This window comes from Nocardia sp. CNY236 (assembly GCF_000482385.1).
Taxonomy (GTDB): domain Bacteria; phylum Actinomycetota; class Actinomycetes; order Mycobacteriales; family Mycobacteriaceae; genus Nocardia.
In genome coordinates, this window is sequence record NZ_AXVD01000026.1 from 1 (window position 1) to 57,671 (window position 57,671).

Here is a 57,671-nt window from a genome sequence, read left to right on the forward strand (position 1 = left end):
AGCCGCATTCGCACGCTGCTGGGGGTCGAGGTCCCCATCCGAACCGTGTTCGAGGCGCCCACACCAGCACGGCTCGCACCAACACTCGACCGGGCCGACCTGACCCTCCATGGAATCGATGTCCTGCTCCCGCTTCGCGCGACAGGCAGCGCTACACCGTTGTTCTGCATTCATCCCGGAGGGGGACTGAGTTGGCCGTACGCCCGATTGCTCAGCTATCTCGACCCGATCCATCCGGTTTACGGCCTCCAACAGCGAGCAGTCAGTGGCACTCTGCCCGTGCCGTCGACATTGCAGGAAATGGCCGAGGATTACATCGATCAGATTCGCCGTGTACAACCCTCGGGACCGTACAGGCTGCTGGGCTGGTCGCTCGGGGGCGTGGTGGCCCACGCCATGGCAACCGGACTTCAGGCGCGTGGCGAGAGCACTGAGTTACTGGTTATTTTGGATTCGCGTCCGATTGCGGACACCGAGAATTTCAAACCAACGGAACATGGTGACCATCCGTTCGATGTGGCGGTGGAGGAGATATTAGAAATCCTCGATATAGCGCTCGATGAATCGATCCTCGACGGGATACAAAATTGTCTGTGGCAGGCAATCGAGTTGATCAAGGATCATATCCCTCAAGTTTTCCGTGGCGACGCCGTACTATTTCTGGCAAATCACGATAATGACCGCGGAAAGCGGGATCTATACAAGGAATGGCAGTCCTATATTACGGGTACTTTAGTAGCTCATCAGGTGCCCTTCGGGCACAACGAGATGATGGACCCGCACTCTCTGGAGCGCATCGGGCCTGAGCTGGCTTCGCTTCTCGAGCGGCTCGGTTGACACCGGCCGACCGTTGTGTACGCATAAGAACTTCGGAGGAAATTGAAATGTCAGATTCTCGGGAAAGGCTCATCGAGGCCCTCCGTACTTCACTTACAGAGACCGAACGCTTGCGTGCCGAGAATCATAGGATCTCGAGGGCGATGTCGGAGCCCATCGCGATTGTGGGCATGGGCTGCCGTTTCCCCGGTGGGATCGGCTCTCCTGAGGATCTGTGGCAGGTCGTGGCCGAGGGCCATGACGTGGTGTCGGGATTCCCGACCGATCGAGGCTGGGACCTGGCGGGACTATTCGATGCGAACCCGGACGCTATCGGAAAGTCCTATGCGCGAGAGGGCGGATTCCTCGATGCGGTCACCGGTTTCGACGCCGCGTTCTTCGGAATCAGCCCACGCGAGGCGATTGCGATGGACCCTCAACAACGCCTGGTGCTGGAAACGGTATGGGAGGCACTGGAACGGGCGGGGATCGACCCGAGATCCCTATCCGGTTCGGCGACCGGTGTCTTCATGGGAGTGACGGGGCAGTCCTATTCGGAGGGCCGCAAGATCGGGGACGGGGGCGGAGAGGGCTACGCGCTTACAGGGTTGGCCTCGAGTGTGGTGTCGGGGCGGGTGTCGTATCTGCTGGGTTTGGAGGGCCCGGCGGTTTCCGTGGACACGGCGTGTTCGTCGTCGTTGGTCGCGCTGCACCAGGCGGCGCAGTCTCTGCGCGCGGGGGAGTGCGGGCTCGCATTGGTGGGCGGGGTGACGGTGATGGCGTCGCCAGGAATTTTCGTGGAGTTTTCGCGACAGCGGGGTTTGGCGGCCGATGGGCGGTGCAAGCCGTTCTCAGAGACCGCGGATGGGGTGGGGTGGTCCGAGGGCGCGGGGGTGCTGGTGATGGAGCGATTGTCGCAGGCACAGCGGCTCGGGCATGAGGTATTGGCGGTGGTGCGGGGTTCAGCTGTGAACCAAGACGGTGCCTCCAACGGGTTGACGGCGCCGAACGGTCCGTCCCAGCAGCGCGTGATCCGGCAGTCGTTGCATAGCGCGGGACTGGCTGCGAGCGAGGTCGATGTGGTGGAGGCACACGGCACGGGAACCGCATTGGGCGACCCGATCGAGGCTCAGGCGTTGCTGGCGACCTATGGGCAAGACCGTCCGGCGGATCGCCCGTTGTGGCTGGGGTCGGTCAAGTCCAACATCGGGCACACCCAGGCCGCAGCGGGGGTCGCCGGGGTCATCAAGATGATCGAGGCGATCCGCCGCGGGATCATGCCCGCGACACTTCATGTGGACACCCCCACAACGCACGTGGACTGGTCAGCCGGGCGCGTGGAGCTTCTGGTCGCCAAACGGAAATGGAACACTGACGACCACCCGCGCCGCGCAGGTGTGTCTTCTTTCGGGGTCAGCGGCACCAATGCCCACGTCATCCTCCAGCAAGCGCCCGAGACCACCACTAGCGCGGCAGACGCCACCCACGTCGCCGACGCACCCCAGACCACCATTGCCACTGGTGGTGGCCTGGGTCGGCCAGTGGTGCCGTGGGTGGTGTCCGGGCGGTCCCGGGCGGCACTGGCCGGCCAAGCATGTCAGCTGTCGGCCTTCTTGGAGCGGCATCCGGGATGGGATCCGACCGACGTGGGATGGTCGCTGGTGTCCGGCCGCTCACGATTCGAGCACCGGGCCGTGGTTGTGGGAGCCGACCGGTCCGAACTATTGGCGGGACTAACTGCACTAGCCGAAGCGAAGCCCGCGGACCGCCTGGTACAAGGAGTCACCGGGGCACCGGGAACCGCGGGACGGACCGTATTCGTTTTCCCCGGTCAAGGTGCCCAGTGGGTGGGAATGGGCCGAGATTTGCTGGATACCGCGCCAGTATTCGCCAGCAAGATGGCCGACTGCGCCGAAGCGTTCGCGCCCTTGGTGGATTGGTCGTTGATCGACGTGGTCCGAGGCACAGCGGGAGCGCCGTCGCTGGATCGGGTCGACGTGGTGCAGCCAGTGCTGTTCGCGGTGATGGTGTCGTTGGCTGAGCTGTGGGCCTCGGTCGGGGTGGTGCCCGATGCGGTTGTAGGCCATTCCCAAGGTGAGATAGCCGCGGCCCATGTCGCGGGCGCGGTCTCGCTCGACGACGCCGCGCGGATCGTAATCCTGCGTTCACGGGCACTGACCGACCTGGCCGGGCACGGCGCGATGCTCTCGATCGTCGACACGCTCGAACATGTAAACGCCCTGATCGAGCCATACTCCGACAAAGTCTCCGTCGCGTCGGTCAACGGCCCCAAAGCAGTCGTCATTGCCGGACCCCCCTCTGTTCTCGCAGAGATCGAACGGCTCTTGTCCGCGCACGGAGTGATGCGACGGCCTGTGCCTGTCAACTATGCGGCCCATTCCGCGCAGGTCGGGCCGTTGCGTACGGAAATGCTGGCCGTACTCGGGGGGGTGACGCTGCGACCTTCGCGAATACCGTTCTATTCCACTGTGACCGGTGCAGTGCTGGACACCACTGGGCTGGATGCCCGGTACTGGTACCGCAATCTGCGGGAGACCGTTCGTTTCGACAAGGCCACCGCGGCGCTGCTCGGCGATGGGCACAACATCTTCATCGAGGTGAGCCCCCACCCGTTGATGACGTTGGGGATCGAAGAATCCGCCGAGGCGTCGGTCGCACAGCAACGAAAAACACTCGTTGTGGGGTCGTTGCGACGCGACGATGGGGGCTTGGACCGATTCCTGCGTTCGCTTGCCCAGCTGCATGTGGCGGGTGCAGCAGTTGTCGACTGGGAGGCGGTGTTCCGCGGGAGCGGCGCGCGGCGGGTGGAACTGCCGACTTATGCCTTCCAACGGAGCCGATACTGGGCGGACACCGCGTTGTCCACCGACGCGGCAGCGATGGGGCTGTCACCGGTGGACCATCCGATGGTGGGGGCGGTGGTGGCGTCCCCGGAGTCGGGCGGGGTCACCGTCACAGGCCGTTTGTCGTTGACCACTCACCCCTGGCTCGGCGATCACGCTGTGGCCGGGCGGATCTTGGTTCCTGGCACCGCGCTGGTGGAGTTGGTGGTCCGAGCCGGTGACGAGGTCGGCTGCACAGCGCTACAGGAATTGACGCTGCTGACCCCCCTGGTGCTACCCACCGACGCCGCAGTCCACATTCAGATCCACGTCGCCGCCATCGGCGAGAGCCCGGCGGCGGTCGGGTCGCGGGCGGTGTCGGTGTATTCCCGTGCCGAGTTCAGCGATCTCGACTGGACGTTGCACGCGCGTGGCCTGGTCAGCCCAGCCACCACCACAGCTGTGGCGGGTGATCCGATAGAGTTCATGACGTGGCCGCCGGTCGGCGCGACGGCGCTGGAGGTCGAAGGTTTCTACGATCGGATCGCCGAGACCGGATATGAGTACGGCCCGGCATTCCGGGCCCTGCAAGCGGTATGGCGCCGCGGCGAGGATTTGTTCGTCCAAGCGGTGTTGCCCGACTCGGTCACCGACGCACATCGCTATGGGTGCCACCCCGCGCTGCTCGACGCCGTCCTGCACGCGCTGCTTGTCAGCCGCGACGAGAACGCCGTCGTGACATTGCCTTTCACCTGGGAGCAGGTAAATCTGCACGCGACCGGGGCCTCTGCCGTCCGTGCTCGAATCACCCCGGACGGCAGTGGCGCGATATCTTTCGAGGTCGCCGATGAAACCGGCAGCTCGGTGTTGTCGGTCCGGTCGCTGACCTCACGACCGTTCACGGCCGAACCTGCCACGCCCCAGCGGCTCAATATCGTGCACTGGACCCCGCTACCGGCAGTTTTGGAAGCGGGGGCGCCGGTGTCGGTTGCCCCGGCAGCCATCGTCTACACCGATTGGGTCGATACCGGCGACCAGACACCACCCCCGGTGGTCGTACTCGACATGCGAACCGCCACTGGCCCCCTCGACACCACCGTGCTGACGCGTGTGCACAGCGCCACTCACACGGTGTTGGCGGTGGTGCAGGAGTGGTTGGGCGACGAACGGTTCGCGTCGAGCACACTGGTGGTTCTGACATGTGGTGCGGTATCTGTGGCCGGTGAGGATGTCATCGATCTGGCCGGATCAGCGCTGTGGGGGCTGGTTCGATCAGCGCAATCGGAGAACTCGGGCCGGATCGTACTCGCCGACACCGACCCTTCCGAGCCCCGCAACGCCATGGATCTCACAACACTGGCCGCGATGCTGATGACATCACGGGAACCGCAGGTCGCGATCCGCAAGGGTGTCCCGCATAGGGCACGGGCCATCAGGCTTCCCCATGCCACAGTGCTGACTGCGCCAGAGAATCAACCATGGCGGCTCGAGGTCGGCGACACGGGATCGTTCGACAACCTCGAGTTGGCCGCCTACCCGCTGGCGAGCGAGCCGCTCGGTTCAGGTCAGGTACGCATAGCAATGCGCGCTTCCGGGGTGAATTTCCGCGATATTCTGGTCGTACTCGGCATCGTAGAGCTGCCTTGGGAAACATTACCGAGCGAGGGGGCCGGCGTGGTCCTCGATGTTGGGCCGGGAGTGGTCGACCTCGCACCAGGTGACCGAGTGTACGGTTTCATAGCGAGCGGGATTTGCTCGGTCGGCATCACGGATCAGCGTCTGGTCACACGGATTCCCGCAAGCTGGTCGTTTGCCGAGGCGGCGGCGATCCCGGCGGTGTTCGTGACGGCGTATTACGGTTTGAGGAATCTAGGCGCGGTGCAGCCGGGAGAAACGTTGCTCGTGCACGCCGCGACAGGTGGGGTGGGGATGGCGGCCGTGCAGCTGGCCCGGCATTGGGGTATGGACGTCTTCGCTACCGCGAGCCCCGGCAAGTGGACCACTCTGCGGGCGATGGGTTTCGACGACCAACACATAGCGAATACCCGGACGACCGGGTTCGAGGCGCACTTCCTCGAGGCCACCGACGGCCGTGGAGTCGATGTCGTGTTGAACTGCCTGGCCGACGAGTTCGCCGACGCCTCGTTGCGGCTGCTGCCGCGGGGCGGACGCTTCCTGGAGATGGGCAAGACCGACATCCGTAAACCCCAAGACGTCGCTGCCCAGTACCCAGGGGTGGCCTATCGAGCATTCGATATGTTCGACGCCGGAATCGACGGGATTCAGCACATCCTCGCTGACCTGGCCGTCATGTTCGACAGTGGTGCGATCAATCGTCTGCCGGTGCGGGCATGGGGGATTCACCAAGCTCCCGATGCCCTCCGCTTCTTCAGCCAAGCACGCCATATCGGCAAGGTCGTCCTGACGATCCCCACCGGCCTCGACTCGATGCCGGATGGAACGGTGTTGATCACTGGTGGCACAGGTGGTTTGGGAGGTCTGGTAGCCCGGCACCTGGCGAAGGTACACGGCGTTAGGTCCTTCGTGCTGACCAGCCGTCAGGGGATGGCCGCCGGGAGCGCGGCCGCACTGGTGGCGGAGTTGACAGAATTGGGTGCCCAAGTGCGGGTCATGGCGTGTGACGTGTCGGATCGGGCGGCGCTCGCGCGACTGTTGACCACGGTTCCAGCCGAGCATCCCCTGACCGGTGTGGTGCACGCGGCCGGTGTGCTCGACGACGGCGTAATCGCCTCGTTGAACCCCGGCCGGATCGACAAAGTGCTGGCTCCCAAAGCTGACGCGGCGTGGCACCTGCACGAGCTGACCCGGCACATGGACCTGACGATGTTCGTGTTGTTCTCCTCTGCGGCTGGCGTCGTCGGATCCCCAGGGCAAGGTAACTACGCCGCCGCCAACACCTTCCTCGACGGGCTCGCACAGCACCGACATGCGCACGGCCTGCCCGCCACCTCTATCTCGTGGGGGCTGTGGGCGATGAACACCGCGATGACCAGCGCCCTCGGGGAATCCGACACGGTGCGTATCAGCCGCGGGTTCCTCGGCCTGTCCGACGAACAGGGTTTGGCGCTTTTCGACGCCGCCCTCGCACAAAACCATGCTACGGTCATGGCCGCTCGACTCGACCTACCCGCACTGACAGCACAGGCATATGTCGCCCCGCTACTACAGGAACTGGTGGTGCGGCCGAGGCGAAGTGCAGCCACGAGCGGCACGGTGTCGGACTCGGTACCCGAGCGGCTGATCGGCTTGGCCAGATCAGAACAGCACGAGGTTCTCCTCGAGATGGTGCGTGCCGAGGTCGCGCTGGTCCTCGGTCACGACGGGGCTGACGCGATCGACGCTCACCGCACCTTCAAGGACATGGGATTCGACTCATTGACCGCGGTCGAGGTTCGCAACCGACTCAATGCAACGACCGGACTAACCTTGCCTGCCACCCTCGTCTTCGAGTATCCCACTCCCGACGTTGTCACGACACACTTGCTCCAGCAACTCGGTGCCGGCTGCGCGTTCGCGCAGGACAGCGTGGACGATGAGCGAGACATCCGCCGTTTTTTGGCTTCCGTGCCCCTCGAGCGCCTTCGAGAGATGGGCGTCTTAGCGGCGTTGCTGAGTATGGCGCGCGATGGGAAGCAGACGAGTCTCTCCCGCGCTTCTTCGGATTCCGAATCCTTACTCTTGTAGTTTCCCGAAAGGCATCGAACTGCAAGACTATTCACAGCCCTACCTCGATGCCGTGGCTCGTGAACTCCACGCCAGGCCCCGGCCACGTGTTGGACTGGCTCAAACCCGCCGAGAAGCTCGATGCGATACTCGCCGAGGCAGGTAGCGCACCGACCCCCTGACGCCGCCCTGCCATACCACCGACACGGTGACCCCTTCGCTGAAGCGAGTTGATGCCGCTTCCGTATTCACCCCCACCCACGAGATCACTTGCAGCCCCAGCCCTGGTGAGGCGGTCACGGCGACGTAGACTGGGCGCACGATGAGCAGCGACTCCTCCAAGTACTTCAGCGGTAGTGGTGACCCGGTGCGGAGCTTGGCTTTGCTATGGCGCACCCCCCAGCAGCGCCAACCCGCCAACGGTAGGCAGAATCTCAGCGTCGACCGGATCGTCCGAGCTGCCGTCGAGGTCGCTGACCGTGATGGCATCGCCGTACTGTCGATGCGCCGGGTCGCCGAGCAGCTTGGTGTCGGGACCATGTCGCTCTACACCCACGTACCTGGTAAGGGGGAACTCATCGATTTGATGTTGGACCAAGTCTACGGTGAAATCGTGGAACCGACGGCGACGGCGGCCCCCACCGATTGGCGCGGTCGATTGTCGCAGATCGCCCAGGACAACTGGGAGCTGTTTCACAGGCATCCGTGGATACTGCAGATCGGTGCGAGCCGGCCGCCTCTTGGCCCGAATTCCATAGTCAAGTACGAGCGCGAACTGCGCGCCGTCGTCGATATCGGTCTCACCGCAGTTGAAATGGACACTGTTGTCAACCTGGTCATCGGACATGCCGAGAATACAGCGCGCCGTGACATCGACGCCTCGGTCACCGAACGAGACAGCGGCATGACCGATGAACAGTGGTGGCAGGCACGCGCGGCGGTGCTCACGACTCGTCTGGACCCGAAGAAGTACCCGTTGGCTACCGAGGTGGGAGAAGCAGTGGGTACCGCGCACGGGACCGCCTACGATCCCAGGCACAACTTCGAATTCGGATTGAACCGGATTCTGGACGGTATCGAAACGCTGGTGGCGTCGCGGCGCTGACGTACCGCGGCGCCACCGAGCCTGCTGGGATTCACCGGCTGAGGTTGCGGAATGCGTTGACCGACAAGCTGAAGAACACCACCAGTAGGACCAAAGGCCAGATCACCGCCATGAGTATTGCGTGGTCGGTGATCCACGATCCCGAGGCGATGCCCGGACTCCCGAAGAGCTCCCGGGCCGCATCGACTGTGGAGGACAGAGGATTCCAGTCCGCGATCGTGCCGAGCCAGCCCGGCATAGTGCTTGTGGCCACGAAGACGCCAGACAGAAAGCCGACCGGGAATTCTGCCGTCTGCACACCGGCGACGGCTTCACCGCCCTCGAGGGTGAGTCCCAGGTAGATGCCGACCCAGATCAGTGCGAACCGCAGCAGCAAGATCAACCCGATTGCTGAGAAGAAACCGCCCACCGAGCCGTGGCTGCGCCATCCGATCGCCAGGCCGGCTAGGAGCATGACTGCCAGCGTGGCTATAGACAACAGCATGTCCGCGGTCGCCCGGCCGATCAGCACCGCCGAGGCCGACGTCGGCATCGAGCGGAAGCGGTCGGTGACCCCGCGATCGACATCGGTCGTCACCGCCATCGTCGTCAACCCGATGCCGAAGAGCATGGTCATGGTGAACATGCCTGGCATCAAGAAGTCACGGTAGCTGCCGCCGCCCGGCACCTGCATCGATCCGCCGAGCAGGTAGACGAACATCAGTACGAGCAGGATGTTGAATGCCAGCGAGAAGATCACCGGTCCGGGGTTTCGCCGCCAGTGCGCGAAACTGCGCAGAGTCAGGGTCCAGCCGTCGAGCAATGCCCACCGGGCACTGCTGTTGGGTGGTACAGCCATGGCGGGCGCGGTGGCGGTCGTCGTCATGCGGTTGCCTCTTGTTCGGCTCGGCCGCCGGTGAGGTGCAGGAACACCTCGTCCAGCGTTGGGCGGCGCAGGGTGAGGTCATCGAAGGAAATCGCGGCCTCGTCCAGCGCGCGGACTGCCGCCGACAGTGCCGTGGCTTTGTCGGAGACTCGCAGGCTGACCTGCCGAGTGTCGAGGTCGACCGCTGGCTCGGCGACACCGAGCCGCGACACCGCCGCGGCGGCCCGACCCACCTGGAATCGATGGTGCACGATGAATTCGATTCGGTCGCCACCGAGTTGGGCTTTGAGCTGGCTCGGTGTGCCTCCTGCGACTACCTTCCCGGTGTCGATGATATCGATGTGGTTGGCCAACTGGTCTGCCTCGTCCAGGTACTGGGTAGTGAGCAACACGCTCGTACCGAACGTGACGAGATCCCGGATCGATTGCCATACCTCGGATCGACCGCGCGGGTCCAGACCGACCGTGGGCTCGTCCAGAAACAGCACTGTCGGCGCCAGAATCATGCTTGCCGCCAAGTCCAGACGCCGCCGCATCCCGCCGGAATACGTCGCGAGCGGCCGGTCGCCGGTATCGGCGAGATCGAACTGCTCGAGCAGGTCGGCTGCACGCCGGGCCGCTTGCCGCGCAGACAAGTGGAACAGCCTGCCGAACATGACCAGGTTTTGTTGGCCACTGAGGATCTCATCGACAGCGGCGTGCTGTCCGACGAGCCCGATACGGGCGCGCACCTGCGCGGGCTGGCGCGCGACATCGAACCCCGCCACCGTGGCCGTACCTGCATCGAAACGTAGCAATGTGGCCAGAATGCGCACTGCCGTCGTCTTGCCGGCTCCATTCGGCCCGAGCAAGGCGCTCACCGTTGCCTGCGGAACGGTGAGATCGAAACCGTCGAGGGCGTATCTGCCTTCGTAGCGCTTCCTGAGTCCCTTCACGACGACAGCCGATTTGTTCGAGCTCAATGCCACCCACCTTCGCTAGACGTTCCGTAACCTGTACCGTACATCATACGGTTCAACTGTATCACCGTGATCGCGTTCGAGGGTCACGGCGCGGCCGCTGTCCGCGCCGGTGGTGTACCAGCCGTGAATCACAAACTGGTCGACATTGGCCGGGGAAAGCCTTGCGCGGGCAAGGATCTCGGTGACCCGCGCCGAGTCGTCCAGCGAGCTATAACGGGCGCCGTAATCTACTTCTGCGTTTCGATGCTGAACCGTAGGCGACGATCTTCGATAGCCCTGACGACGAGACGGTAGTCTCGCGGACGTGACGCAGTCTGGGGCTCACCCGTGCGGGCCGCTAGCCACGGTCGTAACACGCTACTACCGGAATATCGACCGGCGGGACGTCGCCGCGGCCCTGGCCTGCTTCGCTGAGGACGCGATCTACCGCCGCCCCGGCTACGCAGCATTCGTCGGCCTGTCCGCGATTAGCGAGTTCTACAACGGCGGCCGGGTGATCTCCGTCGGCTCGCACGACCTCGAGTCGATCATCGAGGACACCGACACGGTCGCCGTCCGCGGGAATTTCCATGGGACCTCGCACGACGGGGGCCCACTCGCAGTGCGCTTCGCAGACTTCTGGCGTTTCTCGGGCCTTGTCGCGGTCGAACGCGACACCTATTTCGACGTCGCCGCAGTCTGACCGCCTTATCCAAATCCAAACTCGTTCGCGCCCGGCCGTGGCACTTCCCAGGGTCGCGCAAGGTCGGCGTGGCGATGGCCTGATCCCGCCGCGCCGCGCCGCTTTCCCTTTTCACCAGAAATTGGAGGCACTTTCGTGTCGAGCAAGACCCCCGTTGTCAACTCCTATAACGGCTGGGATGATCCCCTGGAAGAGGTCATCGTCGGCACCGTTGCCATGGGGGCACGTCCCGGATTCGCGCCTGCCCTGAGCCCACGCCCACCGCCAGGTGCGCAGCCAGAACTCGAGCACGCGCCCGCGGGACGTCCTGATCGGCGCGCGGGTGGCCGAGGCTCAGGAGCACTAAAAGCTGTCTTTTGAACGCCTCGTCTCGGAGCTTCGTCTTCCTGACACGAGCCGTTCCCTACCGCGCTCTTGCGAAGCTACACCCCTGAGGGAAACACCCCCGATGGCAAGTCGGCCATCAACGCAAACCTCGACTTCGGCCTGGTCTCGAACGATGCGGGCGAGTCACCGACCGGAGTCATCACCTACGCCACAGCCCTTTTTGACCATGGCACCGTGGAGCGTTTCACGACCACATACCAATCCACCCTGACACAGTTTGCGAGGGCGAAATGAAGCTGGCCGCTTTGAACCTGCTGTCGGAAGACGAGCAGCGACGACTTCTCGACGCAAATAAGGACCCAGAGCTGTCCTTCCCGGCGAATGCCACCATCGCCGAGCTGCAGAGCCCTGAGTTCGATGGGAGTCCGTCGTGAGCCCCAGCTACCCCCTGACCTCAACCATGACCTCGGTGTCGGATGCTCGGCGCTCGGAGATCCTCGCCTCGCCACAGTTCGGTCGGCACTTCACCGAGCACATGGTTACGGCAGTGTGGACAATCGAGGACGGCTGGCACGAGCGCGCGGTCGGCCCCCTCGAACCGTTCGCCCTACATCCAGGCACGGCTGCACTGCACTACGCGCAGGAGATCTTCGAGGGCCTCAAGGCCTATCGCCACGCCGACGGCGGCGTCTTTCTGTTCCGTCCGGAAGCCAACGCGCAGCGCTTCGCCCGCTCCGCCGAACGGTTGGCTCTACCGCAACTGACCGAGGAAGACTTCCTCGCCAGTGTGGAGGCGCTCATCCGGGTGGACCAGCGCTGGGTTCCGACTCCTACCAGTGAGGAGAGCCTATACCTGCGACCGTTCATGTTTGCCGCGGACGAATTCCTGGGCATCCGGCCGCCCGAACGCGTCATCTACTCCGTCATCGCCTGGCCGACCGGCCCACTGTTCGCCTCCGGCCACAACGGAGTAACGCTGTGGGTGAGCAGCCGCTATACCCGCTCGGCGCCGGGTGGCACCGGCGGCGCAAAGTGTGGTGGCAACTACGCCGCGAGTTTCGCCGCCCAGATCGAGGCCCAGCAGCACGGCTGCGATCAGGTCATGTACCTGGACCGGATAGGCGGCGAGGGAAACCTAGAGGAGTCGGGCACGATGAACCTCTGCCTTGTCACCGCGAGCGGACACCTGATCACTCCGGCGCTCGGCACCATCCTGGAGGGCGTCACCCGCGACGCAATCCTCACGCTTGCAGCGGATCACGCGCTGACTCCGATGGAACGGACGATCTCCCTCGACGAATTGCGCTCCGGTGTGGCTGACGGCGGTTTCACCGAGGCATTCGCCGCAGGCACTGCAGCTGTGATCACGCCGATCGTCGGGTTCAAGGGCGAAGGTTATGCGTTCACGGTGGGCGCAGGGACCCCTGGGAAGCGCACGATGGCGTTGCGCGACCAGCTCCTCGGTATCCAATACGGTCGTGTCGCGGATCATCACGGCTGGATGCGGCGCGTGCTGTGACCCAGCGGGGCATGGTGCCGGGTTGGTTCCTCGTCAGCACGTACGCCGAGGTGCGCGAGGCTATAGCGACGCCATGATGAGCGCGATGCCGGCCGCCATGCCGAAGAAGACGTACATGGTGATCTTCGCGCCGCCCACGCGGTCACCGAGCCAGCCGCCGAACGAGCCGACGAACGCGCAGAGGAAGGCCAGGTTGCCCAAGGTGCTCATCCACCCGATCTCCATCAAGTCGGGGTGGCCTTCAGCAGCGTCGGGAAGGCGAACGAGAAACCGATGAACGACCCGAAGGTGCCGATGTGCAAGAAGGCCATGATCCAGGTGTGCTGGTTGGTCAAGGCCAACTGGAAAGGCTTCTTCGGATTCCGAATCCTTACTCTTGTAGTTCCTGAGTAATGTCTACTATGAATTGAGCTGCCTTGGCGACCTGCTCTTCCGACATGCGCAGCGTACCATCTTGTGTGCGTATTCCCCGTTCGCGTATTAGAAATTGCCCGTTCCAGTCCCCAATTCTAGTGGCGAGTTCTATTCTTCTTCGAGGGGTGGAAAGCTCATTTCGCTCCCAGAGCTCTACCGTATAACCAGGGACGGCCGTGAATCCTTCTTCCCCATAGGTGGGATCCGGTTCACCTGGATCACGCCTCACGTACGCGAAGCCGCTACCTGGCCCTGGATCATCCGGCCCCGCTGTAGATTCGATAACACAGGCTCCGTTTTTATGGTGCGGAGAATCCAATTCTCGGGGAGAATCTATTCTGATCTGAATCGCGTGCAGTTCGTTCTCGAAGAAGTCGAACAGGGGCTCGCACAGATCACGCATCGTGTGTTGGGCTCGGGGTGTAGTCACAGTGGTGGAGATGAGGGGGCTGCCGGTTTGGGTACTCGAGCACGCTGTCAATGCCGATGCAGAAACCAGAGTGACCAAGATTGCCCTGAACGGTCTCATTGAATGATTCGATCACTCTTGACCGACCACTTATTGTTATCGTCGAGGACGCTTCCGTCGCTGTATTCCTCGCCGGGAAGCACGACAGTCCCATTCTCTTCCACCCGGCCGGTGACCGCAGAGGGCCACTTGTTGTCTGGGATTCCGTCTTGAACGGCAGTTTGTCTAGCGATGCGGTTCCCGTAGATGATAAGATTGTGTGCCATCTCAGCGAGATCGCCCAATGTGTCAGTGATGAATTTCGCCAATCCCATGGCCATCTCCATTATCTCTTTGGCCTCGAGTGCAGCAAACGGACCCTTCGTTGCTAGAACAGTTACCGACTCGGCCACATTCTCGGCGAATTTGGTACTATGTTCTGCAAGGTCCTTGTAGAATTCCAGGGCCTCCAATGCCACTGCTTCTAGATCTGGCGCCACCGCACCGGAAAGCTGACGCATTGCGTGAAATGCCCTACCCTGTAAGTCACGCATGTCTCTGTACCGATCAGCGGCGATGCCTTGCCAGTCCGACTTCAGATCTGTCGCGCCCCAGGCTGTGCGGGCCTGCATGAAAGTGCCTTCAATACTGCGCCATCGATCTGCGTAATAGATGAACGTTATCGGCACTAGTGCGCCTTTAAGAAATTCGGACAGCTTCGTTTTGACATCTTCCACCGCACTGATGATCTCATCACGGTTCTCACACAGATGCTCGACGATTTTCTCGACTGCGAAATGACCAAGCGGATTAAAGCCAGTCGCAGTATGTCCCATTATTCTGACAACTAAGACAAGGTCTTCGAAACCGCTCTGCACTTTGTCCGGAAGCTGGTCTATAGACTCCTTGTTTGTTTGTATCATGTCGATCTGTTCTTGAATATCTTGACGGGTATCCATATCTCACCTGTCAGTACAGTTGGCGGAATTCGTGTTCGCGGCGACGGTCTTCCTCTTCGTAGACATTCGCAACAATTCGCAAAGTATCGGCTATTTCTCGACATGCCTCGGCACCCTCCGTCGCTCGATCCCGGACATAACCAGGAGTGGGTGAGTACTTGTCGAATGCTATTGCGAATACGCCGGCCTCTATTCGGGTGAACTCGACATCGGCAGTTCTTCTGGCCGCTTCGTCCAAATGTTCCGCGGCCTTTTCCCATTCTGACGCAGTGGTGCGCATTTGCTCCAAGGCGGCGTAGATTTGCTCCTGGCTCGGTGCGGCCATCTCTAACGCTCCCTTTCTTCGAATAGCTTGCGCCGGTGACGGGTCAGCTGAAATTGGAGATCGTCGACGGAATATCGTGAATAGTCCCCTCGCACTTCGAACCTCGGGCGTAGGGCGCGCGTCTGGTCCGCGCAGTACAGGATTTCGTCGGCGATCTGCATCCGGTCGGCTTGCTGCGCCCAGTCCGACCACACTGTAATGGATTTCAACGCAGTTCGATCGGCGCGAACCAGAACGGCGGGCTCGTCGTAGACTTCCGCTCGGCCGTGAACCCGGTAGTCGCCGCGCCCCACCACTGCGCGGCATGTGTCCCGATACTGATCCCAGGTCTCTGTTTCGAGCAACAGCATCAGGATCGTGCGGTGGGAAGGCACTGCGGATTCGGATACGGATTCTGGTGATGGCCACTTCTCCGCGGAGAAGTGTTCTGCCATACGCTCGGCGACGGCGCCTCGATACGCGCGGAGAAGCTCTTCACCGACCTCGTGTGGCTCCACATAGCGGCTCCATTGCGCGCTCAACTCGACGCGAACCGGAAGTAGCCCGGCGTCGAGGTGCATGGTCGCGAACGACGAACCGGCTGTGTTCCAGGCCGGATCGGGCTCTGCGGCAGCGTCTTTGTCCGGTGGGTCCTCGTCCCAGTCATCGTCGTAGTCGTGAAAGTTGGATTGGATAACCATGAACGCACCTCACAACGGACGTGGGTGATCCGGCCGCGCAGCCTGGACGTCCAGAGATTGCCACCTAACCTCCCACTCGCACTTGGTCTTCCCGCGATCGATCGCGGTCAGTGGTGTAACAATGTCCGGCGCTCGATAGGTTGTCAAACCGGGGGCGGATCGTCTCGGCCGGTGGTCTGGATGGGGGTGTGAAGCTGGTGTCGCACCAGGGGCGCCTGCGTGGAAAGAGGGGTGTGGAAACGCCTGTGTCCCGCGGCCGTGAGACCGCGGGACACAGGCGATGTGGTGATCAGACGTTCGCGTACGCCAGCGAGGGGGCGCGCGCAACGGCGAACGAGGACCGGAGGTAGAACCACCAGGTGATGCCGCCCATCACCAGGAACGCCACCGCGTATCCCCAGAACGCGGGCGCCATACTCCCGAAGTTGATGTTGGACAGGCGTAGCGCCTGCTGCAGCAGCCAGCCGCCGCCCGCGCCCACCGCGCCGATGACGCCGATCGCGGCGCCGGCCTGCCGCTTGGCCGAGGCGGCTACTTCGGAGGGGTTCTTGCCCTGGGCCAGTGCGCGCCGCTTGGATTCCGCGCCGAAGATCATCGGGATCATCCGGTAGGCGGACCCGTTGCCTACGCCGGTCAAAATGAACAGCAGCAGGAAGGAGATGAGATACATCGGGAAGTTCTTCACCGACAGCGACGCCATGATGAGCGCGATGCCGGCCGCCATGCCGATGAAGACGTACATGGTGATCTTCGCGCCGCCCACGCGGTCACCGAGCCAGCCGCCGAACGGGCGGCTGAACGACCCGACGAACGCGCCGAGGAAGGCCAGGTTGCCCAGGGTGCTCATCCACCCGATCTCCACCAAGTCGGGGAAGTTGGCCTTCAGCAGCGTCGGGAAGGCGAACGAGAAGCCGATGAACGACCCGAAGGTGCCGATGTACAGGAAGGCCATGATCCAGGTGTGCTGGTTGGTCAAGGCCAACTTGTAGGACTGCCCGTCGGACTGGGCATGGCTGATGCTGTCCATGTACCGCAGAGCCGCGTACATCGCGGCCACGATGAACGGCACCCACACCAGCACCGCGAGCGTGATGCCGAAGCGGTAGCCGCCGGCGTCCTTGGCCATGAGGTGAGTGCCCAGCGTGATCACCAGCGGCAGCAGCAGCTGAGTCTGGGCGACGCCCATATTGCCGCCGGCGGCGTTGATTCCGAGCGCCGCGCCCTTCTTGCCTTCCGGGAAGAAGAAGTTGATGTTGGCCATCGACGAGGAGAAGTTGCCGCCGCCGACGCCGGCCAGCGCGGCCAGGATCATGAACACCCACATAGGCGTACCCGGCTGGTTGATGAAGAACGCCAGGCCCAGTGTGGGAAACAGCAGCATGCCCGCGCTGAACGCGGTGAACGCGCGCCCGCCGAATTTCGGGATGGCGAAGGTGTAGGGCACCCGGAGCATGGCCCCGACCAAGGTCGGTGTCGAGGTGAGCAGCAGGGCGTTGCTGACCGCGGTCGGGTTTCCTTGCCCCAGACCGGCGAGGAAGCTGAATCCGGCTGGTCCCATTGCGGTGACCACGCTGCCCCAGATCACCCAGATGCTGAAGCCGAGGTTCTCTGCGAAGACCGAGAGAATCAGGTTCTTGCGCGCGGTGAACTTGCCGCCCGATTCCCAGAACTGCTCGTTGTCGGGTTCCCAATGGTCCAGCCAGCGCCCACGCTTCTGATGGTGGAAGGTCGGCGGCTGCAACTCCTGGCCGGTGGCTGCCACAGCGGTCATCGGCACGTCCTCTCGATTTTTGCTCGACCGGTCCTCATCGCGGCATGGCTGCCAACGGCGGCTGTCGAGTTCGAATTGCGGTCGAGACAACCGTAGGAGTCGGTTATTTCGTTCCCGTGGCGTCCGATGACGTTTCCGGCAAATCCGGCTCACTGTGCGTGGAGCGCGGCGGTGACCACTTGGTTACACCCACGACGAGGTGATTTCCGGCACAGGAGTGCCGGGTCAGCGCGCGTCCGGGTACTCCGCGATCAGCGAATTGAGGAAGCATCGGGTCGCCGAGGCGGCGCGCTCGGAATCGCCGTCGATCACCGCGTGCACCAACGCGGCGTGTTCCTCGCCGTAGGAGTCCTCGGACTTCAACGCTTGAGCGCGGATGACTTCCTCGATGATCGGCAGCAGCGAATCGTAGACCTCGAGATACACGGCATTGTGGCTCGCGACGACGATCGCGCGATGCAGTTGGACATCGGCTTCGACGGACGCGGCCGGGTCCTCGTTCCAGCGCTTGTCCCGTTCGGCCAGCAGCCGCGACAGGTTCGCGATGTCGGAGTCGTCGCGTCGCCGGGCAGCCAACGCCGCGGCTGTGGTGTCCAGCGCGAGGCGCAACTCCAACACGTCGCGCTCCTGGGCATCGGCAAAGTATTTGCCCAGGGTTCCGCCGACGTCCGAGGTCGCGATCACATAGGTGCCCGAGCCCTGCCGGCGTTCCAGCATGCCCGTGTGCACCAAGGCCTGCACTGCCTCACGCACGGTGTTTCGGCCGGTGCCGGTGAGCTCGGTGAGCTCCGGCTCGGTCGGGATGCGTGCCCCGACCGGCCAACGGCCGGAACGTATTTCGGCACGGAGCTGCTCTGTGACCTGAGCGATGAGACTGGTGCGCCGGACAGTTTGCACGACGACAGCGTACCGCCCATCACAGGGGGTTGTCGCACAACATCCTGTCATCCTATGATTCTTCGGTGTCTGTGACCCTAACCGAGCCGGTGGCCGTGCAGAAAGCAGTGGTGGTCCCGGGCCACCGACGCACCCTGACCGAAGGGCGGCTACTGGTCCTCGCCGCAATCCTGATGTCGGCGCTCACCTTGCGGGTCGCGGTCACCGTGTTCAGCCCGCTGGCCGAACGGATCGGCGCCGACGTAGGCTTCGGGGTCGCCGTTGTCGGCGTATTCGGTATGCTCCCGGCCGCCGCATTCTCCCTGGCCGGACCACTCGCCTCGGCATCGATCCCACGCCTCGGTCTCGAACGCACCGCGCTGGTCGCCATGCTCATGGCGGGAGTGGGTATGGTGCTGCGTGCGCTGATGTCCGGTACCGCGGGACTCCTGAGCTTCTCCGTGGTCGCGCTGTTGGGCATGGGGATGGGCAACGTCGTGCTTCCGCCGCTGGTGAAGCGCTACTTTTCGGATCGGGTCGCGCTGACCAGTTCGTTCTACATCATGATGGTGCAACTCGGCACGGTCCTCCCGGCCTTCGTCGCGATACCCGTGGCCGAGGCGCACGGATGGCGCGCGTCACTGGGCGTCTGGGGGCTGCTGGGTTTCGCCGCCGCAGTGCCGTGGTTCCTGACGCTGCGCAACCGGCGCGATGGCGACCCGGCGGTGCGGGCGAGCGCACCGGGTCCGTCGGTTCGGACCGGACGGGCGTGGCGCTCGCCGGTCGCTTGGGGCCTGGCGGGCATGTTCGGCATGACCTCGCTGATCACCTACTCGATATTCACCTGGTTGCCGCAGATCATGCGGGACGCGGGCGCCAGTGCCGGGTTCGCCGGCGCCATGGTCGGATTGTTCGCCTCGGTCGGTCTGATCCCGGCACTCGCCGCGCCGACCGTGGTGGCTCGGTTGCGCAATCCGTTCACCGTGGTGGTGGCGTGCGCGGTCGTGTTCTGCGTCGCGTTCGCCGGATTGATCGCCGCGCCAATGGCCGCGCCGATCGTCTGGGTCGTGCTGCTCGGCATCGGCCCGAGCACCTTCCCCATGGTCCTGACGCTGATCAACCTGCGTACGCGGACACCGGACGGGTCGGCCGCCCTGTCCGGCTTCACCCAGGGCGTGGGCTATGCGGTGTCCTGTGCCGGACCGTTGCTGTTCGGCATATTGCGCACCCAGACCGGTGGCTGGCTCGTACCGTTCGCAGGCCTCGGAGTCGCGTTGGTGGTCCTGCTCGTCAGCGCCTGGCAGGCATGCAAGCCGCGCATGCTCGAAGACACCTGGTGATCCAGTCGGCAGGCGGGAGTGGCGTCGGATAGACCCCGACTTTCGGGTTGCGGGCGCACCCCCGCGAGCGCATGCTGGGCGCGCACCCAACCGCAGTGGGTGACGTTTCGGTAGCAGGTTTCCGGCGATGGACCGAAACCGTTGTGTCACAAGCCGGAAACATTCCTGGGGGCTCACGCCGGGTCGCCGGTGTTCGTGAGCAACCGTTGATTTGACGGTCATTTCGCGCAGCATTCCGGCAATACCCGTTTCCTACCGTGGGGTCAACCGACTTCGGGAGGTCGAAAACCAGTCCCTCGCGGCGGGGGCGTCCTGTCCCACCCGTCGGCTCGCCGGCCCGCGCCTGAACACCGATCCAGTCCAGGAGGACCACCAGATGAACCCCACAGTCGATCGCAACACCGCGGTGGTCGTCGGCCACGGCATGGTCGGGCATCGGTTCGTCGAGGCGTTGCGCTCACGCGATTCCGGAGACCGCTGGCAGGTGATCGTCCTCAGCAAGGAGCCGCGGCCCGCCTACGATCGGGTCGGCCTGTCCTCCTACGTCGGCAGATGGAACGCGGCCGATCTGGCCCTGCCCGGCAGCGACTATGCCGGTGACGACCGGGTCGAGTTGCGACTGGGCCAGGCCGCCGAGTCGATCGACCGCGTAGCGCATACCGTGACCACGTCCACCGGCGATGTCCTCGCCTACGACGCACTCGTGCTGGCCACCGGCTCCTATCCGTTCGTGCCGCCGGTTCCGGGCCACGACCAGCAGCAGTGCTTTGTCTACCGGACCATCGACGACCTGGACAGCATCCGCGCGGCCGCGGAAGCCGCCGGCCCCGGGGCGGCCGGCGTGGTGGTGGGTGGCGGACTGCTCGGCCTGGAAGCGGCGAACGCGCTGCGACAGCTCGGGCTCACTCCCCACGTGGTGGAATACAACCCCTGGCTGATGCCCGCCCAGGTCGATGAGGGGGGAGGCGCGATTCTGGAGGGTCTGGTCACCGCGCTCGGTCTGCACGTGCACACGGGGGTCGGCACCTCCGCGATCGAGAAGTCGGGCGAAGGACTGAAGGTCACGCTGTCCGATGGGCGGGTGATCGAGGCCGGGCTGGTGGTGTTCTCCGCCGGTGTCCGTCCCCGCGATCACATCGCCCGAGACGCGGGGCTGGAGATCGGGCCGCGCGGCGGGGTCGTCACCGACGCAGGCTTGCAGACCTCTGATCCGCATATCTGGGCCGTTGGTGAATGTGCCGCGATCGAGGGCGTGAGCTACGGCCTGGTTGCGCCGGGCTACAGCACCGCGGAGGTCGTGGCCGACCGGTTGTTGGGGGGAGCAGGCGAGTTCCTCGGCGCGGATACCTCGACCAAACTCAAACTGCTCGGTGTCGACGTGGCCAGCTTCGGTGACGCGCATGGCGTCACCGAAGGCGCATTGCCCGTGGTGCTCCACGACGCAGCCAAAGGCACCTACGCCAAACTCGTCGTGTCCGACGACGCACAAACCCTGCTGGGTGGTGTCCTGGTCGGCGATGCCAGCGCCTACGCGTCGTTGCGTCCCCTGGTCGGCCGCCCGTTGCCCGCCGAACCGGCCACGCTGATCTCGCCCGCGGGCGCGGAGCTCGGCGCCGACGCCCTCCCGGACGACGCGCAGATCTGCTCGTGCAACAACGTCACCAAAGGCGCCATCTGCGGCGCGATCTCCGAAGGCGCCTGCGACGTTCCGGCGATCAAGAATGCCACCGCGGCCGGAACGTCCTGCGGCGGTTGTGTTCCCATGCTCAAGAAGCTGCTCGCGCAGTCCGGCGTGGAAATGTCGAAGGCACTGTGCGAGCACTTCGAGCAGTCCCGCGCCGAGCTGTTCCAAATCGTGCAGGCAACCGAGATCCGCACGTTCTCCGGTCTGATCGCCAAGTACGGCAAGGGTTCCGGCTGCGATATCTGCAAGCCGACCGTCGCCTCCATCCTTGCCTCGACGTCGAGCGATCACATTCTCGACGGTGAGCAGGCCGCGCTGCAGGACACCAACGACCATTTTCTGGCCAATATGCAGAAGAACGGCACCTATTCGGTGGTGCCCAGGATGCCCGGGGGCGAGGTCACCGCCGAGCAGCTGATCACCATCGGTGAAGTGGCCAAGGAATTCGACCTGTACGTGAAGGTCACAGGTGGCCAGCGTATCGATCTGTTCGGCGCCCGCGTCGAACAGTTGCCGCTGATCTGGAAGCGATTGGTCGACGCGGGTATGGAATCCGGCCATGCCTACGGCAAGTCGCTGCGTACCGCGAAGAGTTGCGTCGGCTCCACCTGGTGCCGCTACGGCCAGCAGGACTCCGTTGGTATGGCCGTGCTGCTGGAGAAGCGTTACCGCGGCTTGCGCTCGCCCCACAAGCTGAAGCTGGCCGTGTCCGGGTGTGCCCGCGAATGCGCCGAGGCGCGGGGCAAAGACGTCGGCGTCATCGCCACCGAGCACGGATGGAACCTCTACGTCGGCGGTAACGGTGGGCTCACGCCCAAGCACGCCGTGCTGCTGGCCGGGGATCTCGACGACGAAACGTTGGTCAAATACATCGACCGCTACCTGATGTTCTACATCCGCACCGCGGATCGGCTGCAGCGCACCGCACCATGGCAGGAGGCGCTGGAAGGCGGTATCGACTACCTGCGGCAGGTGGTCTGCGACGACAGTCTGGGAATCGCGCAGGATTTGGAAGCGGCTATGGCCGAGCACGTCGCCGGCTATCGCGACGAGTGGGCCGCGGTCTTGGAGGACGAGCAGAAGCTGTCCCGATTCGTATCGTTCGTCAACGCTCCGCAAGAGGCCGACCCGACAATCGCGTTCGATGAATCCGGGGAACGCAAAGTACCCGTCCTGCTGGGGCTGCCCGCCGTTCCGGCCGCCACGCCTGGGAAATAACCGCTTAACCGCACGGAAATGAAACGTCGGTACCAATGGGTAACGCGTTTGGAGGATGATACCGATGACCGTGATCGATACGTCTGGCATTGCCGAGGCAACCACGACGGGGTGGACACAGGCCTGCCGCCTCGACTACCTGATTCCCGGCCGCGGAGCGGCGGTACTACTGAAGGGCGGACGGCAGGCTGCGCTGTTCCGCACGACGGAGGGCACCCTCTATGCCGTCGGCAATATCGATCCGATCGGCCAGGCGGCGGTCATGTCGCGCGGTATCGTCGGCGATCGCGCCGGCGTGCCCGTGGTCGCCTCACCCCTGCTCAAGCAAGCTTTCTCGCTGATCGACGGCAGCTGCCTGGACGACGAATCCGCCGCGCTGCCAGTATTTGCGATACGTGTGGCCGACGGCATCGTGTCGGTGTCCAATGAGCCGGTAGCGTCCGCGCTCGTGACCTCGGATGGGTGATCGGCATGACAACACCTGAGGCGGGCGCTCGCTTGGCCGGATTCACGGTCGGCATCACCGCAGCTCGGCGCGCCGAAGAATTCGCCACATTGCTGGAACGTCGGGGCGCGCACATCGTGTCGGCCCCGGCCATTCGGATCATCCCCCTCGCCGATGACACCCAGTTGGAACGGGTCACTCGGGAGCTGGTGGCCACCCCTCCGAAGATCGCCGTAGCCACTACCGGCATCGGCTTTCGTGGGTGGATGGAGGCGGCCGAAGGCTGGGGTCTGGCCGAAGATCTGCGCCGCACATTGGGCGCGACCCGTATGCTCGCGCGCGGCCCGAAAGCCAAGGGCGCCATCCGTGCCGCGGAACTGCGCGAGGAATGGTCACCGGCTTCCGAGTCGTCCGCCGAGGTCCTCGACCATCTGCTCGCCGAGGGCGTGGAAGGCGTGCGGATCGCGGTGCAGCTACACGGAGCCACCACCGAATGGGAACCGGTGCCCGACTTCTGTGAAGTCTTGCGGTGCGCGGGCGCGGATGTCGTGCCGGTTCCGGTGTATCGCTGGGTGCCACCGGAGGATCAGGGCCCGATGGACGACCTCATCGAGGCCATCGTCACCGCCAGCTTGGACTGCGTCACCTTCACCAGTGCCCCCGCCGTCGCCTCGATGTTGATGCGCGCCAAGGAAACCGGATTGTTGGAAGGGCTGTTGTACGCGTTGCGCGGGCGAGTGCTGCCCGCCTGCGTCGGGCCGATCACCGCGGTGCCGCTGGAGACGCTCGGTGTGCCGACGTCGATGCCGGGTCGGGCTCGGCTCGGCGCGTTGGCCCGCCATGTCGCCGAAGAATTGCCCCGGCGGGCCAACCGCATTCAGGCCGGGGGACATCACCTCAGCGTGCGCGGCGGCTGCGTCGTGGTGGACGGTCGGGTTCGCCAACTGGCGCCGGCGCCCATGGCCCTGATGCGCTCGCTGGCGCGGCAGCCTGGTCGGGTCGTGTCCCGGGAAGACCTGCTCGCGGCGTTGCCCGGTGGTGGCGGCGACACCCATGCGGTGGAAACTGCCATCGCTCGTCTTCGAGCCGGACTCGGCACGCCGAAGGCGATTCAGACCGTGGTCAAACGCGGATACCGGCTCGCCATGGACCCGGCCGAATGCATCGACAACAACCCGCGGGCCACCGGGGCGGACGGTTCGCAGCCGCCCCGTATGGGTATGCCGGCTCGGGTGCCGCGCCATGTCCGTCCGGCGGTGACCCGGTGACCGCGCCAGGCTTGGTGCTGGTGGCGCATGGAACCCGTAGCGCCAAAGGGGTGCAGACGATCGCGACGCTCGCCGAGGCCGTGACAACGGAACTCGACGCTGGCACTACACCGCTGGACGTCGCGGCCGGCGCAACGCCGTGGGTGCGTACTGCGTTCGTGGATGTGCTCGGCCCTTCGCCTGCCGAAGTGCTGCGGGATGTCGCATCCCCGGCCGGAGAATCGGCTGCGGCCGTCGTCGTTCCGGCATTCCTTGCCTCTGGCTACCACGTCTACCAGGATGTGCCGCGTGCGGTGGCCGACAGTGGCCACCCCGCGGTCGCGATCACGCCGGCCATGGGTCCTGATACCGCCTTGGCACGGATCATGGCCATGCGTCTGCGCGCCGCGGGCTGGAGCTACGGTGACGCCGTGGTTCTGGCCGCGGCGGGCTCGTCGGATGCCCGTGCACGCTCGGATGTGCGCCGCGCAGCCGCGCTGCTGGCCGAACGACTGGGCGCCGCAGTCCGGATCGGCTATATCGCGACCGGCGCTCCCAGGGTTCCGGACGTGGTCGCCGCATCGCGCGCCGCCGGGGCGTCACGGGTCTTCATCGCCTCGTACCTGCTGGCGCATGGCCTGTTCCAGCAGCGCTTGCACGAAGCGGGTGCCGACGGTGTCGCCGAGCCCATCGGCGTGCATCCGGCGGTGGTGCGGCTGATCGCCGAGCGCTACCAGTTCGCTGCCCGCGAGATGGCGTCGGCGCGAGCCCGCTGAGGATCACTTCACCAGCGGCCCGCGGCCCGCGGCCGGTCCGTCGTCGCCACCAGCGATGCGCACGGCGTCGGGGGCACCGCTGGTGATGGAGGCCGAGTTGGGTTCGCGGTCGCCGAGAGGTACCAGGACGCTTACGACGATAGGAACAGTGCCCAAACCCGCCCGGACACCGGTGTCCGGGCGGGTTTCCCGTGGCGCTACGGCGTCGGTCAGCGCCACCGTGGAGGCGTCACCGACGCATCCCACGCGCGGGCATAACGGTGCTTGTCCGGCGGGTTGTACTCCTTGCTGCGGTAGACCACGTAGGGTCGCACGAGATACCCCACGGGTGCGCTGAACATGTGCACCAATCGGGTATACGGCCACAACCCGATCAGGACGAGTACGACCAGCCCGTGCAGCTGGAACGTCCACGGGGTGCCCACCATGAGATCGGGCTGTGGGCTGAGAGTGAACAGGCTACGGAACCAGGGGGAGACGGTGTCGCGGTAGTTGTAGGTGCCCCACAACAGATTGCTGCCCCAGGTGTTCAACAGTCCGGTGATCAGCGCCGCCGCCAACAACACGTACATCACTCGGTCGTTGGTGGTGGTGGCATGGCGGACGGCGGGGACGGTGATACGCCGGTAGATCAGGATGGCGACACCGGCGAGCACCGCGAGACCGGCCAACGATCCACCGGTCAGCGCGATCAGATGGTAGGCGTGTTCGGAGATGCCCAGCGCCGCGGTCCACGACTGTGGGATCAACACACCGAGCACATGACCGAGGATCACGCCGAGCATGCCGAAGTGGAACAGCGGGCTGCCCAAGCGCAGCAAGCGACTCTCGTAGATCTGCGAGGAGCGGGTGGTCCAACCGAATTGGTCGTTGCGGTACCGCCACAGATGGCCGAGCACGAACGAGGTGAACGCAATATACGGCAGGATCGACCACAGTGCGGTCGGGAGATGCGGTATCGCGTTCATCTGCGGCCTTCCGATCCATCGAACAGGGCGGGGTCCATCGCGAACGGCTCCAGCCCGACCTCTTCCTCGGGCGGGCCGCTCGCGGCCAGTTCGGCGATGCGCCGCCGGTCCGCGGTGGTCAATGGCGGTAGCGTTGCACCGACCGCGGCGAGCACTCCCGCATACGGGGAGTCGCTGTCGGACAACGACAGCCGCAGCAGCTCCAACACGGGAAGGTGTTCTCCGAGCAGCCGCTCACCGCCGACCGGATCCACCGTGGCGGCGAACTCCAGCAGCACCGGCACATGGTCGGGTAGCTCCGCCTCGTCGAGTTCGACGCCCGCGTGCCGATATGCGTGTTTGAACCGCAACAGTGCCATCCCGCGTTTGCGGGTATCGCCGTAGGCGTAGAAGGTCAGATGCAGGCTGCTGCGGCGGCGCATATCGAAGGTTTCGACGTAGGCCGCAGCGAGGTCCAACGGCGGGGTCGTCGTCACATAGCCGAGGCAATGGTTCAACGGTACGCGCACCGCATCCGGCAACCCGGATACCGCCACGGCCACCTGATCGACCAGTGCCAGCGTGCGTTCGTCCGGGTAGTCCAACAGCAGTGCGGCGATTCGCCACACGAGCTGGCGATCACGCTGGGAGAGCGCGACTGTCGGTTCCGGGCGGCGGCGTAGATTCAGCAGGCTCATCGCGTCGCTCCGCTCACCGTGGGCCCGCTGGGGTTCGCCGTGTCGCTCGTGGTGTTCGCCGCCTTGCCGTTGCCGGTATGTCGGGTGTGTGCGCCGGCGGATGGCATCAGGCCCTCGGTGCTCCTGCCGTCCCAGTTCAGCAGATTGATGCGCGCGGACTTCCCCTGCGGTGCGGCGTCGTTGGTATCGGTGAGGTGGAATTTCTCCACCATCTGGTCGAACGCAGTCATACCCGGGCCGCCATCGGTGTCCAGGCTGCACCCGGTCGCAAGTGAATCCAATTCGTGCGCCCGCGCGCTCGCACCGGTCGGGATGACGTAGCGGTGTTCGTACTTGGCGATCGCCAACAGCCGGTACATCGCCTCGAGCTCCTGCGGCGTCGAGCGCACCGACGGGGCGATCGCGGGATCGGGCTCCTCGCCGAGGTTCACCGACCGCATGAACGAGCGCATCGCGGCCAAACGCTGCAGCGCCGCCCGCACCGGACCCACCTCGCCCGCGGTGAACAGCTCGGCCAGGTACTCCACCGGGATACGCAGTGCGTCGATCGCGCCGAACAGATTCGACGCTTTCTCCCCGTCGTGTCCGGTCTCGGCGAGCACGTCCACCACCGGCGACAGCGGAGGTACGTACCAGACCATCGGCATGGTGCGGTACTCCGGATGCAGCGGTAGCGCGATCTGGTAGTCCACGATCAGCCGGTAGACCGGTGAATCCTGCGCTGCCTGAAGCCATTCCGGTGAGATCCCGGCTCGCTCGGCTTCGGCGATCACTCGCGGGTCGTGCGGATTGAGGAACACTCCGAGCTGGGCCGGGTAGAGGTCACGGTCGTCGGGGACCGACGCCGCCTCCAGGACGGCATCGGCGTCGTAGAGCATGACGCCGATATAGCGTAGCCGCCCGACGCAGGTCTCCGAGCACACCGTGGGCATGCCGGCTTCCACGCGTGGGTAGCAGAAGGTGCACTTCTCCGCCTTGCCCGTCTTGTGATTGAAATAGATCTTCTTGTAGGGGCAGCCCGACACACACTGCCGCCAGCCCCGGCACTTGTCCTGGTCCACCAACACGATGCCGTCCTCTGCGCGCTTGTAGATCGCACCGGAGGGACAGGACGCCGCGCACGACGGGTTGAGGCAGTGTTCACAGATCCGGGGCAGGTAGAACATGAAGCTCTGCTCGAACTCCAACTTCACCTGATTCGACAGCTTCGCCAGCAGCGGATCCCGCCCGACCTGTTCGGGACCGGAGCCCAGGTCGTCGTCCCAGTTGGCGCCCCAGGTGATCGCGGTGTCCGCGCCGGTGAGCAGTGACTTCGGCCGGGCGACCGGCGTGGTGTCGGTTGCCGGCGAGGACAACAAGGTGTCGTAGTCGTAGCTCCATGGCTCGTAGTAGTCCTCGACCGTCGGCAGGTCGGGATTGGCGAAGATGCGCAACAGCCGCCCGAGGCGGGACCCGGACTTCAGGGTGAGCTTGCCGCGCTTGGTCAGCGTCCAGCCGCCCTTCCACGTCTGTTGATCCTCGTATCGTCGGGGATAGCCTTGTCCTGGACGGGTTTCCACATTGTTGAACCAGGCATACTCCATGCCGCCGCGGTTGGTCCACGCCTGCTTGCACGTGACGCTGCAGGTGTGGCAGCCGATGCATTTGTCCAGGTTCATCACCATGGCCAATTGCGCCATGACCCGCATGTCAGTACTCCACTTCCTGCGAGCGTTTCCGGATCGTGGTGACCTCGTCGCGCTGGTTTCCGGTGGGGCCGTGATAGTTCAGCGCGAACGACTGTTGCGCATAGCCGCCGATGAGATGCGAAGGCTTGATCATGATTCGGGTGAGCGCGTTGTGGATGCCGCCGCGTTTGCCGCGCCGCTCGACACTTCGGCCAGCGCCTTCGATCCGGGGTACGTCCACCGCACGGTCCTGCGCGTGGTACATGAACACCGTGCCCTCCGGCATACGGTGGCTGACGATGGCACGGGCGACCACGACGCCGTTGCGGTTGACCGCCTCGATCCAGTCGTTGTCGGCCACCCCGATCTTGGCGGCGTCGCGGTCGGACATCCAGATCGTCTGCCCACCGCGCGAGAGCGTCAGCATGTGCAGGTTGTCCTGGTAGGCGGAGTGGATCGACCACTTCGAGTGCGGTGTCAGGTAGCGCACCGTGATGCCGTCGGCGCCGAGGTCGCCGACCGAGGGTTCTCGGAACAGCGCGGTCATATCCAGCGGTGGGCGGAAGATCGGCAATTGCTCGCCGAGCTCGATCATCCAATCGTGGTCGAGATAGAAGTGTTGGCGACCGGTCAGGGTGTGCCACGGCTTGAGCCGTTCGGTATTGATGGTGAACGGGGAATACCGGCGTCCGCCGGTTTCGCTGCCCGACCATTCCGGTGAGGTGATCACCGGCACCGGGCGTGCCTGGGTGTCGGCGAAGGAGACCCGTTTGCCCTCGTGTTCGGCGGCCAGATCGGCCAACGGGGTCCCGGTGCGACGTTCCAGCGCGTGAAAGCCCTCCACCGCGAGTCGGCCATTGGTGGTGCCGGACAATGCGAGGATCGCTTCCGCGGTATGGGTGTCCTTGGCCAGCGACGGACGTCCCTGTGCCACACCGGAGACCACGGTGCCGTTCACTCCGGCGAGGTGCTCGACCTCCGCATCGGGGTGAGTGGTGACGCCCTTGGTGGTGAGGCCGAGAGTGTCGACCAACGGCCCGAGCGCAGCCATCTTCTCCGCGACCTTCGAATAATCTCGTTCGACGACGACCAGTTTGGGCATGGTCTTGCCTGGAATCGGCTCACAGTCACCGGCCTTCCAGTCCAGCACGCGCCCGCCCGGCTGCGCCGTTTCGTCCGGAGAATCGTGTTGCAGCGGTACGGCGACGATGTCCTCGCGAGTCCCCAGGTGTTTCTCGGCCATCCAGGAGAAACCGCGTGCGATCCGATGAAAGGCCTCGAAATCGGTCTTGGCTTCCCAGGGCGGGGCGATGGCCGGGGAGAAGGCATGCACGAACGGGTGCATGTCGGTAGAGGACAGATCGTGCTTCTCGTACCAGGTAGCGGCGGGTAGCACGATGTCGGAGAACAGTGTGGTGCTGGTCATCCGGAAGTCCAACGACAGCAGCAGATCCAGCTTGCCGGTGGCCCCGGTCTCGCGCCAGGTCAGCTCTCGAGGGCGCACCCCGACGGCCTCGGCGGCCTGCAGGTTGGAGTCGGCGCCGAGGAGATGGCGGTGGAAGTATTCGTTCCCTTTCCCGGAAGAGCCGAGCAGGTTCGCCCGCCACACGGTCAAGCAGCGCGGAAAGTTTTCCGGCGCGTCCGGGTCTTCGCAGGCGAACCGCAGATCCCCGGATTTCAGCGCGGACACCACGTGTTCGGCCGCGCTCGTGCCGGCAGCGGCGGCCTCGTCGGCCAAGTCCAGCGGGTTGCGGTCGAAGGTGGGGTAGCTCGGCATCCATCCCAGTCGGGTGGCCAGCGTGATGGCGTCCGCTGCGGTGCGACCGGCGAATCTCCCCGTGCCGAGAGGGGAGGCGAACACGTCGGCGGTGAACGGGTCGTAGCGCCACTGGTCGTTGGCCAGATACCAGAAGACCGTGCCCTGCATCTGGCGTGGCGGACGCTGCCAATCCAGCCCGAATGCCAGCGTGGACCATCCGGTCACGGGGCGGCATTTCTCTTGTCCGACATAGTGCGCCCAGCCGCCGCCATTGACCCCTTGACAGCCGGTCAGCAATGTCAGGGTGAAGAACGCGCGATAGATCTGGTCGGAGTGGAACCAGTGGTTCGTCCCGGCGCCCATCAAAATCATGGACCGGCCGCCGGAGCGATCGGCATTGTCGGCGAACTCGCGGGCTATCCGCTCGGCCTGTGCGGCGGGTACGCCGGTGATGGCTTCCTGCCAGGCTGGGGTGTAGGGCTCGTGCGGATCGTCGTAGCCGCCCGGCCAGGTCCCCGGTAGGCCTTCGCGACCGATGCCGTATTGCGCGAGCAGCAGGTCGAAGACCGTGGTGACGCGCGTGCCGGCCACGGTCGTCGTCGGCACGCCGCGGGTGAGTACGCCCGGGGTGTCGCTGTCGTAGCGGGGTATCTGCACGGGCACGGCGTCGTCGGCGTGACCGTGCAGAGTCAGGAGGGGATCGACGTCCCCGAGGTCGAGGTTCCAGCGTCCGACGCCCGCGTCACCGAACCGGTGGCCGAGGGATCCGTTCGGCACCACCGGCTGCGCTCGAGCGTCCAGCAGAACGGTCTGGAACTCGGCGCCCTCCTCGGTGCGGCCGAGATCGGCGGCCGTGAGGAACTTCCCCGGCAGATATGTGCCGTCGCGCTCGTCCAGTGTGATCAAGAACGGCAGATCGGTGAAACGCTTGACGTAGTCGAGGAACCGGGGGACTTCCCGATCGACGAAGAATTCCTTCAGCACCACATGCCCCATGGCCATGGCCAGTGCCGCGTCGGTGCCAGGCCGGGCGGGCACCCATTCATCGGCGAACTTGGTGTTGTCGGCGTAGTCCGGCGAGACCACCACGACCTTCTGCCCTCGGTAGCGGGCCTCGGTCATGTAGTGCGCATCCGGCGTTCGCGTGACCGGAACGTTCGAGCCCCACATGATCAGGTAGCCCGCGTCGAACCAATCCGCCGACTCCGGTACGTCGGTCTGATCGCCGAAGACTTGCGGCGAGGCCACCGGGAGGTCGGCGTACCAGTCGTAGAACGACAGCATCGAGCCGCCGAGGAGCGAGATGAACCGAGCGCCCACGGCGTGGCTGACCATCGACATCGCAGGGATCGGGGAGAACCCCGCCACCCGGTCCGGCCCGTATTTTTTGATCGTGTGGACGTGCGCCGCAGCCGCGATCTCGGCCGCCTCCCACCATTCCGCGCGAACGAATCCGCCCTTGCCGCGGGCGGACTTGTAGCGGCGCGCCTGCTGTTCGTCTTCGACGATCGATGCCCATGCCAGCACGGGGTCCTTCGATCGCGCTTTGGCTTCGCGATACAGTTTCAGCAGCGTGCCGCGCACATACGGGTAGCGCACCCGGGCGGGCGAGTAGGTGTACCAGGAGAAGGCGGCGCCTCGGGGGCAGCCTCGGGGCTCGTACTCCGGCTTGTCGGCGCCGACCGAGGGATAGTCGGTCTGTTGAGATTCCCAAGTGATGACGCCGTCTTTGACGTAGATCTTCCACGAACACGACCCGGTACAGTTCACCCCGTGGGTGGAGCGCACCACGGTGTCGTGTGACCAGCGATCCCGGTAGAACTCGTCGGCGCTGCGACCGCCGACTTTGTGGACCGACCGGTGATCGGTGGACACTTCGCCGCGATGGAAGTACTTGCCCAGCCGCAGCAAACCGTCTCCGGCGTCGGCGGTCGGAGCGGAGGGTGCATGAGCCTGGGTACGCAAATTAGCCACGGCGTCCCCTTCGAGGTGTATTCCATTGGTCGTGTGCTTCGACTGTAAAGAGGCGCGCGTAATTGGCCAATCGACTGGCTCACAGCCCAAGCACACCCATGGCGAGCTGTGAGATCAGTGCAACGTGGGGTTCACCTCGGCGTGCCGCGGTCGATCCAGGTGTTGTGAGAGGACCAGGGCGAATGGGCGATTACCTGGTCGCAAGCGGGTCGAAGGGGGAGATCTGCTTCCGCGTCGGTGATGCTTTGGAAACGACCGGTTCTCTCGCACTTTACATTTGTTAACACGAATTGTACGCGTTCGGGCCGGTTGCTCGTATGCTTCGCATGCGCCGGTCTCGGTGTCGAATCGGACGGTGCACGCTAGTCAGTCGGTCTCGCTACTCAGCCGCGCAGTGGCAGGAACTCGACGATCATGTCATCGGTGGCATCCGGCGGGACGACGACCACGCCGTCCCGGTCGACCACGCCACCGAGATGTGCCGTGCGCACGGCCTGGTCACCGACCCATCCACCCTCGACAACGGCGCGGGCGGGCAGGAGGCGAGGTACCTCACCCGCGAGCTCGGCCGCGTTGCGCAGCGGCCCGCGCAACGCTCGCGCCGGCGACGCACCGGTGCGTCCCTCGACGATCGCCGGCGCGAGCGCCATGAGCACCGCGACAGCGGCAAACGGATTGCCGGGAAGACCGAGCACCGTGGTGTCGGAGGGGAGTTCGGCGACCACGGTGGAGCCGCCGGGACGCAGGCGCAGGCGCGGTACCACGAACCCGGCATCAGCGCGCAGCAGAGCGGCCCGCAGTTGGTCGGCTGCTCCGGCGCCAGTGGCGCCGACCACCACGAGGAGGTCACAGTCCGCGGCGACACCCAGGACTTCGTCGAAACCGTGCGGGGTGTCGCGCAGGTGTACTCGATCGGTGGTGCGGATACCACACCGCGACAACAGTTCCGGCAGGATCGGCCCGATCGAATCGCGGGTCTGGCCGGCTTGCAGCGGCCCCTCGCTGCGAATCTCGTCGCCGGTCATGACGATCCGGGCACGCACCGGGCCGCGTACGCGCGCCGTTGTGACCTCGACGCTCGCTGCGGCCGAGATCAGCGCTGTGGTCACCGTGGCCCCCTCCGCGGCGATGAGATCGCCGACTTCCCGGTCTTCGCCGCGGCGGCGGATATCTTCGCGCAGTGGAGTGTTCGGCAGGCGGGCGAGCGTGTCTTCGGTGACCTGGGCGAATTCGTCTCGTAGCACGACGCTGGTGCCGTCCGGAACGTGCGCGCCGGTAGCGATCCGGACCGCTTCGCCGGCCAGCAGTCCGACAGGACGTCGCCCGCCGGCGAAGCCGATATCGCGGCGCAGCCGCCACGGACCGTCGCCGGCCACCGCGTAGCCGTCCATCGCGGATACGTCGAAGCGGGGCAGCGGATCGGCGGCGGTCAGTGGGTCGGCGAGAGCCGCTCCGGCCACCGACCGCAAGTCGGCGTGGTAGGGGACCAGTCGGGAGAGTTTGTCCCGCAGCGTGTCGCGCGCATCGTCCAGTTCGAGCGGCGGGTATCCGTGCACCGCGTCGACCGCGGCCTCGGCCTGCCGTACCTGCTGTTCGGTGTCGCAATCACCGACTCCGGGCAGCCGAACGATCGCGGCGTCGGTGGGCACCAGCGCTTTCATCGGCTGGTTGATCACGGTGCCGAGCCCGTCCAGCGCGGCTGCCAGTGCGGCGCGGCGCCACACACCGATCAGATACTGCGGGCGACCGGACTCGTCGGCCGCGAATGCTGCATCCGCGCCCGACTCGTTTCCGTGGCGAATGAGCTCCGTGATCGCCCACGTCGACAGGAAGGGCAGGTCGGCGGCGAGCACCACGACCACTGGCGCGGCAGAACCCAGGGCGCGCAATCCCGCGTCGATCGCCGCCACCGGGCCCGATCCGGGTGGTACCTCCCTGACCTGGACGATCTCCGGCGCCAGCTCGGGTCGATGGGGGCCGACCACCGCGATCTGTGCGCAGGACTCGACCGCCGAGAGTGCAACGTCGAGCAAGGCGCGGCCACCGACCACGAGACCGGGCTTGTCCACGCCACCCATTCGGCTGGCGCGACCGCCCGCGAGCACGATCGCGACCGTGGCCGTCACACGCCACGCCCTGGAGCTGAGTACACCATGGCGGACATGCTAATTCGTCGCCACCGACGACACCGGGCGCCACTCACGCGTTCGACCAGAACCGGGCCGGCGCCAACAATCGGAATTCATTGCTGTCCGGGTCGGCCAGTACGAGGTCGCTGTCGGGCTCGGCCGCGGGGTCGGGGCCGAGCGTCGTGGCGCCGGCGGCGTGCAGTCGGGCCACCTCGATGGCGCGGTCTTCGGTCGGAAACGAGGTCAGGTCCAAGCGGAGCCTGGTGTGGCCGAACCCGGAATCCGCGGTGGCGACCAATTCCAGCCACGAGCCCAGCCCGGTCGGTGAGCGTAGTCCTGCCGATCCGGCGCTGTGATGTACCACCGGCCAGCCGGTTGCGGTCGACCAGAACTCCGCAAGGCGTACTGGATCGGAGGTGTCGATCACCACGGCGGCGAGGGCTCCGGTGTCCACGTATTCCTCCCGGGGCTCGATCACGCAGAACTCGTTGCCTTCCGGATCTGCCAGTACCGTCCAGGGCACGCAGCCTTGCCCGATGTTCACTCGTCGCGCGCCCAGGGACAGTGCCCGGTCGACCTGGGTGCGCTGATGGTCGAGCGAGCGGGTGGCCAGATCGAGGTGCACCCGATTCTTGCCGCTCTTGGCCCGCCTGGCGGGGAGAAAGGCGAGGGCGAGCTCGGGACCGTCGGCATCGGGGGCCGCGACATCCACGTGCTCGGAACGGTCGACCGTGACGCTCCAGCCGAGCAACTCGGCCCAGAAGCGTGCGATCGACTGCGGCTGGTCGGCATCGAACGCAACGCACGCCAGGCAGGTGGGCATGGACTCAACGGTACTGTTCGACCGGACTCGACGGTGGTTTTTCGGCGAGTGCCATATCTGGATCGGGCAACGGGAACCGGGCGACACGGAGGTCGACGCGTCCGTCGCGGATCGACACGCCCTCGTCGGCGAGCAGGCGCAGTTGGCGCTGCGCCAGATGGGCGGCAGGCTTGCCGCTGGCGCTCAGCACACGATGCCACGGCAGATCCGCGGTATCGGTGCGCATGATCCACCCCACGGTGCGTGGTGTGGACAATCCCACTGCGGTGGCAATGTCGCCATAGGTGGCGACACGCCCACACGGTATGGCAGCGACCATCGCCCGCACCTGTTCGATCTGGGCGTCGGTGGTCGGCACCCGATCAGAATACCGAGCTCACCAAGGCGGCGGTCTGCGCCGGGCATTCTTGGGCGACCATGTGGTGGCAGTCCCATTCGAGCACGGTCAAGCCGGAGCCGAGGCGTTCGGTGAGCGCTGCGCGGAACTCCGACGACACGAATGGCGGATCGACTTTCATCGCCTGGACCACCACAGTGGGCAATTCAGGAGGAGGAAGCACCGCCTGGCGCGCCAGCTGGCCCCAGTACGAGTTGACCGCGGGCAGGCTCATCCGCCAGCCGAGTCGTCCGTCCGCGGTGTGTATCAAATGTTCGGCGATGTCGGCGTCGAGCAGGCGCGGTTCCACATTGCACCAGCCGGTTTCCAGCATTTCCTGGCGGGCGGAGGCCACGTCGTCGTAGTCGGCGGAGGCCAGCGTCGACAATGCGATCTCGTTGAGCCGCTCGGGTTCCAGTTCGATGGCCGGGTCGAGCAGGACGAGCCGGCGCACCAGTTCGGGATGAAGGCAGGCCAGGTGCACCGCGCAGGCGCCGCCGAACGAGTGTCCGACCACGACGACCGGACCGTCGGCTTCCGCACGCAGCACCTCGACCAGATCGGCGACGACGGTCTCGAAGTTCCACGGTGGCAGCGAGGTCGAACGACCGTGTCCGCGTAGATCGGGTGCGAGTACTCGGAACTGGGGTAGATGACCGGTGGCCAGGTCTTCCCAGCGTTTTCCGTGGCCGGTCAAACCGTGTAGAGCGAGCACCATCGGTCCGGTTGCCGGCCCGAACCGATGGACGTATAGGTCGGACATTCGTCCATTCTGTTCGTAATCGCACACGCCGGTCGCGTGGAGGGGGTTACAGGCGTGTCGGTCGCGTCTGTTGCAATAGCCCGCGTGGTGCGATCGGATGGCGCGGTGCGACTTGTTCGCCGGAACACGGCAGCGTCGCGGCCGCGCGCCTGGGGCGACGAGGTGCGCGCACTGCTGGACGATGATGCGCACGCGCCGAGGATGCAGCCGGGGTGGCGCCCATGGCAGGTGCTCGGCGGACCGGGTACCGGTAAGACAGCGCTCCTGGTGGATGTCGCCGCCGCACGAATCGCGGCCGGTGCCGATCCGGCGTCGGTGCTGGTGCTGGCGCATTCGAAACAGGCGGCCGGCGCGCTGCGCGACGCCATCGGCGCTCGGCTGGCGGGACCGGACGCCGACGCCGAGGGCGGCGTACCCGGCGCCATCCGGGAGCCGATGGTGCGGACGGTGCACTCCTATGCGTTTGCCATCCTGCGACGTCATGCGCTGGCGCACGGCAACCCGCCGCCACGTTTGCTGACCGGCGCCGAGCAGGATGCGGCGGTGCGCGAGATGCTGCGTGGCGACCTGGTGGACATGGCTGCGGGGGCATATGGATTGTGGCCCGAGCGCTTACGGCCCGCACTCGCGCTCGGCGGGTTCGCACAGCAGTTGCGTGACCTCATGTCGCGGGCCACCGAGCGGGGCATCGGGCCGGAGGATCTGGTCCGGCTCGGCCACGAGCACGACAAGCCGGAGTGGGTGGCTGTCGGCCGGTTCGCCATTCGCTACGAACAGACGATGGTGCTGCGCTGGTCGGTTGGAGTCGAGACGCCGGAGGCGACGGCGCCCGCACTCGGCGCTGCCGAGTTGATCGGTGCATCGTTGGATGCACTGGCTGCCGATCCGAACCTCTTGGCCGCCGAACGCAGCAGGATCGGCTACCTGTTGGTCGATGACGCTCAGCACCTCGATCCGCAGGCGGCGACACTGGTCGAGGTGATCGGACGAGGCGCGGGGAGCACCGTGATCGCGGGCGATCCCGACCAAGCCGTGTTCGCGTTCCGCGGCGCGGACGCGCGGTTCGTCGCCGACCTCGACGTGCGGGCCGAACAGCGGATCGTTCTGCGCGACAACCATCGGATCAGCGGGCAGGTGCACGCCGCGGCCGCACGGGTCGCCGCGCGATTGCCCGGCCGTGCGCCACAGCGTCTGTCGATACCCGATCACCCGGATTCCGCAGCGGGCGCCGAGATGCGCGTGCGCGTGCTCGCCACCCCGGCGAAGGAAGCCGCGCTCATTGCCGATCACTTGCGACGTGCGCATTTCAGTGCGGGCGTGCCATGGTCGCACATGGCCGTGATCGTGCGTTCGGTGCCACTGACGTCACCGACGTTGCGCCGGGCGCTACACGCCGCGGGCGTGCCGGTGCACCAGCCCGTTGCCGATATCCCGCTGGCGCGGCGACGCGGCGCGAGCTGGTTGCTGCTATCGCTGCGCGCGGTGTTGGCGCGCGCCGCGACGCGTCGCGGCGGCCAACCGGAGTTCGAGCCGCAGCACGCGCTCGACCTGCTCGCCGGTCCGCTCGGCGGCGCGGACCAGATCGCGGTGCGCCGGCTGCGCCGTGGCCTGAAGCGAGCTGTACTGGAATCGGCGCGCTCGGAAGCGGGATCGGACGATCCATCGCAGCGGGGCTCGACGATCGACGACCGGTCGTCCGCGCGCGTGCTGAGCGACCTGGTGATCGGATCCGGTAATCCCGCGATCTTGGACCGCCTCACCGAGGTCGAGGCGGCACCCTTGCGTCGAGTACTCGACACGGTGGAGCGGGCACGAGCGGCGCACGAACACAATGCCGGTCTGGAAGATGTGCTGTGGGTGTTGTGGACCACCTCCCGCTTGGAGCGCCGCTGGGTCGCGCACTCCGAGCGTGGTGGTCCGGTCGGTGTGCAAGCCGATCGTGATCTGAATGCTGTCGTCGGACTGTTCGACGCCGCGGCCGCCTATGTCGATCGACTGCCGCGCGCCAGTATCGAAGGTTTCGTCGACTACCTCGTGCAGCAGGAGATTCCGCACGACGCCGTGCCGCCCGCCGCGCCGACCGAAGCCGTCGCGTTGCTCAGCGCGCACTCCGCCGCCGGGCGGGAGTGGGATGTGGTCGCGGTTGCCGCTGTTCAGGAAGGGATCTGGCCCAACCCGCGGCCGCGGGGCACACTGTTGCACACCGAGGATCTGGTCGACCTGGCCTCCGGTGTCTCCGGAGCCGGGGAAGAGGTGAGTCGCGTCGCACCGATTCTTGCCGAGGAACGCAGGCTGCTGTTCGTGGCCTGCAGTCGGGCTCGGCGCTCGCTGCTGGTCACCGCGGTGGAGTCCGCCGCCGGCGAACGTGACCTGGTGCCGTCTCGCTTTCTCACCGAATTGCTCGGGCACGAGGCCGCCAGCGAAGGCGATGCGTTGCCGGTGGTCGATCCCGGCCGCGCCTTGGTGATGCACTCGCTGGTGGCCGAATTACGCGGCGTCGTATGCGATCCCGCGGCCGACCCACAGCGCCAGCGGCGGGCCGCCCATCAACTGGCACGTCTGGCACACGCGGGGGTGGGCGGTACACATCCCGACGAGTGGTACGGCGCCGCCGAAACGAGCTCGGACCAACCGTTGTGGGCTGGTGACGACAGCGCGGTGACCGTATCGCCCTCCACCATCGATCAACTACGGACGTGTCCGCTGCGGTGGGCGTTGGAACGTCACGGCGGCGCAGACGGGGACAACCCGCACGCCATCAAGGGCAATCTGGTGCATACCTTGGTGCAGGCACTGGCAGGCAACGTGCCCGAGGCACGGGTCCGCGCCGCGCTGCACCGCGCATGGCGGGCAGTGGAACCCGGTACCGGCTGGCATTCCCGACAAGAGCTGCGCCGTACCGAGGCAATGCTGGAGACCTTCTCGACCTGGGTGCGTAACACTCGTGACGAACTCACCCGCGCTGGCGTCGAGGTACCGTTCGACCGTGTGCTGCCCGCCCGGGTCGACACCGAGCCGGCCGTGCGGATTCGGGGCCGCATCGACCGGCTGGAGCGCGACCTGCATGGGCGCTTCGTGATCATCGATGTGAAGACCGGGAAGACACCGATCACCAAGCAGGCCGCGGTCGATCACGCCCAGTTGGCGACCTACCAGGTGGCAGCCGCGGTGGGCGCGCTCGACCCCACGGCCGCCGGTGACCCGGCCGCGGACCCCGACACTGTGCCGACAGACGAACCCGGAGGTGCTCGGTTGGTGTACGTTGCCAAGCCGAGCAGAAGCGACGGAGCGACCCAGCGCGCTCAGCCCCCACTGGACGTCGAGGCGCTCGCCCGGTGGCGCGATACGATTCACCAGGCCGCGGGGGCCACCCGCGGACCCAGCTATCTAGCCATGCGCAACGACGGTTGCCGCCACTGTCCGGTCGCCGGCAGTTGCCCCGTCCAGACCGCCGGGAGGCAGGTGACCGACGAGTGAACCTGCTGCGGTCGACGCCCGCGAAGACAGGGCCGTCGCCTGCGACAGCCGAGACGACGCCGTGACCGACGGCCGGGTTACGCCTCACGCGCTGGCACAGGCATTGGGCCTACCGCCGCCTACCGACGAACAGGCCGCAGTCATTGCAGCGCCCCTGGGTCCGACGCTGGTGGTGGCGGGCGCGGGGGCGGGCAAGACCGAGACCATGGCCGCGCGGGTGGTGTGGATGGTGGCCAACCGGCTCGCCAGGCCAGAGGACGTGTTGGGGCTGACCTTCACGCGCAAGGCAGCCCAGCAGTTGACCGCACGTATTCGCAGTCGGCTCGCCCGGCTCGCCGGCGCACCGATGCTGCGCGATCTCGACCCGACCGGTCTGCTGCGCACCCAGTTGGCCGGGGCGGAACCGGAGATCAGCACCTATCACTCCTATGCAGGGCGGCTGCTGACCGAATACGGTCTGCTGCTCCCGGTCGAATCTTCGGCTCGCCTGCTCACCGAGACCCAACTCTGGCAGCTGGCTCACCGGGTGGTGCGTACCTGGGACGGCGACTTGGAGACCGAACGTTCCCCGGTAGCGGTCACGGAGGCGATACTCGCGTTGTCCGCCCAGCTGGCCGAACACCTGGTGGAGCCCGACGATCTGACCGAGGCACACTCGGAGCTGTCGAAGTTGGTGAGCACGTTGCCCCCTGGACCCCGCCAGCGTCGGGAGCCGAGCCGAGCTCTGCAGGATATCGTGCGGGTGCAGCACGAACGGGTGGCTTTGCTGCCGCTGGTGCGCCAGCTCAGCGATGAACTGCGTCGGCGCGGCGCGCTCGATTTCGGCGCGCAGATGTCGCTCGCCGCACGGCTGGCTGCCGAACATCCCGAGGTCGGCGTCGCCGAACGTGAGCGCTTTCGCGTGGTCCTGCTCGACGAGTACCAGGACACCGGTCACGCTCAGCGGGTGCTGTTGACCGCATTGTTCGGTGATGCACCCGGACCCGACGATCCCCGCGCGCCGCGTCGTCCGGCAGTTACCGCGGTCGGCGACCCGATGCAGTCGATCTATGGTTGGCGCGGCGCCTCTGCGGCGAATCTTCCCCGGTTCGTCACCGATTTTCCCAGTGCGCCCGGCGTTGTGGCCCCGACATTGGCATTGTTGACCAGCTGGCGTAATCCGCCGGAGGCGTTGGCGCTGGCGAACGTAGTGGCGGACCCATTGCGTCGAGCGGCGCTCGACGGCGGGGGCGTCACTGTCGACGCGTTGCGCGCTCGACCCGACGCGGGGCGCGGTGTCGTGGCGCTGGCGCTCACCGACACCGTGGTCGCCGAACGCACGTGGGTGAGTGAGCGCATCGCTGCGGAGTGGGCGGCGTGCCGGTCGGCGCGGCGACCACCGCCTACCTCCGCGGTGCTGGTGCGCCGCAATGCCGACGCCGCGCCGTTCGCGGAAGCACTGCGCGCGCAGGGGCTTCCGGTGGAAATCGTCGGGCTCGGCGGATTGCTCGCCACGCCGGAGGTCGCCGATATCGTTGCCACGCTTCGACTGGTTGCCGAGCCGGGCGCCGGCAGCGCGGCCATGCGCGTGCTGACCGGTGCACGCTGGCGGATCGCAGTGGCCGACATCGCCGCGCTGGCGCGCCGGGCCGGAGAGTTGTCGATCCATCGTCCGACGTCCGAGCGGCGGGTGCAGATCGGTGACGACGTCGCGCTCGACCAGGCGCTGCGTGCCGTTGCGCCCGAGCCCGCCGAACACGCGGGATTGGCCGATGCGATCGCGGATCCTGGTTCGGCGCAGCAGTATTCGACTGCTGGTTTCGCTCGCATCGAAGCGCTGGGTCGGGAGTTGACGGCCCTGCGTGAACGCAGCGGACAGCCGCTTGTGGAGTTCGTGGCCGACGTCGAGCGGGTCATCGGCGTCGGCGTGGAGGCTCAGACCCGGCGCGCAGTGTCGGGTAAGGGCGCCGGCCGCGAGCATTTGGACGCCTTCGCCGAAGTGGTGGCCGGGTATGCGGCCGATGCCGGCGCTTCACTGGGCGGACTGCTCGCCTTCCTCGCCGCGGCGGAAGAGGTCGAAAATGGGCTCGAGCCGGGTGAAGTGGAGGTTGCCAAGGACCGTGTCCAAGTGTTGACCGTGCATGCGGCGAAGGGGCTGGAGTGGGAGGTCGTCGCGGTCCCGCACGTGGTGACCGGGGTGTTTCCCTCGACGATCGGTTCCGCTACGTGGCTGGGCGCGCTCACCGAACTGCCGACGGCGCTGCGCGGGGACCGCGCGCGAGGCGACGCGGCCGACGGCGTTCCCGTTCTCGAACTCGCCGAACTGAACGATCGCACCGATCTCGATCGCGCGATCGCGCGGCACAAGCAGGCGCTCGAGCGTCGACGAACCGACGAGGAGCGCCGCCTTTTCTATGTCGCGCTCACCCGAACCGAACGCGTATTGCTCGTCTCGGCCCACCACTGGGCCGAGACCGGTGCTTCCCCGAAGGGGCCATCGGATTTTCTGCTGGAATTGAAACAGGCCGGTGCGGATCGGGCACACGGGGTTGCGACGGTTCAGCGGTGGGATGATCCGCCCGAAGCCGAGCAAACGAACCCGTTCACCGTCAACCGCGCCACCGCGGGGTGGCCGCGCGATCCGCTCGGCACCCACCGTGATGTCATCGAGCGCGGCGCCGCGTTGGTCCGTACCGCTTTCGCCGAGCTCGCGGCACAGACCTCCTCCGGCCCGGCGGACCGCGACGGAACCGACGGTGATCGGGACCGAGCGCCGGCCGAGACCGCGGCAGGCATCGACGGAGGAGCGGTAGGCATCGACGGAGGAGCGGTGGGCATCGACGGAGGAGCGGTGGGCATCGACGCAGGAGCGGTGGGCATCGACGCAGGAGCGGTGGACATCGACGCAGGAGCTCCCGAGTTCGCGCACGGTGCCCTCGACGACGACCGGTACCTGGATGTCGAGTCGAGGGCCAGTGCAGACTCGGACCCGGTGGGGGAATACCTGTCCAACGGTGAGTCGCTCGATAGCGGGAGTGGTTTCGCTGGGTTCACGGTGGGGGACTCGGCATCGCCCGAGCGCCTACGCGCTGCTCCGGATTCGGACGATCCGGAAGGGTGGGCGGCCGATGTCGATGCTCTGCTGGCCGAACACACGGCCGCCGCTGTGGCCGCCGAGGTAGTCGAACTACCCAGTCGAATAGCGGCGACCGCATTGGTCGAACTGCGTGCAGACCCGGCGAAACTTGCTGCCCGCCTGCGTCGTCCGCTGCCCTATCCGCCGAATCCGCTGGCCCGCCGAGGCACTGCCTTTCACGCGTGGGTGCAGCGGTGGTTCGGTTCTACCGCACTGCTCGGCGTGGACGACCTGCCCGGCGGTGCCGACCCCAGCGCAGCCGACGCGGGCCTGGATGCCGAGTTCGCCGCGATGCAGCGGGCTTTCACTCGGTCTGCGTGGGCGAGTCGGAGTCCGGTGGAGGTCGAGATTCCCTTCGAGACCTCGATTGCGGGAATTGTGGTTCGCGGGCGGATGGATGCGGTGTTCGTGGAACCGGACGGAGGCTGGGTCGTGGTCGACTGGAAGACCGGCGCCGAACCCAGCGCGGCCGACCAGCCTGCGGTCGCCATGCAGCTGGCGGTCTATCGGCTGGCGTGGGCTCGTTTGATGGCGGCGCGCACAGGCAGCTCCGAGCAGGAGATGCTCGGCCGCGTGGGCGCAGCGTTCCACTACGTGCGAACCGGCCGCACAATCGCGCCGGCCACGCTGGCCGGTCCCGCGGAACTGGCCGCGTTGATCAGGAACTCCGCGCCCGTCGACTCACCGCCAGCGCCTGAGTGATCAGCGGAATCTGCAGCGGAAGCCGCAGTACCGAACCGATCTTGACTACGCGCGCAGCGTTCTCGTTCGCTATCGTGTCTGTGGCGAACTGGACATTGGCCGGAAATACTGCGACGAACAACGCCGCGGCGAGACGGCCGCCGAGGCCACGGGTCCGCGGGATCATCAGCGTGGCAGCGACGCCGAGTTCGGCCACACCGGAGGCGTAGGTGTAGTCCCGGGCTCGACCGGGCAACAGCCGAGGCACGATCGAGTCGAACGGCTTGGGCCGCGCGAAATGCAATACTCCGCTACCGATCAGCAGAGCGGCGAGAACGAGTGCCGGGCGTCGGCCGGCATCGTCGGCGGGGACCGAGGTGATTTCTGTCATCAGGCACCCATATCACTGTCTCGGTGCTCGCGTCGAGGGCGAGGACCCCGTGGGAAGCGGGTAGGCTCCCGTGCTGTGCCGGAGGGACGAGAGAAACCGGAGATGACCGACACGAGCAACGATATGGCGGGGGAAGCCCGTGTTCGGTGACCGCGCCCGCGGCCTCGGGCTGGTAAGCCGTCCGCATTTCGCCTTGGTCGGTGTACTACGAATCCCGGAAGCGCAGGCGAGCCCATGGACTTCGTTGGCCCGGCGTGTCCTGTTCGCGACCGCGCTACTGTTCGTGGCCGCGATCGTGGTGTACCTCGGTCGCGCTGGCTATCGCGACAATGCCGGCGGCCAATTGTCGTTCGCCGATGCGCTCTACTATGCGACGGTGTCGTTGTCGACGACAGGGTACGGTGATATCCACCCGGTGACGCCGCAGGCGCGGCTGGCGAACATCCTCGTCATCACACCGTTGCGCATCCTGTTCCTCATCGTTCTGGTCGGAACCACGCTCAGCGTGTTGACCGAACGCTCTCGGCAGGCTTTCAAGATTCAGCGATGGAGGCACACCGTGCGCAATCACACCGTGGTTGTCGGATACGGCACGAAAGGCAAGACCGCGATCGACGCCATGCTCGGCGACGGCGCCCAGCCCGGGAACATCGTGGTGGTCGACACCGATGCCATTGCGCTCGAGGGGGCCGCGAATGCCGGATTGGTCACCGTGCACGGCTCGGCCACGCAGTCCGATGTGCTGCGGCTGGCCAGTATGCAGAACGCTGCCGGGGTGGTGGTCGCCACCAACCGGGACGACACCGCGGTATTGGTCACCCTGACCGCCCGAGAGCTGAACAAGTCCGCCAAGATCGTGGTCGCGATCCGTGAGGCGGAGAATACCCACCTCGTACGGCAGTCGGGCGCCGATTCGGTGGTGGTGTCCTCGGAAACCGCCGGTCGCCTACTCGGTATCGCGACGACCACACCGACGGTGGTGGAAATGATGGAGGATCTGCTCACGCCCGAGCAGGGTTTCGCCGTCGCCGAACGTGATGTGGAGCCATCCGAAATCGGCGGTTCGCCGCGGCATCTCAGCGACATCGTGCTCGGCGTGGTGCGTGGCGGGGTGCTGGTTCGCATCGGCGAGCCCGCCGTGGATGCGATCGAGGCGGGCGACAAGCTGTTGTATATACGCCGGTCGGGTAAGTGAGCGCGACGGTAGCCTGTCCGCGATAGTCTCGGGCTATGTCGGCATTCGAGCTCACTGGTGTTCCTCTGTTGTCCCGCTCCGCCATCGATCGGGCCGAACAGATCCGCGGCGACGAGGGAGTCTTGCGTGCCGGGTGGGGTACGGCGAAGCTGCTGCGGATCAGCCGCCGTGGGCAGGTGCGTTTCAACGAGAGCGGCCTGGTGCTGGGCTCCGCTGTCGAACTGTCCCCCGAGCCGAGTCCGGCCGCGGTGTTCCTCGGGATCGAGGACGGCGTCCACGTGTGGGCGGTGCGCGATCCGGAACTGAGCGGCTCGTTGATCGATCTGCGAGTGCTGGCCGGAAGTAGTATCGACGACCGCACCGCCGGGCTGCTTTCGGCCGCGATCGCACTGCTGAACTGGCACGACAAGGCTGTGTTCCACAGCGCGGACGGAACCGCGACCACCGCGTCCAAGGCAGGCTGGTCGCGGGTGACCGAGAGCGGCTACGAGGAATTCCCTCGAATCGATCCCGCCGTGATCTGTTTGATCCACGACGGTAGCGAGCGGGCATTGTTGGCCCGGCAGAGCAGTTGGCCGTCGTCGTTGTACTCGTTGTTGGCCGGATTCGTCGAGGCAGGAGAGTCGCTCGAGCGCTGCGTCGAACGCGAGATGCGCGAGGAAGTCGGTCTCGACGTACGCGAAATCAGCTACTTGGGCAGCCAGCCATGGCCGTTCCCGCGCTCACTGATGCTCGGTTTCGCCGCGATTGCGGATCCGGAGCAGCCATTGTCGTTTTCCGACGGGGAAATCGCCGAAGCCGACTGGTTCACCCGCGCCGAAGTGCGCGCGGCCTTGGCGGCGGGAGATTGGTCGATGCAGGACAAGGGCGCACGGCTGTTGCTGCCCGGCTCCATCTCTATCGCGCGCACCATCGTCGAGTCCTGGGCCGTAGCCGGCTGAGCCTGCGGTCGGTGTGCGAATGGTGATCAGGACATACGTGCCAGGGTCTGCCTGATGGTCGCCAAGGAGGGATTGGTCGCGGTCGAGCCGTCGGCGAACTTCACGGTCGGTACGACATGGTTGCCGCCGTTCACACTGCCGACGAATGCGGCCGACGCTTCGTCGCGTTCGATGTCGACCTCGGAATAGCTGATTCCAGCTTCGTCCAGTTGTTTCTTCAGCCTGCGGCAGTAGCCACACCACGTCGTCGAGTACATGGTCAGCGCGGGATTCACACCAGTCACGGGTGATGCAACGCAGAACGGTCACCGACTGTTCCGCGGGTCGGTTCGCTGGGCTCGTTGGCCTGCCGACAGGCGGCCGAGCCCGTGTCGGTCGTCGGTGTCATGATGGCGGCGTGTGCGCCCTCGACCTCGCCGACCTCGATCCGGAGCAGGTTGCGGCGGTGCGCGCACCGCGCGGACCCGTGTGTGTGCTGGCCGGTGCGGGCACCGGCAAGACCAGGACCATCACCCACCGCATCGCGCATCTGATCTCACACGGGCACGTCCGCCCCGATCAGGTACTCGCGGTGACCTTCACTTCGCGATCCGCAGGTGAGTTGCGGACCCGGTTGCGCTCGCTGGGGCTGCGCGGCGCCGCGGCTCGGGTGCAAGCACGCACCTTTCATGCCGCGGCGTTACGGCAACTGCGTTATTTCTGGCCGCAGGTGGCCGCGGACATGCCCTGGCGGCTGGTCGATGCGAAGCTTCCGCTCGTCGTGCGGGCAGCGAACCGTGTGCGGGCCTCCACGGCCCCCGACAGTGTGCGGGACCTGCTCGGCGAGATCGAATGGGCGAAGGCCTCGCTCATTGCGCCGGACGACTACGTGGCGGCCCTCGCCGCGCATCGACGCGAGCCGCCGCTCGATGCGTCCTTGGTCGCCGAGGTCTACGACGGCTACGAAACGCTCAAAGCCACCCCCGACGGGCTGCTCCTGGATTTCGACGACCTGCTGCTGCACACCGCGGCCGCATTGGAGAACCACCCGGCGGTGGCCGACGAGTTCCGTGGTCACTACCGCAGCTTCGTCGTCGACGAATACCAGGACATGACGCCGTTGCAGCAGCGGTTGCTGGATGCCTGGCTCGGTGATCGTGACGATCTCACAGTGGTCGGCGACGCCAACCAGACGATCTATTCGTTCACCGGAGCGACACCTCGCTACCTGCTCGATTTCTCCCGTCGTTTTCCGGATGCCACCGTGGTCCGGCTCGAGCGCAACTATCGCTCCACACCTCAGGTGGTATCGCTGGCAAACCAGGTGATCGGGGCGGCGCGCGGCCGCGTCGCGGGCACCCGACTGCAATTGATCGGTCAACGCCCCGAAGGCCCCGAGCCGACGTTCGCCGAATACGCCGACGTGCCCACCGAGGCCACCGCGGTGGCCGCCGAGATCGCGACGCTCATTGCGACCGGAACGCCGGCCGCCGAGATCGCCGTGCTCTATCGGATCAACGCTCAGTCCGAAAGCTACGAGCAGGCGCTCACCGAGGGCGGCATCCCCTACCAGGTGCGTGGTGGCGAGAATTTCTTCGCCCGTGTCGAGGTGCAGCAGGCCGTGCATGCGCTCCGTGCGACCGCGTCCCGCGACGATCTTCCCGACCGGTCACGTCGGGGCGAGGCAATGGTTTCACTGGTCCGCGCGACGCTCGCATCGGTCGGGTTCACAGCCACCGAGCCCGCCGGTACGCGAGCGCGTGAGCGCTGGTCTGCTCTGCAGGCCTTGGTTCGCTTGACCGAGGAAATGGTCGGTGACGACGATCGCCTCGACCTGACCGGGTTGTTGCGCGAACTGGAGGTCCGCGCCGCCGCCGGACATCCGCCCACGGTGCAGGGCGTCACACTGGCTTCGCTGCATGCCGCCAAGGGCCTGGAGTGGGACGCGGTGTTTCTGGTCGGTTTGTCCGATGGCGCCGTGCCGATCGCGCACGTCCTGCACAGCAACGGATCGGTGGCCGATGCGGCTGCGTTGGAGGAAGAGCGTCGGCTGCTCTACGTCGGGGTCACCAGAGCGCGGCAGACAGTGCGGTTGTCCTGGGCATTGGCCAGGACCGCAGGTCGGCCCACCCGTCGGCGTTCCCGATTTCTTCATGGCCTCGTTCCCGAGGCCTCTGCTGCTTCCCGGGTGGCAGCCGCTGACCAGCGTGGTGGGGCGCGGCTTCCTTCCTGTCGGGTATGTGGTCGGTCCTTGCTGAATGCCGGCGATACCCTGCTCGGGCGCTGTTCGAGCTGTCCGGCCGAATTGAATGCCGAACTCCTTGCCGCGCTGCAGGACTGGCGCAGGGAGAAGGCCGCTCAACTGTCCATCGACGCCCGAGCAGTGGCGAGTATCACAACGTTGACCGCAATTGCGGAGCAGTGGCCGACGGACGAACGAGCGCTGGCCGCGATTCCCGGCATCGGGCAGTACAAGTTGCGGCGCTTCGGTGCCGAGATGCTCGCGATCGTCATCTCCTTCAGCGATTCACGGCACAAAACCGCAGGTAAAAAATAGGTTGTGGGGGACGGCGAACTTGCCTATGGTGGATTTCACGCACCGGGAGGGCATTTCGGCGCGCGCGACAACCTAGACATAACGAGCCCAGAAAGGAGATGCCGCGATGGACATGATCGCAGCTGCAGACGCCTATGGCGTCGACGCGACCGCGCCGGTCGCAGTCTCCTGGGAAGCTTTCTCCGCTGGGGGAATGTGCTCGAGGGTCGGTGGCTTCGGCGTCATCGGCACACCGCCGATGTGCGTTGCCGTGCTCGCATTCGCCCACACCGAGATTCAGGGTAAGCCTCGTATCGATTGGCGCCCGGGTGTCTTTGCGGAACCTGTAGACCGCACGGCAGATGAAATCGATCTCGCACTTGCGTATTCGTGGGCAGCACGCCGCCACATTGCACATCCAGCGACCGTGATCAGGACTCGACACAGATGTCGATCTAGGTAGGAAGCACCTTCCCGACCTCCTGGCCACGGATCGCACAGCAGCGAAACCGTGGCCAATTTTTTGGCCTTCAGCCATATGCCGGCAGCGGTTTCGCGGCACAACGAAACGAACCGCTGCAAACAAGCTGAAGGAGAACGACGTGCTAGCCGCACAGAATTGGCCACAGGCCGCCAGTGATGTGACATGCCGCACCGTGGCGTCGGATACCCAGGCCCAGGAGCTCACCGAGGTTCTGCCTTGTCGAGCCGCCGACCCGGACCTCTGGTTCGCGGAAAACCCGGTTCAGTTGGAGCGGGCCAAGGCGCTGTGCGCGACCTGCCCGATCCGCACCGGCTGCCTGAGTGCCGCCATGAATCGGCGCGAGCCGTGGGGTGTCTGGGGTGGTGAGATCTTCGACCAGGGCGCGGTCATCGCCCGCAAGCGTCCTCGTGGGCGGCCGCGCAAGGTCGCGGTTGTCGGGTGATCGAGAACCTCGCGGGCGAGGCGGGCTCGGTTGCACAAGTCTCGCCACAATCCCAGATCCACACGGTATCCGCCAGATACCGTCATCGCTCCCTCCGGTCGATGTACTCCGTCAGTTCGGTTCCGCAACGTGCCACCCCTGCGGGACCGACGGACGTAGAGTCGACGAACGAGAAAGCAGGCCAGCCGCTCACCCATGCCCGGTGAGCGGCCGGCCTGCGTCCGGGCATCTACCAGCCTGACTCGCCGCGGATCAGGAGGCGGTGCGCTCCTCGCGGAACCCCGGCACCCAGGTACGAACGAGTTGCATGAACGGCAACTCGGCGTCCAATTGGGCCAAGATGCCCACGGATCCTCCGAGCACCCGGAAGATCATCACGTAGTCGGCTGGAAGTTGCAGTGCCCGTGCAGTTTTCATCTCCGGACTGGAGAAGTCGGACGCTCGGCCAGCTACCCGCTGCATCCACCGGCGGGTGAAGTGGAACGAGTCGGTCTGGATCGGATCGGTGAATGGCCGCAGGTAGTCGGCGATTTCTTGGTGGGTGACGGTTCGGCCAGGAATCACCCATCCGTGATCGTGCAGCAGCCCGGTGAGCTCCTCGAAGCGCTCTTCCACCGCAAGGGCCAACATTCTGCCCAAGATCGGCGGAAAGCCGTCGGGCATCGGCGCGCAGGCTCCGAAATCGATGACGGCGAGTTTGCCGTCGGGCAGCAGCATGAAGTTGCCCGGGTGTGGGTCCGCGTGCAACAGTCCCACGACTTCCGGTGACGAAAAGTGGAATCGCCCCATCAAGCCCGCGACCCGATCACGCACTGTCCGGGTACCCATCGGATCCTGTGCGCCGTGTTCGATGATGGACGACACGGCAGTGCCATCGAGCCATTCGGTCACGATGGCCTTCGGTGCACTCGCTATCACCCTGGGCACCACGATCTCGCCGTGACCGTCGAAGCCTTTGGCGAAGGCGCGCTGGTTGGCGGCCTCGTTGCGATAGTCCAGCTCTTCTTCGGTGCGTTCGGAGATCTCGGCGAGAATCGGCTTCACGTCCGCTCCGGGGATCACCGACGAGATCAAGCCGGTCATCCGGGACAGCGTTTTCAAGTCCGCACGCAGGGCCTCGTCCGCGCCGGGATACTGTACCTTCACCGCGACCTCACGCCCATCCGACCAGACCGCGCGGTGTACCTGGCCGATGCTGGCCGATGCCGCCGAGGTGTCGTCGAAATCACGAAAGCGCGTACGCCACTGGCGGCCGAGCTGCTGGTCGAGCACATGGTGAACCGTCGCAGCGGGCATCGGTGGCGCCGCGGCCTGCAGTTTGGTCAGGGCCTCGCGATAGTGTTCGCCGAACTCTTCCGGGACTGCGGCTTCCATCACACTGAGCGCTTGTCCGAACTTCATCGCGCCACCTTTGAGTTCGCCCAACACAGTGAACAACTGTTCGGCGGCCTTCTGATTGAGCTGCGCGTTGATCTCGGACCTGTCGCCCCCGGCGAGCTTCTTACCGAACCCCATAGCGGCCCGGCCGGCGATGCCGAGGGGAATCTTGGCCAACTTGGCGTTGCGGGACGAGCGACGGCGCGCGATCTCTGACACGTACCCATCATGGCCGACGAGGCCGTGGATCTGCTATGGCAATATCGATCACGCCGGGTCCTCGGGCGCAGATCGTGCGCGGACCTGCGCACACGCACACTCGGGATGCCGGTGCCACGCCCGTCGGTCGAGAACATGCGAGTCCAGATCCAATTCGAGGGTCGCGTTCAGCGTGGTCGGAGCGCGGCGCGGTGAACAATCCAGGATCGCTTCCATTTCGCCGAGAGCGACCGCGGCGGTCGCGGTGATCCCGGCGACGGAGGCGTGGCCGACCCGACCGAGCAGTTGGGCGGCCAGATGCGGCCATTCGGTGTCGTTCTGGGCTCGGATCAGGTCGGCGCAGCGCAGGCAGCTCGTGGCGCCGGGCAATACCAGCGGCCCGACGACTCCTTTGTTGTCACGGATGCGCAATTGCATGTGAGGGATGCGATACAGCAACAGATCGTTGACCAACCGAGGATCGGGCATCAGTGTGTCGGCGAGGATCACCATATCCGATCTCCACGTGCGCACCGTCTCCACGCCGAAGGGATAGTCGCGTGAGTGGCTGGGGCGAATCCCCAGCGCCTGCAGTCCACCCGTGACCGCATCGGACAGCGGTCCCAGCCCATGTACCCGCACAGTTCGAACGCGCCCCGCCCGGTCTTCCGGATGATCGAGTAGCCCGGCGTCGTCGATCAGGGTGAGTAGCGCCACGGCGTGGTCGGGATCGATACCGCATTCACCGGCTCGCCAGATGATCTGTGGTTTGGTGCGCAGACCGTCCAGCAGCCGTAGGAAGGTGAGCACGGTTTCGGTGTCCATGCCTTCCGGACCGAGCGTCACCGCGGTCTCGGGGTCACACCCGAGTTGTACGACGCCGGTCGGCCGGATCAGAACGATGACCCGCGGACGCAACCGCGGGCCGCGACGTGTGGTTGCCATCTCAGCAGTATGTGAGCCCCCAGGTGGGTTCCTGGCGACGAAATCAGCGGTCGTCCCAGGTCATCCACACTGCGGGCGGGGTATCCACAGCTCAGCTCGGGAGCCATTGTCGGGCTCAGGTGCCGCTGCCTGGGGCCGGGCTGCTGTTGCCGGCATCGCCGTCGTTGCGCTCGCGTTCGGCCTTCTCGCGCGCCTCGGTCTCGGCCAGCTGTGCGATCGGGTCGTCGAACGCGGTGGCCTGGCCACCGATCACCGAGTCGAGGAACCCTGCAGGGGTGTCGAGGTCGGTGGAATCCGGCAGCAAATCGGGGTGCGCCCATACGCGATCGCGTGCGGTCATCCCGGCGTCGGTGGTCAGCCGGCGCCACAACTGCGCTGCCTCACGGAGTTTGCGTGGACGCAACTCCAGGCCGACCAGAGTCGCAAAGGTCTGTTCGGCTGGGCCACCGGTTGCGCGCCGGCGACGCAGCGTCTCGGCCAACGCGACCGCTCCGGGCAACCGATCTGTCACGGCGTCGGCGACCACCACTTGCACCCAGCCTTCGATGAGCGCCAACAATGTCTCCAGCCGCTCCAGCGCCTGCTTCTGTTCTGGCGTGGTCTGCGGCTCGAACGTGCCCTGCGACAGGATCTCTTCGAGCTTCGTCGGGTCGGTCAGCGACATCGGGTCCACCCCTTGCGCCGCTTGCTCCAGAGCGGAGAAGTCCATGCGGATCCCACGCGCATAGTCCTCGACCGCGCCGAGGACCTGCTGGCGCAGCCATGGCACATGTCCGAACAGCCGTTGGTGAGCTGCTTCCCGCGCAGCGAGGAACACCAGGATCTCACTCTCCGGTTGCTCCAGGCCCGCACTGAACTCCGAGATCGCCGCAGGCAACAAGGCGCCCGTGCCTACGGGTCCGAGCGGTAGTCCGATGTCGGTCGAGGTCAGCACTTCTTTGGCGAGTTGGCCGAGCGCTTGGCCGAGCTGCGAGCCGAAGGCCAGTCCGCCCATCTGGCCGAGCATTCCGACCATCGGTGCGGCGAATTGTCTTGCTTCCTCGGGCAATGCTGCAGTCCACATTCCGGAAATCTGCTCCGCCACGGGGTCGCACAACCGCTGCCAGGTGGGCAGAGTTTGCTCGATCCAGTCGTTGGCGGTCCACCCCACGGTCTTGGTAGCGCCAGCGGGCAGCGTCGTGGCGCTGTCGAGCCACAGTTCGGCCAGATGCGCGGCATCGCCGATCGCGCTCATGGTGCCCGCACTCACCGGGGTGACGGTCGAGCCGAGCTGCTGGCGGGCCAGTCGCTTGGCGACGTCGTAGTTCACCGGTCCAGCCTTCGCCGCCCCGGGTTGTCCCAGGCCGCTGAGCATTTGGCCGAGCGAGGTCAGCATCTGCCCGAGCTGCGTCGGGTCGAATCCACCCGCGCCGGACCCACCGATCCCGAAACCGAGCGGATCGTTCGGTCCGGAACCGCTCGGCTCGTCGCCGCGTTCACGTCCGTCGTCGTCGCGGTTCGAGAATCCGAAGGGGAGCTCACTCATACTGTTCAATCTACGCGTATGCTGCAGCGCTTCGACGTTCGCGCGGCGCGAAATCGACGACTTCCGAGGTGCAGATGGTGACTGCCCCGCTGTGCGACCTGGGCGATCACTACTGTGGTCCAGGTGAATCGTCGGATCCTCACTGTGGTGGCCGCCTTGCTCCCGGTCGTTGTGCTCGCAGCTGTGGGCACCGCGGTCACCGTCCCGTTCGTCGCGCTCGGTCCGGGTCCGACCTTCAACACACTGGGCGAATTGGACGACAGGCAGGTGGTGGACGTGCAGGGTGCGCAGCTGGATCCGACCACCGGCAACCTCAATATGACCACCGTGTCGGTACTGGACGGGATCACTATCTTCGAGGCCTTCGCATTCTGGGCCAGCGGATCGTACGGTCTGGTGCCACGTTCGCAGATCTACCCGCCAGGGTTGTCCCGCGAGGAGATCGAGCAGTCCCACCAACGTGAATTCGAGAATTCCGAGGGCAACGCCGAGATCGCTGCATTGCGCCATCTCGATCTGCCCGTCGTCACATTGGTGAATCGGGTCAGCGAGACCGGCCCGGCCGACGGCGTACTGCGTGTGGGCGACGAACTGGTCGGTATCGACGGCACGCCGATCACCACGCCCGAGGACGTCGTCGCCACGATCTCCTCCCGAACCCCAGGGAGCCCGGCGACCGTGGTGTATCGCCGCGACACCGTCGAGCGGACGACTCGGATCGTCCTCGGCGCCCACCCCGACGACGCCACCAAGGGGTTTCTCGGTATAGGGCTGCGCGCCGGCGCACGCCCGCCGCTGCGGGTGACCTTCAATCTCGCCGAGGTCGGCGGCCCGTCGGCGGGATTGATGTTCAGTCTGGCTGTGATCGACAAGCTGAGTCCCGGCGAGTTGACCGGCGGCCGGTTCGTTGCCGGTAGTGGAACCATCGATCCGGATGGCACGGTAGGCCCGATCGGCGGTATCCAATACAAGATGATCACAGCAAGAGAGGACGGCGCACAGACCTTCCTCGTCCCTGCGGCCAACTGCGCCGAAGCCAGGCAACGGACGCCGGAAGGTCTGCGCCTGGTGAAGGTCGACGACTTGGCCGGCGCAGTGCAGTCGCTCGAGGATCTGGCCGCCGGTAAGGAGCCCGCCAGTTGCGGGTGAACAGCTCAGGCCAGTGTGTGGTGGAGTGCCTCGACGAGGTTGGGCGCCAGATTCGGGTAGGTACGCAGATCGAGGTCGCCGGACGAGTCGGCGCTCTCGGCGTTGTCGGGCCGCAGGTGGAGCAGGCTCAGTGAGGCGCCCGACCGCAGGACGGCGGTGAACAGTCGTGCCTCTCGACGCCGAGGGTGTGCCTCGGCGGCGGCGCGCGCGGCGGCATCGGCGGCGTCCGCGTCGGCCAGAACCGGGACGAGTGCGTCGTCCAGCGCCGATTCGGCATCCGGTGGGAGCACTACGATCTCCTGTACCAGCAGGCACCCCTGCACGGCCGCCGGCCAACTGATGGTGGCCAGCATCTCGTCCAGCGGCTTCGATTCGCCGGGGGTGTCCCCGAGAAACGAATCCTGCGCAACCGGTGTCAGCTCGGCGCCCGGGTCGAGTTGATCGGCGAGGTCCGGTTGGGCGGCCATCAGATCCGCTGTCGGTACCAGCGCGAACATGTGCGGCGGGCGCCCCCACCCCTCGGCATCGACGAATTCCGCCACCTCCCGAACGGAACGGGCGAGCACGAGTTCGGCATGCAGATCTGAGGTCACAGCCCCATCCAATCAAACCAGCCGACATCCGTGCTGCGAACTCGGACGTATGATCGTTGCGCGTGCCATTCGCGGCCCTGTCGGTTGTACCGTGTCCGATTTCCGTAGAGTAGGGCCGACGACGGTCCGGAAGGGACCGACCTGGAACATCGGACTGCGGCGCATCGACCGGGCCTATGGGTGCGAGCGTCGCCGGACTTTGGAGAGTGGCATCGTGGGCATGAAGCCCCCCACCGGCTTACCCTCGCTGTCCCGACGCAGCCGTGCGCTGCTGGTGGCGGCTTTCATCCTGGCAGCACTGCTGCTACTCGGCCCACGGTTGACCGATACCTACACGAACTGGCTATGGTTCGGTGAGGTCGGCTTCCGTGATGTGTATCTGACCGTCCTTGTTACGCGCGTGCTGCTATTTCTCGTCGTGGCGGCCTTCGTCGGCGTGGTGATCTGGCTGGCGTTGCTGCTGGCCTATCGAACCCGGCCGGTGTTCGTGCCGGTGACCGGGCCGAACGATCCGATCGCCCGGTACAGGACCACCGTGATGAGCAGGCTGCGGCTGTTCGGCGTTGGCATTCCGGTGCTGCTGGGCTTGCTGTCCGGCTTGGTGGCGCAGTCGAATTGGGTGACGGCGCAGCTGTTCCTGAATGGCGGCTCGTTCGGCCAGACCGACCCCGAATTCGGACTCGACGTCGGTTTCTACGCCTTCGACCTGCCCTTCTACCGCATGGTGCTGAACTGGTTGTTCGTCGCGGTGGTCATCGCGTTCTTCGCCAGCCTGGTCACGCACTACATCTTCGGCGGCCTGAGGCTGAGTGGACGCGACGGTGCGCTGACGCGGCCCGCGCGCATCCAGCTGGCCGTGCTCGCGGGGCTGTTCGTCCTACTCAAGGCCATTGCATACTGGTTCGATCGATACGAGCTGTTGTCCAGTAGCCGTAAGGAACCCACCTTTACCGGCGGCTCGTTCACCGACATCAACGCGGTGTTGCCGGCCAAACTCATCCTGCTGTCCATCGCGGTGATCTGCGCGCTGGCGTTCTTCGCCGGCGTCGTGCTCCGTGATCTGCGCGTGCCCGCGATGGCCGCGGCATTGCTGCTCTTGTCCTCGATCCTGGTCGGCGCCGTGTGGCCGTTGGTGGTCGAGCAGTTCTCCGTGCGTCCCAACGCGGCGGACAAGGAGAGCGTGTACATCGAACGCAATATCGCCGCGACCAGGCAGGCGTTCGGGATCACCGACGACAAGATCGACTATCGCGACTATCAGGGACAGAGCAACAAGAGCCCGCTCGACCTACCCGCCGACGCGGTGACCATCGGCAATGCCAGGCTGCTCGACCCGAATATTCTGTCGCCGACCTTCACCCAGCTGCGTCAGCTCAAGAACTTCTACGGCTTCCCGGAGTCGTTGGACATCGACCGGTACAGCATCGACGGCGATGTGCAGGACTACATCGTCGCGGCGCGCGAGCTCTCGCCGACCTCGCTGAGCGGTAATCAGACCGACTGGATCAACCGGCACACGGTCTACACTCACGGCAACGGCTTCGTCGCCGCTCCAGCGAACCGGGTGAACAAGCCACAGTCCGACGACCCCAACGCGGCCGGAGGCAGCACCGACAGCGGCTATCCGATATTCATGGTCAGCGACTTGTTCACCTCGGTGGACGATCAGCAGATCAAGGTGGACCAGCCACGGGTGTATTTTGGTGAGCTGATCTCCCAGTCCGATCCGGACTATGCGATCGTAGGCGCCGAGGAAGGTCAGCGTCCGCGCGAATACGATTCCGACACCGCGCAGTACACCTACACCGGTGACGGTGGTGTACCGATCGGCAACTGGTTCAACCGTCTCGCGTTCGCGGCGAAGTACGCCGAGCGCAACATCCTGTTCTCTTCGGCCATCGGCGACAACTCCAAGATCATCTACAACCGGAATCCCCGCGAGCGGGTGCAGAAGGTCGCGCCGTGGTTGACCGCAGACGGGGATGCCTATCCGGCGGTCGTGGACGGGCGGATCGTCTGGATCGTGGATGCCTACACCACCTTGGACAACTACCCCTACGCGCAGAGCACCGCGTTGGAAGGAGCGGTCGAGGACAGTATCGACCAGAAGACCGGACGGCTGTTGCCGCGTAAATCGGTCAGCTACATCCGCAATTCGGTCAAGGCGACCGTCGACGCCTACGACGGCACCGTCACGCTGTACGAGGTGGACTCGTCGGATCCCGTGCTGCAGGCGTGGCGCGGGGTGTTTCCCGATGCGGTGCGGCCGGAGGGTGAGATCTCACCGGAATTGCGAGCGCACTTCCGGTATCCGGAGGATCTGTTCAAGGTCCAACGCGAGATGCTGACCAAATATCACGTCAACGATCCGCGCGAGTTCTTCACCAACAATGCGTTCTGGTCGGTGCCCGCAGATCCGACGGCCGAGGGCGGTAACACTGCCAACCAGCCGCCTTACTACGTGTTGCTGGGCGACCCGGATACGAAGAAGCCGACGTTCAATTTGACCAGCGCGATGGTG

43 protein-coding genes (1 of these 43 running past the window's edge) are annotated in these 57,671 nt (G+C 65.7%); 20 read left to right on the forward strand and 23 right to left on the reverse strand.

Going from position 1 to position 57,671, the window contains the following annotated elements; all coding sequences use genetic code 11:
* The 3 genes from K940_RS28375 to K940_RS0114600 form a co-directional block, all read left to right on the forward strand.
* Window positions 1–837, forward strand: an 837-nt coding sequence (locus K940_RS28375) for an alpha/beta fold hydrolase (protein WP_036528680.1), incomplete at its 5' end; no start/stop codon positions are given.
* 47 nt (window positions 838–884) lie between these two features.
* Window positions 885–7,364: a type I polyketide synthase gene (locus K940_RS28380; RefSeq protein ID WP_081706370.1), complete on the forward strand. Its 6,480-nt coding sequence runs from the start codon at window positions 885–887 to the stop codon at window positions 7,362–7,364.
* A 301-nt stretch (window positions 7,365–7,665) separates the two neighbouring features.
* Window positions 7,666–8,448 (forward strand): TetR/AcrR family transcriptional regulator, encoded by a 783-nt coding sequence (locus K940_RS0114600; protein ID WP_028478156.1) that lies wholly within the window; start codon window positions 7,666–7,668, stop codon window positions 8,446–8,448.
* 31 nt (window positions 8,449–8,479) lie between these two features.
* Here the strand turns inward: K940_RS0114600 and K940_RS0114605 are convergent, their stop codons facing one another.
* Together K940_RS0114605 and K940_RS0114610 are read right to left on the reverse strand one after the other, a co-directional pair.
* Window positions 8,480–9,313 carry an ABC transporter permease gene (locus K940_RS0114605; RefSeq protein ID WP_051407205.1) on the reverse strand — a complete coding sequence of 278 codons (834 nt, stop codon included), beginning with the start codon at window positions 9,311–9,313 and terminating at the stop codon, window positions 8,480–8,482.
* Window positions 9,310–10,275, reverse strand: coding sequence for a daunorubicin resistance protein DrrA family ABC transporter ATP-binding protein (locus tag K940_RS0114610; RefSeq protein WP_028478158.1), 966 nt, complete (start codon window positions 10,273–10,275; stop codon window positions 9,310–9,312). Before K940_RS0114610 ends, K940_RS0114605 begins: the two co-directional genes overlap by 4 nt.
* A gap of 304 nt (window positions 10,276–10,579) precedes the next feature.
* Here K940_RS0114610 and K940_RS0114615 point away from each other — a divergent pair, with 304 nt between their 5' ends.
* The 4 genes from K940_RS0114615 to K940_RS0114630 all read left to right on the forward strand — a co-directional run bounded on the left by K940_RS0114615 (window position 10,580) and on the right by K940_RS0114630 (window position 12,803).
* On the forward strand, window positions 10,580–10,957 hold the full coding sequence (locus K940_RS0114615) for a nuclear transport factor 2 family protein (protein WP_028478159.1): 378 nt from the start codon (window positions 10,580–10,582) through the stop codon (window positions 10,955–10,957).
* Between the two features lie 135 nt (window positions 10,958–11,092).
* Window positions 11,093–11,317 carry a hypothetical protein gene (locus K940_RS33015; protein ID WP_196812205.1) on the forward strand — a complete coding sequence of 75 codons (225 nt, stop codon included), beginning with the start codon at window positions 11,093–11,095 and terminating at the stop codon, window positions 11,315–11,317.
* Window positions 11,318–11,574: 257 nt separating this feature from the next.
* The gene (locus tag K940_RS32325) at window positions 11,575–11,718 is read left to right on the forward strand and encodes a hypothetical protein (RefSeq protein ID WP_155980875.1); all 144 of its coding nucleotides are present in this window, start codon (window positions 11,575–11,577) and stop codon (window positions 11,716–11,718) included.
* Window positions 11,715–12,803: a branched-chain amino acid aminotransferase gene (locus tag K940_RS0114630; RefSeq protein ID WP_028478161.1), complete on the forward strand. Its 1,089-nt coding sequence runs from the start codon at window positions 11,715–11,717 to the stop codon at window positions 12,801–12,803. The genes K940_RS32325 and K940_RS0114630 overlap by 4 nt, the downstream gene beginning before the upstream one ends.
* A 60-nt stretch (window positions 12,804–12,863) precedes the next feature.
* Here the strand turns inward: K940_RS0114630 and K940_RS33610 are convergent, their stop codons facing one another.
* The 6 genes from K940_RS33610 to K940_RS0114665 all read right to left on the reverse strand — a co-directional run bounded on the left by K940_RS33610 (window position 12,864) and on the right by K940_RS0114665 (window position 18,297).
* Window positions 12,864–13,013, reverse strand: a complete 150-nt coding sequence (locus K940_RS33610) for a hypothetical protein (RefSeq protein ID WP_231390379.1) — start codon at window positions 13,011–13,013, stop codon at window positions 12,864–12,866.
* A gap of 729 nt (window positions 13,014–13,742) precedes the next feature.
* Window positions 13,743–14,624, reverse strand: coding sequence for a hypothetical protein (locus K940_RS0114645; protein ID WP_028478162.1), 882 nt, complete (start codon window positions 14,622–14,624; stop codon window positions 13,743–13,745).
* Window positions 14,625–14,634: 10 nt separating this feature from the next.
* Window positions 14,635–14,949, reverse strand: coding sequence for a hypothetical protein (locus K940_RS0114650; protein ID WP_028478163.1), 315 nt, complete (start codon window positions 14,947–14,949; stop codon window positions 14,635–14,637).
* Window positions 14,950–14,951: 2 nt separating this feature from the next.
* Window positions 14,952–15,629 (reverse strand): hypothetical protein, encoded by a 678-nt coding sequence (locus tag K940_RS0114655; RefSeq protein ID WP_028478164.1) that lies wholly within the window; start codon window positions 15,627–15,629, stop codon window positions 14,952–14,954.
* 289 nt (window positions 15,630–15,918) lie between these two features.
* Window positions 15,919–17,400, reverse strand: a complete 1,482-nt coding sequence (locus K940_RS0114660) for an MFS transporter (protein ID WP_028478165.1) — start codon at window positions 17,398–17,400, stop codon at window positions 15,919–15,921.
* A gap of 225 nt (window positions 17,401–17,625) precedes the next feature.
* Complete coding sequence (locus tag K940_RS0114665) at window positions 17,626–18,297, reverse strand: FadR/GntR family transcriptional regulator (protein WP_028478166.1); 672 nt, start codon at window positions 18,295–18,297, stop codon at window positions 17,626–17,628.
* A 173-nt stretch (window positions 18,298–18,470) separates the two neighbouring features.
* Between K940_RS0114665 and K940_RS0114670 the strand changes: the two genes are divergently transcribed.
* The 5 genes from K940_RS0114670 to K940_RS0114690 all read left to right on the forward strand — a co-directional run bounded on the left by K940_RS0114670 (window position 18,471) and on the right by K940_RS0114690 (window position 24,986).
* Window positions 18,471–19,616, forward strand: coding sequence for an MFS transporter (locus tag K940_RS0114670; protein WP_051407211.1), 1,146 nt, complete (start codon window positions 18,471–18,473; stop codon window positions 19,614–19,616).
* Between the two features lie 376 nt (window positions 19,617–19,992).
* On the forward strand, window positions 19,993–22,518 hold the full coding sequence (nirB, locus tag K940_RS0114675) for a nitrite reductase large subunit NirB (RefSeq protein WP_028478168.1): 2,526 nt from the start codon (window positions 19,993–19,995) through the stop codon (window positions 22,516–22,518).
* 64 nt (window positions 22,519–22,582) lie between these two features.
* A complete protein-coding gene (nirD, locus tag K940_RS0114680) occupies window positions 22,583–22,984 on the forward strand; it encodes a nitrite reductase small subunit NirD (protein WP_028478169.1) in 402 nt (133 codons plus the stop codon).
* A gap of 5 nt (window positions 22,985–22,989) precedes the next feature.
* The gene (locus K940_RS28385; RefSeq protein ID WP_036528697.1) at window positions 22,990–24,231 is read left to right on the forward strand and encodes a uroporphyrinogen-III synthase; all 1,242 of its coding nucleotides are present in this window, start codon (window positions 22,990–22,992) and stop codon (window positions 24,229–24,231) included.
* Window positions 24,228–24,986 carry a sirohydrochlorin chelatase gene (locus K940_RS0114690; protein WP_028478170.1) on the forward strand — a complete coding sequence of 253 codons (759 nt, stop codon included), beginning with the start codon at window positions 24,228–24,230 and terminating at the stop codon, window positions 24,984–24,986. The genes K940_RS28385 and K940_RS0114690 overlap by 4 nt, the downstream gene beginning before the upstream one ends.
* 3 nt (window positions 24,987–24,989) lie before the next feature.
* On the opposite strand, the gene K940_RS0114695 is transcribed toward K940_RS0114690, so the two are convergent.
* The 9 genes from K940_RS0114695 to K940_RS0114735 form a co-directional block, all read right to left on the reverse strand.
* On the reverse strand, window positions 24,990–25,205 hold the full coding sequence (locus K940_RS0114695) for a hypothetical protein (protein ID WP_028478171.1): 216 nt from the start codon (window positions 25,203–25,205) through the stop codon (window positions 24,990–24,992).
* Complete coding sequence (narI, locus tag K940_RS0114700) at window positions 25,196–25,954, reverse strand: respiratory nitrate reductase subunit gamma (protein ID WP_028478172.1); 759 nt, start codon at window positions 25,952–25,954, stop codon at window positions 25,196–25,198. The genes K940_RS0114695 and narI overlap by 10 nt, the downstream gene beginning before the upstream one ends.
* Window positions 25,951–26,631, reverse strand: coding sequence for a nitrate reductase molybdenum cofactor assembly chaperone (narJ, locus tag K940_RS0114705; protein ID WP_028478173.1), 681 nt, complete (start codon window positions 26,629–26,631; stop codon window positions 25,951–25,953). The genes narI and narJ overlap by 4 nt, the downstream gene beginning before the upstream one ends.
* Window positions 26,628–28,319 (reverse strand): nitrate reductase subunit beta, encoded by a 1,692-nt coding sequence (gene narH, locus K940_RS0114710; RefSeq protein WP_028478174.1) that lies wholly within the window; start codon window positions 28,317–28,319, stop codon window positions 26,628–26,630. The genes narJ and narH overlap by 4 nt, the downstream gene beginning before the upstream one ends.
* Before the next feature lies 1 nt (window position 28,320).
* Complete coding sequence (locus K940_RS0114715; RefSeq protein ID WP_051407206.1) at window positions 28,321–32,022, reverse strand: nitrate reductase subunit alpha; 3,702 nt, start codon at window positions 32,020–32,022, stop codon at window positions 28,321–28,323.
* 392 nt (window positions 32,023–32,414) lie between these two features.
* Complete coding sequence (locus K940_RS0114720; protein WP_028478176.1) at window positions 32,415–34,157, reverse strand: NTP transferase domain-containing protein; 1,743 nt, start codon at window positions 34,155–34,157, stop codon at window positions 32,415–32,417.
* 73 nt (window positions 34,158–34,230) lie between these two features.
* Window positions 34,231–34,983: a VOC family protein gene (locus K940_RS0114725; protein ID WP_028478177.1), complete on the reverse strand. Its 753-nt coding sequence runs from the start codon at window positions 34,981–34,983 to the stop codon at window positions 34,231–34,233.
* Between the two features lie 4 nt (window positions 34,984–34,987).
* Window positions 34,988–35,341 carry an MGMT family protein gene (locus K940_RS28390; RefSeq protein ID WP_255342598.1) on the reverse strand — a complete coding sequence of 118 codons (354 nt, stop codon included), beginning with the start codon at window positions 35,339–35,341 and terminating at the stop codon, window positions 34,988–34,990.
* Between the two features lie 4 nt (window positions 35,342–35,345).
* A complete protein-coding gene (locus K940_RS0114735; protein WP_028478178.1) occupies window positions 35,346–36,122 on the reverse strand; it encodes an alpha/beta fold hydrolase in 777 nt (258 codons plus the stop codon).
* A gap of 84 nt (window positions 36,123–36,206) precedes the next feature.
* Here K940_RS0114735 and K940_RS0114740 point away from each other — a divergent pair, with 84 nt between their 5' ends.
* Complete coding sequence (locus K940_RS0114740) at window positions 36,207–39,599, forward strand: ATP-dependent DNA helicase (RefSeq protein ID WP_231390380.1); 3,393 nt, start codon at window positions 36,207–36,209, stop codon at window positions 39,597–39,599.
* Window positions 39,600–39,660: 61 nt separating this feature from the next.
* Complete coding sequence (locus tag K940_RS28395) at window positions 39,661–43,416, forward strand: ATP-dependent DNA helicase (protein WP_036528683.1); 3,756 nt, start codon at window positions 39,661–39,663, stop codon at window positions 43,414–43,416.
* Here K940_RS28395 and K940_RS0114750 read toward each other — a convergent pair.
* Complete coding sequence (locus tag K940_RS0114750) at window positions 43,373–43,786, reverse strand: hypothetical protein (RefSeq protein WP_051407207.1); 414 nt, start codon at window positions 43,784–43,786, stop codon at window positions 43,373–43,375. The genes K940_RS28395 and K940_RS0114750 overlap by 44 nt on opposite strands.
* A 139-nt stretch (window positions 43,787–43,925) precedes the next feature.
* On the opposite strand from K940_RS0114750, the gene K940_RS0114755 reads away from it, so the two are divergent.
* Together K940_RS0114755 and nudC are read left to right on the forward strand one after the other, a co-directional pair.
* The gene (locus K940_RS0114755; protein WP_028478181.1) at window positions 43,926–44,981 is read left to right on the forward strand and encodes a TrkA family potassium uptake protein; all 1,056 of its coding nucleotides are present in this window, start codon (window positions 43,926–43,928) and stop codon (window positions 44,979–44,981) included.
* A 35-nt stretch (window positions 44,982–45,016) separates the two neighbouring features.
* Window positions 45,017–45,922, forward strand: coding sequence for an NAD(+) diphosphatase (gene nudC, locus K940_RS0114760; protein ID WP_028478182.1), 906 nt, complete (start codon window positions 45,017–45,019; stop codon window positions 45,920–45,922).
* A gap of 26 nt (window positions 45,923–45,948) precedes the next feature.
* On the opposite strand, the gene K940_RS0114765 is transcribed toward nudC, so the two are convergent.
* On the reverse strand, window positions 45,949–46,179 hold the full coding sequence (locus K940_RS0114765) for a mycoredoxin (protein ID WP_155980881.1): 231 nt from the start codon (window positions 46,177–46,179) through the stop codon (window positions 45,949–45,951).
* A gap of 32 nt (window positions 46,180–46,211) precedes the next feature.
* On the opposite strand from K940_RS0114765, the gene K940_RS0114775 reads away from it, so the two are divergent.
* On the forward strand, window positions 46,212–48,458 hold the full coding sequence (locus K940_RS0114775; RefSeq protein ID WP_081706376.1) for an ATP-dependent DNA helicase UvrD2: 2,247 nt from the start codon (window positions 46,212–46,214) through the stop codon (window positions 48,456–48,458).
* Window positions 48,459–49,039: 581 nt separating this feature from the next.
* Window positions 49,040–49,363, forward strand: coding sequence for a WhiB family transcriptional regulator (locus K940_RS0114785; protein ID WP_028478185.1), 324 nt, complete (start codon window positions 49,040–49,042; stop codon window positions 49,361–49,363).
* A 252-nt stretch (window positions 49,364–49,615) separates the two neighbouring features.
* Here K940_RS0114785 and K940_RS0114790 read toward each other — a convergent pair whose 3' ends face one another.
* The 3 genes from K940_RS0114790 to K940_RS0114800 all read right to left on the reverse strand — a co-directional run bounded on the left by K940_RS0114790 (window position 49,616) and on the right by K940_RS0114800 (window position 53,408).
* Entirely contained in the window at window positions 49,616–50,959 is a 1,344-nt protein-coding gene (locus tag K940_RS0114790; protein ID WP_028478186.1) for an AarF/ABC1/UbiB kinase family protein, read from the reverse strand.
* 48 nt (window positions 50,960–51,007) lie between these two features.
* Window positions 51,008–51,883: a hypothetical protein gene (locus tag K940_RS0114795; protein ID WP_028478187.1), complete on the reverse strand. Its 876-nt coding sequence runs from the start codon at window positions 51,881–51,883 to the stop codon at window positions 51,008–51,010.
* Between the two features lie 115 nt (window positions 51,884–51,998).
* Window positions 51,999–53,408, reverse strand: coding sequence for a zinc-dependent metalloprotease (locus tag K940_RS0114800; protein ID WP_028478188.1), 1,410 nt, complete (start codon window positions 53,406–53,408; stop codon window positions 51,999–52,001).
* Window positions 53,409–53,531: 123 nt separating this feature from the next.
* Between K940_RS0114800 and K940_RS0114805 the strand changes: the two genes are divergently transcribed.
* A complete protein-coding gene (locus K940_RS0114805) occupies window positions 53,532–54,557 on the forward strand; it encodes a PDZ domain-containing protein (RefSeq protein ID WP_028478189.1) in 1,026 nt (341 codons plus the stop codon).
* Window positions 54,558–54,562: 5 nt separating this feature from the next.
* Here the strand turns inward: K940_RS0114805 and K940_RS0114810 are convergent, their stop codons facing one another.
* A complete protein-coding gene (locus K940_RS0114810; RefSeq protein WP_028478190.1) occupies window positions 54,563–55,150 on the reverse strand; it encodes a PPA1309 family protein in 588 nt (195 codons plus the stop codon).
* Between the two features lie 214 nt (window positions 55,151–55,364).
* On the opposite strand from K940_RS0114810, the gene K940_RS0114815 reads away from it, so the two are divergent.
* Window positions 55,365–57,671: the 5' portion of a UPF0182 family protein gene (locus tag K940_RS0114815; protein WP_028478191.1), read on the forward strand. The gene runs 696 nt beyond the window's last position; only the first 2,307 of its 3,003 coding nucleotides appear in the window; it begins with the start codon at window positions 55,365–55,367; the stop codon falls past the right edge of the window.

What these genes read in the sequence shown, in the direction of transcription:
- K940_RS28380 (WP_081706370.1), top strand. Translation starts at nt 885, where the DNA reads ATGTCAGATTCTCGGGAAAGGCTCATCGAGGCCCTCCGTACTTCACTT.
- K940_RS0114600 (WP_028478156.1), top strand. Translation starts at nt 7,666, where the DNA reads ATGAGCAGCGACTCCTCCAAGTACTTCAGCGGTAGTGGTGACCCGGTG.
- K940_RS0114605 (WP_051407205.1), bottom strand. Translation starts at nt 9,313, where the DNA reads ATGACGACGACCGCCACCGCGCCCGCCATGGCTGTACCACCCAACAGC.
- K940_RS32325 (WP_155980875.1), top strand. Translation starts at nt 11,575, where the DNA reads ATGAAGCTGGCCGCTTTGAACCTGCTGTCGGAAGACGAGCAGCGACGA.
- K940_RS33610 (WP_231390379.1), bottom strand. Translation starts at nt 13,013, where the DNA reads ATGAGCACCTTGGGCAACCTGGCCTTCCTCTGCGCGTTCGTCGGCTCG.
- K940_RS0114645 (WP_028478162.1), bottom strand. Translation starts at nt 14,624, where the DNA reads ATGGATACCCGTCAAGATATTCAAGAACAGATCGACATGATACAAACA.
- K940_RS0114650 (WP_028478163.1), bottom strand. Translation starts at nt 14,949, where the DNA reads ATGGCCGCACCGAGCCAGGAGCAAATCTACGCCGCCTTGGAGCAAATG.
- K940_RS0114655 (WP_028478164.1), bottom strand. Translation starts at nt 15,629, where the DNA reads ATGGTTATCCAATCCAACTTTCACGACTACGACGATGACTGGGACGAG.
- K940_RS0114660 (WP_028478165.1), bottom strand. Translation starts at nt 17,400, where the DNA reads ATGACCGCTGTGGCAGCCACCGGCCAGGAGTTGCAGCCGCCGACCTTC.
- K940_RS0114670 (WP_051407211.1), top strand. Translation starts at nt 18,471, where the DNA reads ATGTCGGCGCTCACCTTGCGGGTCGCGGTCACCGTGTTCAGCCCGCTG.
- nirB (WP_028478168.1), top strand. Translation starts at nt 19,993, where the DNA reads ATGAACCCCACAGTCGATCGCAACACCGCGGTGGTCGTCGGCCACGGC.
- nirD (WP_028478169.1), top strand. Translation starts at nt 22,583, where the DNA reads ATGACCGTGATCGATACGTCTGGCATTGCCGAGGCAACCACGACGGGG.
- K940_RS28385 (WP_036528697.1), top strand. Translation starts at nt 22,990, where the DNA reads ATGACAACACCTGAGGCGGGCGCTCGCTTGGCCGGATTCACGGTCGGC.
- narI (WP_028478172.1), bottom strand. Translation starts at nt 25,954, where the DNA reads ATGAACGCGATACCGCATCTCCCGACCGCACTGTGGTCGATCCTGCCG.
- narJ (WP_028478173.1), bottom strand. Translation starts at nt 26,631, where the DNA reads ATGAGCCTGCTGAATCTACGCCGCCGCCCGGAACCGACAGTCGCGCTC.
- narH (WP_028478174.1), bottom strand. Translation starts at nt 28,319, where the DNA reads ATGCGGGTCATGGCGCAATTGGCCATGGTGATGAACCTGGACAAATGC.
- K940_RS0114725 (WP_028478177.1), bottom strand. Translation starts at nt 34,983, where the DNA reads ATGCCCACCTGCCTGGCGTGCGTTGCGTTCGATGCCGACCAGCCGCAG.
- K940_RS0114735 (WP_028478178.1), bottom strand. Translation starts at nt 36,122, where the DNA reads ATGTCCGACCTATACGTCCATCGGTTCGGGCCGGCAACCGGACCGATG.
- K940_RS0114750 (WP_051407207.1), bottom strand. Translation starts at nt 43,786, where the DNA reads ATGACAGAAATCACCTCGGTCCCCGCCGACGATGCCGGCCGACGCCCG.
- nudC (WP_028478182.1), top strand. Translation starts at nt 45,017, where the DNA reads ATGTCGGCATTCGAGCTCACTGGTGTTCCTCTGTTGTCCCGCTCCGCC.
- K940_RS0114765 (WP_155980881.1), bottom strand. Translation starts at nt 46,179, where the DNA reads ATGTACTCGACGACGTGGTGTGGCTACTGCCGCAGGCTGAAGAAACAA.
- K940_RS0114775 (WP_081706376.1), top strand. Translation starts at nt 46,212, where the DNA reads ATGCAACGCAGAACGGTCACCGACTGTTCCGCGGGTCGGTTCGCTGGG.
- K940_RS0114795 (WP_028478187.1), bottom strand. Translation starts at nt 51,883, where the DNA reads ATGGCAACCACACGTCGCGGCCCGCGGTTGCGTCCGCGGGTCATCGTT.
- K940_RS0114800 (WP_028478188.1), bottom strand. Translation starts at nt 53,408, where the DNA reads ATGAGTGAGCTCCCCTTCGGATTCTCGAACCGCGACGACGACGGACGT.